The following is a 55989-nucleotide window of genomic DNA, read 5'->3' as shown; positions in this document are numbered from 1 at the left end:
GCCCGCGATGGGTACCTGACCCATGCGGCCCACCTGGCCTTTGTCGAGCAGCTCAAGCCATGGCTGGGCCGGGTGCTGGTCGTTGACTACTACCCGCAAGAGCATCCCGGCTGACCGACGGGCAAGGCGCAGCCGGGGAAATACATATTTTTCTCGGGGAAATCTGGACATCGTAAAATTTCCCCTATAGAATGCGGCCTCTTTTCCCTGATAGCTCAGTTGGTAGAGCGACGGACTGTTAATCCGCAGGTCCCTGGTTCGAGTCCAGGTCGGGGAGCCAGAACACGCAGTAGCAGAAAGCCCAGCCTTCACCGGTTGGGCTTTTTGCATTTCTGGGCCGGCGCAGACGCCCGTGTCGCCTGCTCTTGATCCACCGCATGGACCACCAGGCATCTGGCGCTATGCTGGAAGAGATACGGCGTTGGCGGCTCTGTCATCGCTTGCAATTTCCGGGAGGGGCTGACATGGATGACATCGCGCGCGCCGGACCGGCGACGATCGTGCTCGTGCATGGTGGTTTTGTCGACGGGTCCGGCTGGGAAGGTGTTTACCGGGTACTGCGTGACGAAGGCTGTCACGTTGCCATTGTGCAAAACCCAACGCTATCGCTGGCGGACGACGTGGCCGCGACGGGCCGGGTCATCGCCGCAGTACCGGGTCCCGTGGTCCTGGTCGGTCATTCGTATGGGGGCGCCGTGGTCACGCAAGCGGGGAACGATCCCAAGGTCAAAGCATTGGTCTACATCGCGGCGTTTGTGCCGGATCAAGGGGAGTCTGTCGATTCCTTGCTGAAGAATGCCCCGCCTGGCGCGCCGGTGCCGCCGATCTTGCCGCCGCACGATGGCTTCCTGCTGCTCGACCAGAAAAAGTTTGCGGCCGCCTTCGCCGCCGATGTGCCCAGGCACAAGGCCAACTTCATGGCGGCATCGCAAGTGCCCTGGGGGATGGCTGCCTTGACGGGCGTGGTCAGCGCGCCAGCGTGGAGGAGCAAGCCCAGCTGGTACCTGGTCGCGACCGGGGACCAGATGATTGCACCGGCGATGCAGCGCCAGATGGCGGAGCGGGCGGGCTCGACGGTGGTCGAAGTTGCCGGCAGTCATGCCATTTACATTTCGCAAGCCCACGCGGTGGCGTCGCTGATTAGCAAGGCTGCGGCGAGCATTGCCGGCGACTAGGCCGGCAGTGCGCCGGCCAGCCAGTCGGCCCCCGAAAAGGGCCCCATGTCATGGGGCGTTGCATCAGGGCTTGGCAGTCGCATCCAAGGTCTTGATGATGGCTTCTTGAAATTGCACCGGTTCATCCTGGTGTATCTGATGCCCGGAATGCTCGAAGAAAAACAAGCCCTTCCTTGGTGCCTTCAAGGTGTCGAAATACGCTTGCGTGATCCTGGTCGAGGTCTGGATATCGTTTTTGCCGACGAAGAAATACACGGGGCAGTCGACGCTCTTCAAGGTCTTGGGCAAATCAATGTTCATGACCTCGTTCCAGACGGGCGACCAGGTCTTTGACCATTGCAGAAAACCCGTCTTGAAACCTTCGCTCGTCGCAAATGCCTTGCCATCCTTGTAAAAAAGCCATTTCCTTAAATAGAACATGCTTTCGTCACTTGCAAACGGAAAACTGATGCTGTTCAGCTCCTGGCTGGCGACGGCATTGTCCTTGAAGTGCACTTTCAAGGCTTGCAGCAATTCTTTCTCGCTTTCCAGCTGGCTCACGACAGGATTCGACGCGAAATAGGCATGCAGCAGTTCCGGGTGACGCTTGACGATATCAAAGCCCAGGACGTTGCCCCAGGAACTGCCCAGCAAGTATATTTTGTCCTGCTTTAACTCCTTGCGCAGAAATTGGATGACTTGATACGTGTCCTGCTCCATCTGCCCGACGGACGGCTGCGTGGGGGAGGGATTCAGTTTCAAGGTTTTTCCGGCATCCCGCTGGTCCCATTGCACAATCGTAAATCTGCTTTTCAGGAGATTCGTAAAGGCATCCGCCCCCTTGATCATGGAGCTTCCCGGGCCGCCGGATAAAAACAGCAGCACGGGCTTGTTCGCGTCGTCCGTCTTGATTTCCACCACTTGCTTGATGCCGCCAATATCGGGTGTCAGGGTGGTGGTGACTTCCGCGGAAGCGGGTGTCGCTGCCGCCGTGGTTTGCGCCTTGCATGCGTAGAAGGGAATCAGGGCGGTCAAGAGCACTGCCAATGTCATTTTTTTTATCATGGTGTCAGGGTTGGTTTCAGGTTGCTTGCACCGGCGCATTTTGCGCCGCAGTTGAACAGCTAATTTATCGCATGGTTTCCAGCGGGTACGTCGACATGTCTCCTCGTTAAAAAGTTGGGTTTATGAAAATCATTGACCTTGCCCGGCATGCAGCCGCAACGCTTCCAGCGCCAGATATGCGGCTTGCAATTGCGCGGCGATGGCGGCCAGGCCGCTTGCCGCGGGCGCGGGCGGATCGCCGTGGTAAGCCGTGCCGTACTTCGCATGCACGCCGCCTTGCGCGCGCATCGCTTGCAACTGCGCCGCTGTGGCGGCGATGCCGAAGCGGGGCAATACATCGCTGAAGAGGATGTCGGGCAATTGACTGTAGTTAATTAATTGCAACTGTCCTGCCGCCGCATGGGACCGGGCGGCGTTGAGCAGGCTGGCCAGCACGAGGCCCGTATAGCCATCGAGATCGCCCGGCGCCAGCTGGTGTGCGGGCAGCGGCAGCTGTGCCGGGTGCAGCATGCCGGGCACCATCTGCGGGCCGCGCTGGCGCTGGTGCGAGGCCAGCACGGCCAGCGGTTCGCGGTAGACGAACAGGCAGGGCGTGCCGGGAAACGCTTGCCGCAGCAAGTCCAGGCTGTGGATGTGCCAGCAGTCGAACTTGATGAAGAAGTGCGTCTGTGCGCCGGAACGGCGCTGGCCCAGGGCCAGGATGGCCTGGCGCAGCAGGGCCACGCTGGCCGCCGGGTCGGCGCCGTCGTGATGCAGGCGCAGCAGCGAGTCAATGACGGGCGGCTCGGACATCACTATGCATTGCGGCAAGGATGCCAACAGCTGGCTCAGCAGGGTCGAGCCGCAGCGCGAGACGTGGAAGATGAAGGCGTCGGGCGCCAGGCCATCGCCGAGCGTCGCCAGCGCCGCCAGCGGCGTGCGGCAGACGCGGCGCTCCCCGTGCGGCTGGCGCGCCAGGGTATTGACAAAGAAGGCGTCGCTGAAGGGTGTTTTTCCCAGCTCGCGCCAGCACATGGCGGCGTCCGCCCATGTTTCGCCCCGCTCCACGTACAGCGGATACCAGCCGCGCAGGTCCATGCCCTCGTGCCACGTTACCGTCTCGCCCCTGGCCAGCAAGCGTTCCTGCTGGGCCAGGCCCGGCGTGGCGCTCACGGCGCGTTCCCGTCGGCCAGGGCGGCCAGCGCGCTGGCCAGCGCCAGGCTGGCGGGCGAGGGCGATAGCCGCAACTGGGCGATGACGGCCCGCACATTGCCATCGTTGATGCTGGGGTCGCCATACCTGTGGGGCGCTTTCGGCACGAAGCCGGCCGAGGCGAACAGCGCTTCGAGCCAGGCATTGCTGATGCAGTCGAGCACGAGGTGGATGCGCGGCGTCGCGCCCCGGTTGTGCACCGCGTGCAGGCAGCTGGCATCCATGTACCAGGCGTGCCCGGCCGTGAAGTGGACGGTCTCACCATCGATGGTAAACAGCACCTGCGGCGAGGTGTGGATGGGGATATGGATGCGGACGAGGCCATCGGCCAGCGACATGCCGGCGTCGCGGTGCTCGCGGATGAGGGTGCCCGGCGCCAGCGCCATCAGGCGCGCGGCGTGAAGCTCGCATGCGAAGCTGGCAAGCACCTCGCGCAGGCAGGGGCAGCGCGCCAGTTGCGGCGTGGCGGCATAGGCGGGGCCGTTGACGGGCATGATATCGCCGGCTGCTCCGCCTGGCGAGCGCAGCGGTATGCAGCTCCAGCCCGTGTCGTAGGCGCCCGTGTTGAAATGGCTGATCCACTCGCCGGCGGCGAACTGGTCGCTGTCGCCCTGCATGCGCGCCACGTCGAAGCGCAGCGGCAGTTGCAGCCAGGTGCTGGGCGGATTCGGCGCCGGCACTATGGCGCGCTCCATTCCAGTTGCTCCTGCACCTCGTTTTCCCCGCGCAGGCGAAAGCCCAGCCGCTGGTACAGTGCGCGCGCGGCGGCGTTGCCCTTGTTGACGGCAAGGTGGATCTGCCATTGCTCCGCAGCGGCTTGCGCCTGCAGGCCGCGCAGCACGGCGCTGCCGGCGCCCTGGCCTTGCGCGGCGGGCAGGATGGCGATGTCGACCAGGTGCAGCACCTGATTCCGGCGCTCCAGGATCAGGCGGCCGATGGGCGTGTCGCCGTGCTGCAGCACCAGGTACACGGCGTGCGGATACGTCTGGCGATAGCCGTGGCTTTGCATGCGCTGCTGCATGGCGATCAGCTGTTCGATGACGGCGGGCGCGGCCGGCATCTGGCGCAGGTCGTCGCGCGTGGAGCCGTACAGCGCGGCGGCAAAGCCTTCGTCGTCATCGCGCTGGACGCGCAACTGGTAGGGGGCGGGCAGGCTGGCGAGGGCGGAAAGCGGCAAGGCGTGCATCGGTGCTCCGGTAGGTGGTTGCGATGGCGGCAAATGAGCAGGCATGTATTTATTTGCTATGCTGCCAATTTTTCCGCGTACTTGCAATCATTTCAAGGAGGCCGCCATGCATTCTGTCTTTATCCCGCCTCGCCCGTGGAGTCGCGCGTGAATCCGGCGCGCGCGGAACTGGCCGCCATTGCGGCCGCGCTGTGCGATCCGCAGCGCTCCCTGGCCAGCCTGGTCGGTGAAACGGTGCAGCTGCGCCAGCTCGTCGAGCGCCATTCGCGCCTGTCCATGGACCGGCAGGACGGCTTGCGCGATGGCGAAAGTTTTCTGCCCAGCGGCTGGGCCATCTCGCCCGTGCAGGCGGGACTGTGCGCGCGCGAGCCATACCGCAGTGCCGCCTTCATCCAGGGCCTGGCGCAGGCCGTGCGCGAGCGCCTGGACGTGAGCGGCGGGCGGCCCGTGCGGGTGCTGTATGCGGGTTGCGGCCCGTTCGCCCTGCTGGCCTTGCCGGTGATGGCCGTGCTGGATGCGCAGTTGGTGCAGTTTTCCATCCTCGACGTGCATGCCGAGACCCTGGCGTATGCGCGCGACCTGATCGCAGTCCTGGGCCTGGACAGCCACGTCGCCGAGTACCTGTGCGCCGACGCGGCCGCCTGCCGCATTCCTGCCGGCGCCATGCCGGACGTGATCGTCAGCGAAACCATGAATACGGCGCTGGGCAAGGAGCCGCAGGTGGCCATCCTGCGCAACCTGCACGCGCAAGCGCCCGCGGCGACGCTGCTGCCGGCGGCCGTCACCGTGCACCTGGGCCTGGACCGGCGCGCGCCGGATGCGCCGTGCACCGACTGGGGCCGCGTGTTTACCCTCGATGCGGACGCCTTGCGCGCCTGGCAGGATGAAGGGGGCGACAGCCTGCCGGCCGCCAGCATCCGCCTGCCCGACGTGCTGGAACAGGCGCCGCGATTGCTGACGCGCATCCGCGTGCATGGCGACATCGTCCTGGGCGACCATGAGTGCAGCCTGAACCTGCCCCTGGCCTTGCCCGGCAAGCCCAGCCTGGCCGGCGGCAGCGTGCTCGACTTCCATTACCGCCTGGGCAACCAGCCGGGACTGGCGTTTTGCCTGCGCAGAATGCCTGAATCCATACCGGAATTGCCCAGGGTAGTGTCTCAGTAGTAGTACTACATTGGCAGACTATTTACTTCTGTAGGATAATATGGAACCGGTTCCATCTATGCGCAAATGCAATGTAGCGCAATCATCGAAGTCAATAAAATAACAAGTCTTGCGGGAGTCTCATGAACCATCCAGGCACTGAACCATCTGCAACATCCGTTTCATCCCTTCCTCGCATCAGCCGCCGCCACGCCCTGATCGGCCTGGCCGCCCTGCTGGCGCAGGCCGGTTTCTGGAGCAATCCCCTGTCCGCCGCCATGCAGGCGCCGGCCAGCGCTCCGGCCACCGGCCTGGCGCCCGCCACCATGCTGTTCTACACCTTGTCGCAAACGATCACGGGCCACCGCGACCTGTCCGCCGCGACGGCGGCGCGCATCGAGCAAGCCATGCGCACCAACGTGCCCGGCTTTGCCGACCGCTTGCCGCAGCTGGGCGCGCTGCTCGTCACGGGCCAGGAAGCCAAGGCCCTGCTGGCGGCCGCCAGCGCCGCCGATGCGGGTCTGCGCGAGCTGGCGCTGGCCATCGTTGCCGCCTGGTACACGGGCACCGTCGCCGGAAATGCGGCGCAGGGCACGAAGTCCATCGTCGTCGCGTATGCGGAAGCGTTGATGTACCGCACGGTGGCCAATGGCCAGGTCGTGCCGACTTACTGCAATTACGGCCCCCTGTGGTGGCTGAAGGCGCCGCCCGCCGTGGGCGTCTCCGCGCCCGTGGCGCCAAAACCCGTACCGGCCCCGGCCACCACCGGCACTCCCGAAACCAAAGGCAAGCAAGCAAAATGAAATCACCCCAATTCAAGAGTAATGGCGACGTCGTCGCCGATGTCGTCATCGTCGGAACCGGCGTCGTCGGCGCCATGATGGCCGACCAGCTGGCCGCACAGGGTCACTCCGTGATCATGCTGGAAGCGGGCTTGCGCATCGAGCGGGGCCAAGCAGTGGAAAACTGGCGCAACATGCCGTTCGAGAACCGCGTCGGTTCCGATTTCCAGGGCCTGTATCCGCAGGCGGACAACGCGCCCGCGCCGCTGTATTTTCCAAAAAACAACTATGTGGAATTGTCCGGCCCCAGCGGCAGCAGTTTCCAGCAGGGCTATCTGCGCACGGTGGGCGGCACGACCTGGCACTGGGCCGCATCGTGCTGGCGCCATTTGCCGTCCGACATGCGCATGAAAAGCGATTACGGGGTAGGGCGCGACTGGGCCATCTCCTACGATGAGCTGGAACCGTACTATTGCCGCGCCGAGCAGGAAATGGGCGTGGCCGGCCCCAACGATCCGGCGCTGCAGTCGCCCAGCGAGCGCAGCGCGCCGTATCCGATGGACATGGTGCCCTGGGGCTATGGCGACAAGCGCTTTGCCGAAGTGGTCAACCCGCACGGCTACCGTTCCGTGCCGATTCCGCAAGGCCGCTCGACGCGCCCATGGCAGGGACGCCCGACTTGCTGCGGCAATAACAATTGCCAGCCGATCTGCCCCATCGGCGCCATGTACAACGGCATCCACCACGTGGAGCGGGCCGAGCTGAAGGGCGCGGGCGTGCTGGCCGAGGCCGTCGTCTACCGCATCGACACGGACCACAACAACCGCGTGACGGCCGTGCACTGGTATGACGCGAAGAAACAGTCGCACATGGCGACCGGCAAGGCCTTCGTGATTGCCTGCAATGGCATCGAAACGCCCCGTTTGCTGCTGCTGGCGGCGAACCAGAACAATCCGAACGGCATCGCCAACAGTTCCGACCAGGTGGGCCGCAACATGATGGACCACTCGGGTTTCCACTGTACCTTCCTCGCCAATGAACCGATCTGGACGGGCCGCGGCCCGGCGCAGAGCAGCTGCCTGGTGGGGCCGCGCGACGGCGCCTTCCGCGCGCAGTATTCGGCCAACAAGATGATCTTGAACAATATCACCCGCGTGGGACCTGCTACCCAGCAATCCTTGAAGCTGGGCCTGGTGGGCAAGGACCTCGACGATGAAATCCGCCGCCGCGCCGCGTTCGGCGTGGACCTGTCGATCAGCCTGGAGCCGCTGCCGGAAGCGCACAACCGTTTGACATTGAGCAAGACGCGCAAGGACCCGCTGGGCCTGGCCTGCCCGGACATCTACTATGACGTGGGCGACTATGTGCGCGATGGCGCGAAGGCCGCGCATGCGCAGCTGGAGCACATCGGCAAGCTGTTCGGCGCCGTGGAATTCCATATCACCGACAGCCTGAATGCGAATAACCACATCATGGGCGGCGTCATCATGGGTTCCAATCGCGCCGATTCCGTGGTCGACGGCAATTGCCGCGCCCATGATCACGCCAACCTGTGGCTGCCCGGCGGCGGCGCCATGCCGTCGGCCAGCGTCGTCAACACCACCCTCAGCATGGCCGCGCTCGGTTTGCGCGCGGCCGACGACATCGCCCGCACCCTGGCAAGGGCGGCAGCATGATGCGCCGCCTGTCCTTCGCTCTCGGCCTGGCCTTGCTGGCCGGCGGCGCCATCGCTGCCGTGCCTGCCTCGGCGCCGCCCGTCACCCTGACGCCGGACCGTCCCGCCGCGCCCGTGGCCGCCAAGCCCGATGCGCGCCTCGAGCGGGGCCGCTACCTGGCCATCGCCGCCGACTGCATGGCTTGCCATACGGCAGCGGGCGGCAAGCCGTATGCGGGCGGCTACGCCATCGACTCGCCCCTGGGCACGATCTACGCGACGAATATCACGCCGTCGAAACAAGGCGGCATCGGCCGCTACACGGAAGCCGACTTTGCGCGCGCGCTGCGCGAAGGCGTGCGCGCCGATGGCAGCCATCTGTATCCCGCCATGCCCTACACCAGCTATGCGCAGCTGACGGATGCGGACGTGGGCGACCTGTATTACTACTTCATGCAGGCCGTTCAACCCGTCGACGCGCCGGCGCGCCAGACGGCCTTGCCATTCCCGTTCAATGTGCGCTTGTCCATGCTGGGATGGAATACTTTGTTCCTGGACAATAAACGCTTCGTGCCGGACCCCACGAAGAGCGCGCAGATCAACCGCGGCGCCTACCTGGCCGAAGGCTTGGCGCACTGCAGCGCCTGCCATACGCCGCGCAACGCGCTGATGGCGGAAATCGGCAGCCAGAACCTGGCGGGCGCGTCGCTCGGTTCCTGGCATGCGCCGAATATCACGTCCGACAAGGTCAGCGGCATCGGCGCGTGGACGGATGCGGAACTCACGGCTTACCTGAAGACGGGCCACGTGGAAGGCAAGGGGCAGGCGGCGGGCGGCATGGCCGAAGCCATCCAGAACAGCCTGCAGTTTTTGCGCGACGACGACGTGGCCGCCATCGTGGCCTGGCTGCGCACGGTGCCGCCCGTGCGCGCGCCGGGGCAGACGCAAGCCGCCTTCAGCCATGGCAGCGCCGCCAGCGAAGAGCCGCTGCTGCGCGGCATGGCCAGTTCCACCGAGCGCCATTCGCTCAACAGCGGCGCGATCCTGTTTTCCGGCTACTGCGCCAGTTGCCATTCGGCCAGCGGTGCCGGCAGCACGGGCCAGGCGTATCCCGCCCTGTTCAACAACACGGCGACGGGCGGCAGCACGCCGGCCAACCTGGTCTCGGCCATCTTGTTTGGCGTCGAGCGCAAGATCGAAGGGGAAGAGCACGAAGCGTTCATGCCCCGTTTCGACCAGCGTTCGTATGTGCAACCCTTGACGGACGAGCAGATCGCCGCTATCGCCAATTACGTGCTGAAGCAGTATGGCAATCCGGATGTGTCCGTCACGCCCGCGTATGTGGCGCAGGCGCGCAGCGGCGGCGAGAAGCCCGTGCTGGCGCGCGCACAACCGTTCATGCTGCCGGGCGGCATCGTGGGAATCTTGCTGTTGATCGCGCTGTTTGTATTGCTGCGCCGGCGCCGCCAGCGCAAGGAATAAGTGTCGAAACGGCGGCGAATATGAACGTTGGGCGCAACTTGCAGTAAAATGCAGGCTGAAAAATGGTTACGAGCAATCGTAGCCATTTTTTATTCTGGCCCGATCCCGGCAATTGTTTTCGTCTTATTTGAAAATTGACAATGTCCCATTCCCTGCATCACCAATTTTTGCGTTTCGCCGCCGTCGGCGCTTCCGGCACGGCCGTGCAATACAGCGTGCTGTGGGGCGGCGTGGAATGGGCCGGCATCAATGCCGCCGCCGCGTCCGGCATCGGCTACATCCTCGGTTCCATCGTCAACTACCTCCTCAATTACTTTTTCACGTTCAAGAGCGACAAGGGCCATGGCGAGGCCGCCAGCAAGTATTTCACCCTGCTGGGCATCGGCTGGTGCATCAATACGGGCCTGATGTGGCTGCTGGTACACCAGCTGGGCTGGTATTACTGGCTGGCGCAGGTGCTGGCGACGGGAATCGGGCTGGTCTGGAATTTCGCGGGCAGCCGCTGGTGGGCCTTCAAGCCGGCGGGCGCAGCGGGAAAGTAGTCATTTCGTCATAAAAAGAGGCGCACTGGCCACACGCAGGCGCCCGGTTTTACCAAAACAAGGGGTTAATCATGCAGTTCCTGGAACGCTATTTCAAACTGAAGGACAACGGAACCAATGTGCGCACGGAGCTGCTGGCCGGCCTGACCACGTTCCTGACGATGGCCTACATCATCTTCGTCAACCCGTCCATCCTCGGCGACGCGGGCATGCCGAAAGACTCCGTCTTTGTTGCCACCTGCCTGGCGGCCGCCATCGGCACCCTGATCATGGGCCTGTACGCGAACTATCCGATCGCGCTGGCGCCGGGCATGGGCTTGAATGCGTATTTCTCGTACACGGTGGTCAAGGGCATGGGCATGAGCTGGGAAGTGGCGCTGGGCGCCGTCTTCATTTCCGGCTGCCTGTTCATCCTGGTCAGCCTGTTCAAGGTGCGCGAGATGATCATCAACAGCATTCCGCCCGCGCTGCGCACGGCCATCACCGTCGGTATCGGCTTGTTCCTGGCGATTATTTCCCTGAAAAGCGCCGGCGTGGTGGTATCGAACCCGGCCACCATCATCGCCCTGGGCGACTTGCACCAGGCGGCACCCATCCTGGCCATCCTCGGCTTTTTCATCATCGTCGCGCTGGACCGCCTGAAAGTGCCGGGCGCGATCCTGATCGGCATCCTCACCATCACCGTCGCCAGCTTCTTCTTTGGCGGCAACCAGTTCAACGGCATCGTTTCGACGCCGCCCGCCATCGAGCCGACCTTGTTCAAGCTCGACATCATGGGCGCGTTGTCGATCGGCATCGTTAACGTGGTGCTGGTATTTTTCCTGGTGGAATTGTTCGATGCGACGGGCACCCTGATGGGCGTGGCCAACCGTGCCGGCTTGTTAAAAGACGGCAAGATGGAACGCATGAACAAGGCCTTGCTGGCCGACAGCACGGCGATCGCGGCAGGCGCCTGCCTGGGGACGTCCAGCACCACGGCCTTCGTGGAAAGTGCTGCCGGCGTGCAAGCGGGCGGCCGCACGGGCTTGACGGCCGTGGCCGTTGCATTGTTGTTCCTGGGCAGCCTGTTCTTCGCCCCGCTGGCGCACACGGTGCCGCCGTATGCGACGGCGCCGGCGCTGCTGTACGTGGCGTGCTTGATGCTGCGCGAACTGACTTTCATCGACTGGGATGACAGCACGGAAAGCATTCCTGCCGCTATCACGGCCTTGATGATGCCATTTACGTACTCCGTGGCCAGCGGCGTCGCCTTCGGCTTCATCACCTATGCGGTATTGAAATTGTTGACGGGCAAGGGCAAGCAAGTGTCGGTGGTGGCTTACATCATTGCAGCCATCTTCCTGTTCAAGTTTATCTACCTGGGCGAATAGCGGGGAGGGCAGGGCCGGAGCCGCGCGTCCGGTACTGCTATCGAAAAAGCGGCAATCGCAAAAAGGCCGCCCGTGCATCCGCAGGGGCGGCCTTTTTTGATGACGGGGCCTACATCAGCAGCGCGGCCACCAGGTCTTTCCTGTCGTCGCTGGCGCTGCCGTCGAAGCGCAAGGCCGCTTCCACGTGCGACAGGTGCTCGACCATCAGGCGCGCCGCCAGGTCCGCGTCGCCGCTGCGCGCCGCCTCGAGAAAGCGGCCGTGTTCGTCGTACGAGCAGGCGGCGGCGTGGCCGGACTGGTACAGCATGGTGATGAGCGAGCTGCGGCCCACCAGTTCGCGCACGATGTCGCGCAGGACGGCGTTGCCGGCGATATCGGCCAGCAAGACGTGGAAGTCGCCCAGCAGTTGCGAACGCAGCGGCGTCGCTTGCGCCAGCGCCAGGCGTTCCGCCTTCAGGTGGCGCTCCAGCATCCGGTAGTCGGCAGGCTTGGCCCGCGCGACGAATTCGCGCGCCAGGGCCGCTTCGATGACGCGTCGCGCGGCAAAGATGTCGCGCGCCTCCGCCTCGGTCGGCTGGCTGACGAAGGCGCCCTTGTCGGGCACCATGCGGATCAATTTATCTTTTGAAAGAATGAGCAGGGCGGCGCGGATCTTGGTGCGGCTGACGCCATACAGCCGGCACAGCGCTTCTTCGCGCAGCCGGGTGCCAGGCGGCAATTGGCGCGCCACGATGGCGGCCGCCATATGCTCGGCAATTTCCGCCGAGCTGTCGCCGCTGCCGGGTTTGTCCACCAGGGTTGCGCTTGATTCTGTCATGTCGGGTGAGAGCAGTAAGCCAGGGGCAAGGTGAGCTTGCAAGCGCATGTCCGCGCGGCGGCGTGGTTGACGCCCCGTTGCCGGCATGCCGTTGTGCGCCTTCCATATCGGCAAGGCCTGGCTATTCTACTATCTTGCGTGACGCCGCGCAGACGGGCGCACCCATCTGGCGAGGCTGGCCCGCCGGCGGCCTGTTTTACTGCTCATGCAGCAACCATGTCGTAACGACTGGACATGGGAAATTTTGACGTATATAATTCGGCCTCCTTTCCCTGATAGCTCAGTTGGTAGAGCGACGGACTGTTAATCCGCAGGTCCCTGGTTCGAGTCCAGGTCGGGGAGCCAGAACAAGCAGCAGCAAAGGGCCACGTGGCAACACGTGGCCCTTTTGTCATGCGCGCACGGTTTTCCGTTCACGCTGGCCATGCCGTGTTAGCGGCGTGCGCGACGCCGGCCCGCTGCTGGCAGGGGGCGCGCAGTGTTTCCCGGATCAGGGATCGACAAACACGTCGAAACGCACCTTGAGCGGGCTGCCCCACGAGATTTCCACCCAGGCCCGGAAGCCGCCGTTGTATGGCGCAATGTTGTACACGGCCATGCGGGCGGCGCCAATGAAACGGTCCTGGGCAGTGGCGCCGTATTCGCTGATGTTGAGGAAGACGCGCGAATTGGCTTTCACGTTGGCATTGGCGAAGTTGACCGAAGGATGCACGCCGTTGGCCGTCCACGTGTAGTAGGTGGTGAAGGCGGCGGGGCTCAGGTTCAAGTCCTGCGCGGCCGCGCCTTTGGCGCTTTGGCCTTCCTGTTCCATCGGCAGCTCGGTTTCTTCCAGTGCCAGGTTGCTGCCGGTGCGATGTTCTACTTTCATTTCCATGATGTACTCCTGATCGATAGTTTGGACGCCGCGCCTGTCGTCGTGCGGCAAGACGCCCTATCTGTTGCCGTGACGGCCAGTGTCACGTCCTGGCTGATAAGGTAGCCGCCTGCTCCATGCTGTGGGAGTAAGCTATTCTAGGCAAACGCGCGGGCAAAAAGGGGGCGGTGCCACCGGAAAAACGGCGCTCGCTTGTGCTGGCGCAAACACCTTGCAGGCAGGCGTCAAGATCTTTTCCCGTAGGCTATTTTTACGGGGCGCCACGCATGTCGCGCAGGACAATGGCACAATAGGCCCAGCCGACCTGCCGATGCGGAAACCGTTGCGAGCCTAGCCCATGCCGATACTGAACCTGAGTGCCGAAACCGATATCTATTACGAATTGATCGACGGCGACCCCGCCAAGCCCTGCCTGGTGTTTCTGCACGAGGGACTCGGTTGCTGTGCGATGTGGAAAGATTTTCCCGCGCAGCTATGTCAGGCGACGGGGTGCCGCGGCTTGCTGTACGACCGCCACGGCTATGGCCAGTCGTCGCCGCTGGCGGCGCGCCGGCAGCTCCATTATTTGCACGATTACGCACTGTGCGAGCTGCCGCAAGTGCTGGCGGCACTGCTGCCGGGACAGGATCATTTTCTCGTCGGCCATTCCGATGGCGGCAGCATCGCCCTGATCTATGCGGCGCAGCAGCCGCCCCGCTTGCGCGGCATCATCACCGAAGCGGCGCACGTGTTTGTCGAGGGCATCACGCTCGAGGGCATCCGCGTGGCGGACGCGGCGTTTGGCGCGGGCAAGCTGCGCGCGCTGGCGAAATACCATGGCGACAAGACGGAGACCATCTTCAAGGCCTGGTCGGATACTTGGCTCAGCTATGGTTTCCAGTTCTGGAACATCGAGTACCTGCTGCCTTCCGTCGAATGCCCGGCGCTGGTGGTGCAGGGCAGCGAGGACCAGTACGGCAGCGCGGCCCAGGTCGACACGATCGTGGCGCAGGCGCTCAACGCCGTGCCCGCCATGGTCGAGCAGTGCGGCCATACGCCGCACCAGGAGCAGCCGCAGGCATTGCTGGCGCTGATGGAAGGCTTTTTGCAAGGCCGTATGGACGCGGCCACGCATCCGAGACACACATGAGTTCCTCAATGGCAGGCGGGATCGCTGTCCCAGCGGCCCGAGCAGATGCGCGAGCGGCACAGCATGCCTTCGATCAAGCCCAGCTGCTTGCAGCGCCGTAACAGTTCCGCCGTTTCCTGTTCCTGTTCCTGCTCCTGTTCCTGCCTGCGCAGCACCACGTCGCGCACGGGCGCCGCCGTGCCTTCTTGCCGGTGCGCATGGGCCACCATCGCCGTCAGCAAGGCGACGTCGCTGTCGCCGGGCGCGGCAGCCGGCCTCGCTCCTTGTGGTCGCGCGGTCGCCTGGCGCAAGGGCGGCGGCGTCTTGCGCGGCGCGTTCGCGGCCGCCGCCTCGGGCAAGGGCGGTGCCGCCGTATTGACGATGGTGGCCGCCTGCGCCGCCTGTGGCGGCACCGTTGGCGCCGGCATTGCGGGCGGCGCCATGGCGGTGGCGGGCGCCGCCGGCCGGGGCCGCGGCAAGACCTCCGTATCGTAGGCGAACACGGCCGTGATCAGCACCGCCAGGCACAGCGCGCCAACGGCCCCATGCCGCCAGCCGGGGCGCCAGCGCAGGGCCGGCATGGCTGCGGGCGCGGCGACGCCGTGTTCGAGCTGCGACAGGATGCCCTTGCCTTCGATGCGCGCGCCAGCCGCGCCGGCCTTGCCCAGCAGGTCGGGACCGCGCGCCTGGCCATCCCCGGTTTTCAGTAAAGACAAAATATCACCTCCGCAGTGGATCAAATTCGACTGACCTTGATGTAAACCGCGCTCATGCGGGCCGCGGACGCCTACGATCTAGCGATACCGCCGAGCACGCTGCCCGGCCCCGCCGATTCCCCGTCACGGAGCGCCCCATGTTCGTCGCCCTGGTCCTGATGTATTTCTTGCTCGCCTGTTTTGCCTGCTGGCTGCTGCTGTTTCCCGGCGGCCGCGCCATCGTGCTGCACACGCTCGTCAACCTGGGCTGGCGCATGCAGCGGCGCGCGCAGCACTTGAAGGGCGGCAGCGGCGCGCAGTGGCAGCGCGTGCAACGCTACACGGGCTCGGGCATGGCGCGCGCCTGGCAACTGCTGTGGCGGCACCGCTGGCTGAGCCTGGCGGGCAGCGTGCTGGTCATCGTGCCGCCGCTGCTGGCCTGGCTGTCCAGCGACCGCATCGCGCTGCGCGGCTATGCCGACCAGCAACACGTCATCAATGACCAGGTCAGCGACTTGCTGAAAGGCGAGCAGCTGGTGCCGCCGCCGGCCTTGCCGCCGCTGCTGTTTTCCACGGCGGAAGTGACGCAGCTGCGCCCGCTGCTGGGCGGCGCCAGCCGCAACTGGCAATTGCTCGACCACGATTACGCGCAGCGTTTGCTGCTGGTCTTCAAGATCATGAAGGACGTGCATGGTTACGACATGGTCTTGCTGGAAGGCTATCGCAGTCCCGCGCGCCAGGACCAGCTGGCGGCGGCCGGCCCGAACGTGACGAACGCGAGGGCGTTTCAAAGCTATCACCAGTATGGCTTGGCGGCCGATTGCGCATTCATGCATGAAGGAAAGCTCATCATTTCTGAAAAAAATGCCTGGGCCATGCGCGGCTACCGCTTATATGGCGTGACGGCCGAATCGGTGGGTCTGCGCTGGGGCGGGCGCTGGACCATGATGGACTTCGGCCACACGGATTTGCCGCAACCGCGCGTGCTGGGCAAGTAAGCCGCGCCAGCCATTCTAGCGCCGGGCGGCGGCCGGATTTTCACAGCTGCAAGCTTGCTTGCGCAGCGTCAAGGGCACAGCGGCGCCTGCCGCGCGCTGGCGCCTGGTACTTGTCATATGTCAACAATGGCGCGCCGCATTGCTGTCAGCATGGGCCGACTCTGCCTCGCTGCGCGGCGGCGTTCCTCCTGCTTTGCGACCTCACCCTGGGCTCATCATGCTGCGACAAATCTGGCATTTCCTCACCGACAGCCGCAATCTGACCGTCCTTGGCTTCGTGGCGCTGGCCGTGTTCCTGTACCTGGGCGCCGAAGTGCTGGAAGTGGCGCTGATCTGGGCGCTGGCCTTGCTGTTGCTGGCCTTTGTCACCTGGCTGGGCCTGTGGCTGTGGCGCCGGCGCCGCGCGCGGCGCGATGCGCAGGCGCTGGGCCAGGCCATCCTCAACGAGGCCGAGATCGCCGCCGCGCAAGCGGCCTCGGCGTCGACGGCCAGCAGCACGCAGCAGGGCGAACTGGGCGCCGTGCGCACGGGCATGCTGGCCGCCATCGAGACCATCAAGACGTCCAAGCTGGGCATCAAGTCGGGCGCCGCCGCCCTGTATGAATTGCCGTGGTACATGATCATCGGCAATCCGGCCGCCGGCAAGAGCAGCGCCATCCTGCATTCGGGACTGCAATTTCCCTTCGCCGACGGCAAGATCGTGCAAGGCGTGGGCGGCACGCGCAACTGCGACTGGTTTTTCACCACGGACGGCATCGTGCTCGACACGGCGGGACGCTATTCCGTCGTCGACGAGCACCGCGGCGAGTGGTTCGGCTTTCTCGACCTGCTGAAAAAATACCGGCGCAAGGCGCCCATCAACGGCATCCTCATCGCTGTCAGCATCGCCGAACTGCGCGGCGACCCCGATGTCGGCATGCAACTGGCGCGCAGCCTGCGCAAGCGCGTGCAGGACGTCATCGAACGCCTGGAAGTGTTCGCGCCCCTGTACATCGTGTTTACCAAGGCGGACTTGATCGCCGGCTTCACGGAGTTTTTCGCCGATGCCGAACGCAGCGAGCGCGAGCGCGTCTGGGGCGCCACCATGCCTTACCAGCGCAAGCTGCCGACGGCCGACCTGCTGGCGTTCTTCGACCAGGGTTTCGATGAATTGCACGATGGCTTGACGGAGCTGAGCCTGGCCAACATGGCGCACCGGCAACGCAAGACGATGGCGCCCGGGGTCTTCACCTTTCCGCTCGAATTCGCCGCCATCAAGCCGGCCCTGCGCGCCTTCATCGCCACCCTGTTCGAGGAAAACCCGTTCCAGTTCCAGCCCGTGTTCCGCGGCTTTTACTTTACCAGCGCGCTGCAGGAGGGCGAGCCCGTCAGTGCTTCCTCGCAGCAGGTGGCGCGCCGCTTCGACCTGGCGTTCGCGCCGGCCCCGGCCACGGTGCCATCGGGCGCGCGCCAGCATGGCTATTTCCTGCTGGACCTGTTCCGCAAGGTGATTTTTGCCGACAAGCACCTGGTGGCCAACTATGCCAACCGCGCCAGGCTGCGCTTCAAGTATGCCGTATTCTTCGCCGCGACGGTGTCGCTGGGCGCCTGCCTGGGCGGCTGGAGCTGGTCCTACCTGGGCAACCGGCAACTGGTGGCCAACGTCGAGGCCGATCTGAACAAGGTGGTGAAGCTGCAGGAGCGGCGCCTGGACTTGCAGTCGCGCCTGGAAGCGCTGGAGATCTTGCAGGACCGCATCGAGCAGCTGGAAGCGTACCGCACGCAACGGCCCTGGTCCTTGCGCCTGGGCCTGTACCAGGGGGATTTGCTCGAACGCAAGCTGCGCGAAGAGTACTTTTCCGGCGCGCGCCAGGTCATGCTCACCCCCGTGGCGGGCGCGCTGGAAGCCCTGCTGTTTGAAATGAACGCCAGCGCCGACCAGTTGCAGCCCACGGCGCGCACCCCGCAGACGCCGGCCGCCGCTTCCGTAGCGCCTTCCGCCGCGGCGCGCGGCGTGCAGTACCAGGCGGCCAGCGCGACGAACGTGGAAGATGCCTACAACGCGCTGAAGACCTATCTGATGCTGGCCGATAAGTCGCATGCGGAAAGCAGCCACCTGAACGACCAGCTGACGCGCTTCTGGCGCGGCTGGCTGGAGGGTAACCGGGGCGCCATGCCGCGCGAACAGATGATACGCAGCGCCGAACGGCTGCTGACGTTTTACCTGGCGCAGGTCGGCGACCCATCCTGGCCGCGCATCGAGCCGAAGCTGGCGCTGGTCGACCAGGCGCGCGAAAACCTGCGCCGCGTGGTGCGCGGCATGCCGGCGCGCGAACGCGTGTATGCCGACGTCAAGGCGCGCGCCTCGACGCGCTTTCCCGGCATGACGGTGGCGCGCATCGTCGGCGAACAGGATCAGGCGCTGCTGGCGGGCAGTCACGCCGTCTCCGGCGCCTTTACGCGCCAGGCGTGGGAAAAGTTCGTCGAAGGCGCGTTTCGCGACGCCGCCAACCGCGAGCTGCAAAGCGCCGACTGGGTGCTGAAAAGCGCCACCACCGACGACCTGACCCTGGAAGGCAGTCCGGAGCAGATCGAGAAAAACCTGGTGGCCATGTACAAGGCCGACTACGCGCGCGAGTGGCAAAAATTCGTGCAGGGCGTCGCCGTCGCCGACCTGAAAGGCTTTGACGGCGCCGTGCAGGCGATGAACCGCCTGGGCGACCCGCAGTCGTCGCCGGTCGCCAGACTGCTGACGACCATTTACGAGGAAACCTCGTGGGACAACCCGGCGCTGCAGAATGCCCAGTTGCGCAAGGCCGAGCGGGGCCTCGTCGCCTGGTTCAAGGAAACCGTGCTGCGCCGCGCGCCGTCGCAACTGACGTCCAATCCCGGTCTCAATGCGCAGCTCGACCCGGCCCGCCTGGACAAGCCCATGGGCCCCGTGGGCCGCGAATTTGCCGGCGTGGGCAAGCTGGTGGCGGCCAGGGACAACAATGCCTCCCTGATGCGCGCCTACCTGGAAGCGCTGTCGAAACTGCGCAGCCGCTTGAACCAGTTGAAGAACCAGGGCGATCCCGGGCCGGGCGCGCGCCAGTTCATGCAGCAGACCCTGGAGGGCAGCGGTTCCGAACTGGCCGACGCCCTGAAACTGGTCGACGAGCAGCTGCTCACGGGGATGAGCGACGCGCAAAAGCAGGCGATCCGTCCCATCCTCGTGCGCCCGCTGATGCAGACCTTCGCCGTCATCGTCGCGCCGGCCGAACTCGATATCAACAAGACCTGGGCGGCGCAAGTGTATGAGCCGTTCCAGAAATCGCTGGCGAACAAATATCCGTTCGCGCCCACGGCGCGCATCGAGGCGAGCAATCTGGAGATCGGCCAGTTCTTCGGCCCGGAAGGCCTGGTGGCGAAATTCGTCACGACGTCCATGGGACCGCTGGTGGTGCGGCGCGGCGACGTGCTGGCGCCGCGCACCTGGGCCGACATGGGCATCAGCCTGTCGCCGCAGGTGGTGGCGCGCTTTCCCGGCTGGATCGCGCCGCTGGGCGCCGGCGGCGTGGCGGCCACGTCGACGGCGGCGCAAACCGTCTTCCAGATCCAGCCATCGCCCGCGCCGGGCACGCTGGAATACACGGTGGAGATCGACGGCCAGCAGCTACGCTACCGCAACACCCCGGCGCAGTGGACGAACATGGTGCATCCGGGCCCGCAGGGCGCGGCGGGAGGGCAGGGGGCGCGCATCACGGCCGTCACCTTCGACGGGCGCACGGTGGAACTGTTCAACGAGCCGGGCCAGTTCGGCTTGAAGCGCATGATCGATGCGGCGGCCAAGAAGCGCAAGGATGGCGGCGTGTTCGAACTGCGCTGGGCGCGCGGCGAGGTGGCCGTGGCGGTCGACCTGAAAATCACCAGCAGCGCCGAGACGGCGGGCGCCGGCGCGGGCGGGGCTGCGGCGGTGCAGGAGCAGGGTTTTCGCGGCATGCAGCTGCCCGAGACCGTCGTCGGCACGCCCGGCGCTTCCGCCGCGCCCGCGCCGGCGATGGCCGGCGTTGCTGCCGTTGCCGTAGCCGCAGCGGGAATGGCGCCATGATGCGCGGGCAACAGCAGGTGCGTCTCGGCTATTTTGGCAAGATCCCCGCGCGCGGCGATTTCATCAAGGCTTGCGACAATCACGCGCTGGTGCAGCTGCTCGACGACTGGCTGGCGCAGGTCATGACCGCCCTGACGGTGGAGCCGCGCTGGAAGCTCAATTACGACGCCTTGCCGCCGCTGCGCTTTGCCTTCGTCGGCACGCGCAGCCGGCGCGCCATCGCCGGGCGCCTGGAAGCGAGCAGCGACCAGTCGCTGCGGCGCTTTCCCTTCATGGCCATGGGCGCGCTGGAAGTCGATGACGCGGAAGCCTTTGTCGCCTGCAGCCCGCTGGTGCTGGCGCCCCTGTGGCAGCGCGTGGAGCAACTGTCGCAAGGCATCGTGGCCAGCGCCGAACCGTTGCCGGCCCTGTTGGCGCTGGCCGGCAACGTGGTCGACATCGAACCGGCCGCGCCGCGCCACGCGGCGCGCCTGGCCGCCTTTTTGCAGGCGCAGACGCTGCATGGCCTGCAGGCGATGCTGGCTTCGCCCGCGTTTCCCGTGACGGTGCGCGAATTGCTGCTGGGCCTGGGCCTGCTGCTGCGGCCCGTGCGCCAGAGCGGCTTGCCGCGCCTGGAGAAAAGCCTGGTGCTGCCGTTGCCGCAGGACGCGCAGCTGCGCGAACTGGTGGCCAGCTTCTGGCTGCACCTGATCGCGCCCTTCCTGCGCCAGGCCGACTTCGAACTGGCGCTGTTCTTTTCCCACCTCGACGAGGCGCCCGTGCTGGTGATCGGCTTTTGCGGCGCCGACCCGCACGGCTTGCGCGCGCTGATCGATCCGCAGGCCGGCTGCGAACGGCTGATCGTCTTCGACCAGCTCGACTGGGTCGAGGAGCAGCTGGGACACGATGCGGCGCTACGCCAGTTTTCCGCCTGCCTGCAGCAGGAGCAGCTGTCGCTGCGCTCGGCCTGCGCCATGTTTGCCGATACCTTTGCCTGAAGGATTGCGATGAAATCTCCCGTCATTTTCCTGCTGCCGCTGCTGCTCGCCGCCCCCCCTTGCCACGCCCAGGCGCAGGCGCCCCAGACGCCGATGCCGGGGCAGATCCTCGTCACGGGCACCCTGGCCGACGAGGCGGGCAAGGCGGCCGTGCTGGCCCGCCTGCGCGAACTGTATGGCGCCGAGCGCGTGGTCGACCAGATCGCCATCGGCAACGTGGCCGTGCCGGCCAACTGGAACGGCTACGTGCAAAAGCTGATCGCGCCGAACCTGAAGCTCATTTCACGGGGGCAGATCAGCATCGACGGCAACAACGTCAGCGTGCGCGGCGAAGTGGCGAACGAGGCGCAGCGCCAGCAGATCGCCAGCGACATCGCCACCAGCCTCAATCCCACCTACATCGTCAACAATGGCTTGCGGGTCAAGGCGGCCGAGGCCGAGCAAGGCTTGCTCGATGCGGCGCTGGACAGGCGCATCATCGAATTCGACAGCGGCAAGGCGTCCATCACGCCGGCCGGCCTGGCCATCCTCGACGAGATGGCGGCCGCCATGCTCAGGCTGCGGGGCCGCAAGGTGGAGGTGATCGGCCACACGGACGACACGGGCCTGCGCGCCAGCAATGTGGCCCTGAGCCAGGCGCGCGCCGAAGCCGTGCGCGCCTACCTGGCCAGCAAGGGCGTCGTCGCCGATACGGTGCTGGTGTCGGGCCAGGGGCCGGACCGCCCCGTGGCCAGCAACGCCACGGCCGACGGCCGGGCGAGAAACCGGCGCATCGAGTTCCGTATTGCGCAATAGATTGGCTTGACGCCTCACAGAACCGTAGCGAGCGGATGAGAGTTGTGGCCGAGAAGCGCAGGTGTGCGAATGCACGGGGACGCCGAGTCATTGAGCATCGCAGGCCGCAAATCTCGACGCGCAGTAGGTTCTGTGAGGTGTTCAGGGCAGTGTGATCGTGAGGTGCGCCGGGCGCGGCGCCAGCTTGACCAGGTCCGCATACGCGGCCAGGGTTGTTTGCGTGCCGCGCGTCAGATGCGTTTTCAGGCCCAGGTAGGCGCAGATGGCCAGCAGGGCGAAAAAGCTCGACAGCACCCACAGCGGCACGTCGCTGCCGCGTTTGTTGACCACCTGGTCGGGGCGTTCCGCGCGCGGCGCGAAGCCGCGGCTCTTGCCCTTGATGTGGGCGATTTCATCGCCCAGGCGCGCCGTCAGGTAGCTGAGTTTTTCGCCGCCGTCGATCGCATACTTGCCCTGGAATCCCAGCAACAGGCACATATGGAAGACCTGCAGCGCCTGCACGCGCATGGCGCCCTTGCCGCGCAGGGCGTCGAGGCGGTCGAAAAAATGTTCGCCGGCCAGCTGGTCACCGAAGATCAGCAGCTGCAGCGGGCGCCGCTCCCACTGCTTGCGCAGCGTGAAGGGCGAGGCCAGGATGATTTCATCGACGGCCGCGCAGAATGCATATTTGGCCGCCTCGATATCGTCGCCGTCGGCGCGGATCTTTTTCGCCTCGCGTTCGAAGTCGTCGAGGAAGGCCGTGATGCGGTCCATGAAGCCTTGCTCGTCGCCGGGCGCCGAACCGTGCTTCAGCATGAACAGCATGTAAAAGCCTTCATGCATCAGGTCCAGCAGGGCGCTGCCGGCATGCCGGGCGCCGGCAGGGGCGGGGCCGCGTGGTCCCAGCAGGGAAGGCGCCGCGCGCCGTTCGATGAGCTGGCTCATGCCGTCACCGCGATCAGTTCCAGCTGCAGGTCGCGTATGCCGGCCGGCACGTACACGGAAATCGATTGCGCCTTGAGCATCTGCTCGTACAGCGCGCCGCGGTTTTCAATCGCAAAATAATAGGTGTCGGGCCGCACGGGGATGGCCGCCGGCACTTGCGGCGCATGCGACAATTTCAGGCCGGGCATGGCCGTGAGCACGCATTTTTCCACGTCGTCGGGCGCGCCCACCTTCACGCGCAGCGGCACCACGTCGACCAGTTCGATGGCCGGCATGGCGGCGCGGATCGCCAGGTACAAGGTGGTGTGCTGGTCGATCTTGCCCGAATCGAGCTTGCCCAGGTAGTACGACGGCTGTTCTTCCAGCAGGGCGATGGAAAAATACTTCGACGAGATGACGGTGTCGAGCAGTTCGCGGATGATGCCGTCGATGGCGTCGAAGCAGGCGCCCGGCTGCGCGTGGTCGTAGGTGGGCAGGCTGGCCAGGGTGTAATGCTTGGAGTAGCTGAGCAGGCCGCCCGCCAGGCCCAGCAGCGCTTCGTACAGGCGCTCCGGATGCAGGGCCGGATGGCGCACGTAATGCATCAGCGCGGCGGCGGCCGTGCTGACCGTGTGCAGCAGCCAGAACGAGGACACGTCGCCGGAGCGGAATTCGATCACGTTGCGGCTCGGTTCCCGGTGGTGGCCGTGCAGCGCGCTCACCTTCGCCTGCAAGGCGTCGAGCAGGTGTTCCAGCACGCCCTGCAGGCGCGGCGCGCCGGCGATCGCCAGGCTGGGCGCCATGAACGAGGGCACTGGCTCGAAGCCGCCCGACACCGTGCGCCGCAGGGCGATCAGCGGCAGGCAGTCGTAGGAGCCGCGCGCCTCGCTGTCGGGAATCAGGCGCACGCTCTTCTTCAGGTAAGCCACGTCGGCCACGGCGGACTCCGTGAACAGGTCGGGCGTGGCGCGCAGCGTGTGCGCAAAGCGCGTGGCCGCCGGCGTGCCCGCCGTTGACGCCTGCGCCGTGTAATTCATGCCTTCGCCGTTCAGGATGGGCAGCGCCGCGTAATACGTCACTTCCTGCACCGCCGGCGGCAGCGCTTCCAGGTCCACCGGCGGGGGCAGGGTATCGCTGCCCGTTGCGCCGTCGCCCAGCGCCTCGAACACTTCGCCGTCGCGGAAGATCGCCGACAGGGCTTGCAGGCGCAAGGTGCCCGTCTTCAGCGCCGCCAGGTCCCATTCCATGTGCGCCACGCCCCACAGGTAGGGATGCAGCGCGCTGGCCGTGTGATGCAGGCGCGCTTCGTGATATTGATCCTGGCGCTGGAAATGCTGCGGCCGCAGGAACAGGCCCTCTCCCCACAAGACTTTCGCTGCCATGCCCATTGCGTTTCTCCTTGAATGTGTGGCGTGCCGCTGCCGCCGCTGCTGCGTTAGCGGCAGCGCAGGGTGGACAGCGGCGCCATGCCGCCGTCCATGCCGGCCACGCTGAGCGCGCAGGCGTGCAGGCCGACGGTGATGCCGCCGCGTTCCGCGTCGGCGGCGGCAAAGGTGGCGCGCCAGCGCTGCGCCGCAGGCGCGCGGAACAGGGCCACGACGCCGATGAAATACGCTTCCTTGCTGACTTTTTCCTGCACCTCGTAGCGCTGGCCCGGCACCAGCAGCACTCCCTTCACTTCCATCAGGTCGGCGCCCAGCGCCGTCTTTTCGCGCTGCGTGTCGAGGAAGCTGTCGTACGGCGCCTGCTCGAAGGCGGCGCTCTGGCGCAGCTTGTAGATGCGCGCCACCAGCGCCAGCGGCCGGCCGTCGGCATCCGTGTTGAGGCGCTGCGCCGCATGCAGGCGGATGCTGACATTGCGCGGCGGCTTTTGCGCGTCGGGCAGTTCGGGCGGCGGCTTGGCCGCGCCGGCCATCTGCAGCGCCGCGTTGGCCAGGGTGCCGATGGCGCCGCCCGCGCAGCCGGCCAGCGGCAACGCCAGCAGCAGTAGCGCGGCGGTGCGGGCCAGGCGGCGGAGCGGGGCGTCAAATGGCATGGCTGCTCTTTGCAAAAAATGGTGCGTGGAAATGAAAGTGCTGCAGTCATTTAAACGCATGCAGGGGCGACCTACTTGCGTTGGCGCAAAATCAGTCAGCGATCAAGACAATTACTGCGCCAGATCAGGTTTCATGTCGCTGTACGCGGCTGTGATGTGGAACTTCTTCTTTGCTGATTAATCTCAATCTGGCAAAAAAATTGGCGATCAATAATGGCCTCCACCAAGGCGCCGCCCATCTTTCCCAGCGGTAGCGTCCTCCACGTGAAGGAATGCCCCGATGAAGCCAGCCACCGTGTTGCCCCGTATTGCCTGCCTCGCCAGCGCCTTGCTGCTGGCCGCCTGCGCCTCGCCGGACCAGCCGGCGCCGAAGAAACCTGCCGCGCCGACCCTGGCGCAAGTGATGAGCGACGCCGATGCGGCGGCGCGCGCCGGCCAGTACGAACGGGCCATGATCCTGCTCAAGGGCGGCAGCAGCAGCTACCCCGCCGACAAGGCGCCGTGGCTGCAAATGGCGCAGATGAAGTTCGACCGCGGCCAGTACGGCGACGCCATCGGCCATGCGCTCGAAGCGCTGGAGCGCGACCCGGACGACAAGGTCGCCAACAGCATCGTCGCCGTCAGCGGCTTGCGCCTGTCCGGCAAGGCGCTGGCCGACCTGTCGCGGCAAAACAATCTGAACGGCTCGCTGCGTTCGGAAGCGCAGGACCTGGCCAAGCTGCTGCGCGCGAGCATCGGCGAAGACGTGCTGGTGCCGCCGGCCAAGCGTCCGCCGGCGGCCGGCAAGCGCGCCGCCGGTTCCGGCACGCCGGCGGCGAAGGGCGCGGCGCAAGGCAGCGCGGCCGACCCGTTCAGCGGCCTGAAATAAGCCGGCATCCCCACCATCCCCTTGCAAAGGAAGCGACATGCCCAAGTCCGACAGCGTGCAAAAACGCCTGCAAAAGATACGCGCGCCGCGCGTGCAAATGACCTACGACGTCGAAATCGGCGACGCGATTGAAAACAAGGAGCTGCCCTTCGTGGTCGGCGTGCTGGGCGACTTTGGCGGCAATCCGGACAGCGAAAAAAAACGCCTGAAGGACCGCAAGTTCGTCGCCATCGACCGCGACAACTTCGACGAAGTGCTGGCCGGCGTGGAGCCGGTGGCCCGTTTCGCCGTGCCGAACCGCCTAGGCGAGGCGGGCGGCACGTTTGCCGTCGATCTGCACTTCCGCTCGATGGACGACTTCCGCCCGGAATCGGTGGTGCGCCAGGTCGATCCCTTGCGCAAGCTGCTCGAGGCGCGCACCAAGCTGGCCGACTTGCGCAACAAGCTGGCCGGCAACGACAAGCTGGAAGACTTGCTGACGGAAGTGCTGAACAACACGGACAGCCTGGCCACCCTGAAACCGCAGTTCCCAGCGCAGGAGGATTGAGATGAGCGCCCAGGCAGAAGCCCCAGAATCCCTCGCTGTATCCGCACCCGATGCGCCGGCCGCCACCGACTTGCTGGACCAGATCGTCGAGCAAAGCCGCGTCGCCAAGTCCGGCGCCGAACATGCGCGCGCGCGCGACCTGATCTCGGAACTGGTGGCGCAGGTGCTCGACGGCACGGTGCTGATGTCCAGCAGCCTGTCGGCCACGCTGGATGCGCGCGTGGCGGAAATCGACCGCCTGATTTCCGCCCAGCTCAGCGAAATCATGCACGCGGCGCCGTTCCAGCAGCTCGAACAAAGCTGGACGGGACTGCGCTACCTGGTCGGCAATTCCGATACGGGCACGCGCCTGCAGATCCGCATGTTCAACGCCACCAAGCGCGAACTGGTGAAGGATTTCCAGGCCGCGCTGGAGTTCGACCAGAGCAGCATGTTCAAGAAGGTCTACGAAGAGGAATTCGGCACCTTCGGCGGCGCGCCGTTCGCCGCGCTGCTGGGCGACTTCGCCATCTCGCGCCAGCCGGAAGACATGTATTTCGTCGAGCAGATGTCGCACATCGCCGCCGCCGCGCATGCGCCGTTCATCGCTTCGGCCGCGCCGGAACTGTTTGGCCTGGAAAGCTACGGCGACCTGGGCAAGCCGCGTGACCTGGCCAAGGTGTTCGACACCATCGAGTACGCGAAATGGAAAGCCTTCCGCGAATCCGAGGATGCGCGCTATGTGGGCCTGACCTTGCCCCGCTTCCTGGGCCGCCTGCCGTTCAATCCCGTCGACGGCACCACGGTGGAAGGTTTCAATTTTGTCGAGGAAGTCGACGGCAGCGACCATCACAAATACCTGTGGTGTAACGCCGCGTATGCGTTCGGCTGCAAGCTGACGCGCGCCTTTGCCGACTACGGCTGGTGCGCCGCCATCCGCGGCGTGGAGGGCGGCGGCCTGGTGGACGACCTGCCGACCCACACCTTCAAGACGGACGAGGGCGATGTGGCCCTGAAATGCCCGGCCGAAGTGGCGATCACCGACCGCCGCGAAAAGGAATTGAGCGACCTGGGTTTCATCTCGCTGGTGCACTGCAAGAACACGGCGTACGCGGCGTTCTTCGGCGCGCAGTCGGCGCAGAAAAGCCGCAAGTACAACAGCGACGCGGCCAATGCGAACGCGGTGCTGTCGTCGCAGCTGCAGTACATCTTTGCCGTCTCGCGCATCGCCCATTACATGAAGGCCATGATGCGCGACAAGATCGGCAGCTTTGCCGCCGCCTCCAACGTGGAGGATTTTTTGAACCGCTGGCTGATGCAGTACGTGCTGCTCGACGATAACGCCAGCCAGGAACAGAAGGCGCAGTTCCCCCTGCGCGAAGCGTCCGTGCAGGTGCATGAAGTGCCGGGCCGGCCCGGCGTGTACCGCGCCGTGTCGTTCCTGCGGCCGCACTTCCAGCTTGATGAATTATCCGTTTCGCTCCGACTGGTCGCGGAGTTGCCGAAGTCGACCAATTCCTGATCCACCTCTCTTTCAACCACAGGAGCACACCATGGCAATCGATGTATATCTGCAGATAGACGGCATCAAGGGCGAGTCCACGGATGACAAGCACAAGGACTGGATCGAGTGCAAATCGGTCAGCTGGAGCGTCGAGCAGCCGAAGTCCGCCACCGCGTCGACGGGCGGCGGCCACACGGCCGAACGCTGCGAGCACAAGGACATCGTCATTTCCAAGCTGGCCGACCTGGCCTCGCCGGTGCTGCTGCAGACCTGCTCGGCCGGCAAGACCATCCCCAAGGCGCGCTTCGAATTCATGCGCGCCGACGGCCAGGGCGAGCGCGTCAAGTACTTTGAAATCGAAATCGAGAATGTGCTGATCGGCGCCGTCACGCCGAACGTGGAGGAGGGCGACATCCTCGGTGAACACGTCGGCTTCAAGTTCTCGAAGGTGAAGTGGAAATACACGCAGCAAAAAGTGACGGGCGGCGCCGGCGGCAATACCTCGGGCGGCTGGGACCTGGCCGCGAACCGCGTGGCCTGATCCATCCTCGCGCGGCGCGCGGCGGCCACCTGCGCCCGCGCCGCGCCGACTTTTCAGGAGAGCGTATGGACAGTTATGTACCTGGCCTGTTCGACCGCCTGATGGGCGACGGCGGCGCGGCGGCGGGCGGCGTGGCGCCGCGCCTGTCGCTGGAACAATTGAAGGATGCGGTGGCGCGCGACCTGGAAGAGCTGCTCAATACGCGCGTGGCCCTGCCGCCCGGCGCGCTCGACGCCTATCCGGAATGCGCGGCCTCCATCGTCAACTATGGCTTGATCGATTTCGCCGGCATGTGTTTGTCCAGCAGCGATGACCGCGCCCGCATCTGCGCCGCGCTGAAGGCCGCCATCGAACGCCACGAGCCGCGCCTGCGCAATGTGCGCGCCCGCCTGGAACGGGAAGCGGGCGCCATCAACCGGGTCGGCTTCGTCATCAGCGGCACCCTGGCCGTGAGGTCCGGTGGCGAGACGGTCAATTTCGACGCCGTGCTGCAGCCGTCGTCGCTGCGCTATTCGATCAACCGCAAGGGAGCCGCCGCATGAGCAATAACCTCAAGACACTGATCGCCAAGCTGAATGACACGGCGCGCACGGCCGCCACCCGCGCCGCCGCCATCTGCGTGGGACTGGGCCAGTATGAAGTCGATATCGAACACCTGTTCCTGGCGCTGCTGGAGCAGGAGCGCAGCGATTTCGTCACCATCGCGCGGCGCAGCGAGATCAGCCTGACGGCGCTGGAGGCGGACCTGCGCCGCGAGATCGGCGGCTTCCGCACGGGCAGCGCGCGCACGCCCGTGTTTTCGCCCCACTTGCCGCTGCTGTTCGAACACGCCTGGCTGATCGCCTCGCTGGACACGGCGCAGCCAGGCCCCATCCGCAGCCGCCATCTGCTGTTGGCGCTGCTGACGGAGCCGGAACTGTCGCAGCTCGCGTACCGCGGTTCGAAGCTGTTCGCCCGCTTCAGCGTGGAGCAATTGAAGCACCATCCGGACAAGCTGACGGCCGGCTCAGGCGAGGAGGAAAGCGCCCCAGTGCCGCGGCTTTCCGCCACCGGCGACGATCCTGTTGTTAGTCTGGCCAGCAAAACCCCGGCGCTGGACCAGTTCACCACCGACCTGACGCAGCTGGCGCGCGACGGCAAGCTCGATCCCGTGATCGGCCGCGAGGCGGAGATACGCCAGGCCGTCGACATCCTGCTGCGCCGGCGCCAGAACAATCCTATTTTGACGGGCGAGGCGGGCGTGGGCAAGACGGCCGTGGTGGAAGGCTTGGCCCTGCGCATCGCCGCCGGCGACGTGCCCGAGGTGCTGCAGGGCGCGCGCATCCACGCGCTCGACATGGGCTTGCTGCAGGCCGGCGCCAGCGTGAAGGGAGAATTCGAAAGCCGTTTAAAGAATGTCATCGACGAGGTGACGAAAAGCCCGCACCCGGTCATCCTCTTCATTGACGAGGCGCATACGATGATCGGCGCCGGCGGCCAGGCCGGGCAGAACGATGCGGCCAATCTGCTCAAGCCGGCGCTGGCGCGCGGCGCCCTGCGCACCATCGCCGCCACCACCTGGAGCGAGTACAAGAAGTATTTTGAAAAGGATGCGGCGCTGGCGCGGCGCTTCCAGGTGGTGAAGGTGGAAGAGCCCAGCGAAGACATCGCCTGCGCCATGCTGCGCGCCATGGCGCCGCTGATGGAGCGCCATTTCGGCATCCGCGTGCGCGACGCGGCCATCGTCGAAGCGGTGCGCCTGTCGCACCGCTACATCAGCGGGCGCCAGCTGCCCGACAAGGCCATCGGCGTGCTCGATACGGCGTGCGCCAAGGTGGCGCTGGGCCAGCGCGCCACGCCGGCGCAGCTGGAAAACGCGCACCGGAGGCAGGAACGCGTCGGTGCGGAAATCGCCGCCCTGGCCCGCGAGGCGGCCGATGGCGAAGTGCCCGGCAAAGCCGGCGCCGCGCGCCTGGCGCAGCTGCGGCGCGAGCATGACGAAGGGCAGGCGGCAGTCGCGGCGCTGGCGCAGCGCTGGGAGCGCGAAAAGGCGCTGGTGGCGCAGATCGGCGAGCTGCGCGCGCAGCTGCGCGGCGAGCGGCCGGGCGAGATCGGCGCGGCGCGCCTGCTGGCACTGAAGGACGAGCTGGCGGCCCTGCAGGGCGACGCGCCGCTGTCGCCGCTGGAAGTCGATGCGCAGGTGGTGGCCGGCATCGTCGCCGGCTGGACCGGCATCCCGCTGGGGAAAATGCTCAAGGATGAAATCCGCACGGTGCTGACCCTGGACGGCGCGCTGCGCGAACGGGTGCTGGGACAGGACCACGTCATCGAGGCGGTGGCGCAGCGCGTACGCACGGCGCGCGCCAGCCTGGACGACCCGGACAAGCCGCAAGCCGTGTTCCTGTTCACGGGGCCGTCCGGCACGGGCAAGACGGAAACGGCGCTGGCGCTGGCCGACTTGCTGTATGGCGGCGAGCGCAAGCTCATCAGCATCAACATGAGCGAATACCAGGAAGCGCACAGCGTGGCCGGCCTGAAAGGCTCGCCGCCCGGCTATGTCGGCTATGGCGAAGGCGGCGTGCTGACGGAAGCCGTGCGGCGCCAGCCCTACAGCGTGGTGCTGCTCGACGAAGCGGAAAAGGCCCATCCCGACGTGCTTGAATTGTTCTTCCAGGTGTTCGACAAGGGCGTGCTCGATGATGCGGAAGGGCGCGAAGTCGATTTTCGCAACACCATCATCATCGCCACCTCGAACCTGGGTTCGGGCGCGATGATGGCCGCCTGCCTGAACCGGGCGTCACAGGACTTGCCCACGCCGGCCGCGCTGGAAGAATTGGTACGACCGCAGCTGGTGGCGCACTTCAAGCCGGCCTTGCTGGGGCGCCTGAAGGTGCTGCCCTTCTATCCCCTGAACGACGCGGTGCTGGCCGAGATCATCGCCCTGAAGCTGGCGCGCATCGGCGCGCGCATCGCGCGCAACCACCAGGCGCAGTTCAGCCATGACGCGGGCCTGGTCGACGCCGTGCTGGCGCGCTGCACCGAGGTCGATTCGGGCGCGCGCAATGTCGACCAGATCCTCAATGGCAGCCTGCTGCCGGCGATCGCCGAAGCGGTGCTGGCGCGCATGGCCGAAGGCGAGCCGGTCGCGTCGATACGCGTCAGCGCGAACAAGCAGGGGCAGTTCAAGTACACGATCCGATAATCCACCTTCCGGAGAGCGCCATGTTCAATCTGGAGCAGTTGCTGCACCCCGTCAGCGCCGTCAGCCCCTGCGGCGACGACCTCACCTTCAGCCAGGAGCTCGACGCCATCGCGCGCGCGCGCCAGCACGACGACCCGAGCCTGGACCAGGGCGAGTGGGTGACGGCGCTGAAGGAAGCCGACTGGCCCTTCGTGGCGACGCGCTGCGAACAGCTGATCGCGGCGCGCAGCAAGGATTTGCGCATGGCCGTGTGGCTGGCCGAGGCGCACGCGAAGACGCGCCATTTCCGTGGCCTGGGCGATGGCTACGCGCTGCTGGCCGGCCTGTGCGAACGTTACTGGGATGGCCTGTACCCGCCGGCGGAAGAGGGCGACCAGGAACAGCGCATCGGCAATGTCTTCTGGCTGCTGTCGCGCACACCGCAGCTGCTGCGCGAGATCCCGCTGACCGAAGGCGCCGACGGCCTGTATGCGCTGCAGGATTTCGATGCGGCGCGCCAGCGCGCGGCCGCCAGCGTAGCGCAGGGCGCGGCCGATCAGGGCTGGGGCGACGCGCGCCACGACGAAGCGGCAACCCTGGCGCAGATGGAGGCGGCGCGGCAAAGGAACACGCGCGCCTTTTCCGACGGCTTGCTGGCCGATGCGCAGTACTGCATGCAGTCGCTGCTGGCGTTCGAGCGCAGCGTCGATGCGCGTTTCGGCGCCGACGGTCCGAGTTTTCGCGCTGCGCGCGAAGCGCTGGAAAACGCCATTCATTTCATCGCGCCGCTGTCGCCTGGCGCGGATTTTATCGGCGCGCCGGCTGCAGCCGGCCAGGCCGCCGGCGACGGCGGCGCAATCGTGCAGCGCCAGCAGGCGCTGGCCCAGCTGCGCCAGGTGGCCGATTTCTTCCGCCGCACGGAGCCGCACAGCCCTGTCGCCTACCTGGCCGAGAAGGCCGCCAGCTGGGGCGAGCTGCCGCTGCACCTGTGGCTGCGCGCCGTCGTGAAGGATGCCAATACCCTGGCGCAGCTCGATGACATGCTGGGCACGAACAGTGCAAACGGGTGATGGCGCTGGCCCCTTCCATGCTACTCTTCGGGCATGTCCAGAATGCTCATCTTGCCTGCCGCGCTATGCCTGTTCATCGCCGCCGGCGCGCGGGCCGGCACTGCGGTGCCGCTGGTGATTTACGGCGACGACGACTATCCGCCGTACTCCTACGTTGAAAACGGCCAGCTGAAAGGCATTTATACGGAGATCGTGCGCGAAGCGGCGCAATCGATGCCGCAGTATGCGGTGCAGCTGCGTCCCGTGCCCTGGAAACGGGGCTTGCTGATGCTGCAGACGGGCGAGGCCTTCGCCCTGTATCCGCCGTATTCCTGGCGCAGCGAGCGGCCGTATGTGCGCTATTCCGTGCCGCTGCTGATGGAGCAGCTGGTGGTACTGTGCAACCAGGACGTGCTGGCCAGGCGCAAGCTGCGGCAATGGCCCGCCGATTACGGCGGCCTGCACATCGGCGTGAACGCGGGTTTCCTGCCGGGCGACGCGGGGTTGATGGCGTCCCTGCGCGCTGAAAAAATCGTGCTCGACCCCGCCAAGGGCACGCGCACGAATTTGCTCAAGCTGATGCGCGGACGCATCGATTGCTATGTCAGTGACCGCCTGTCGGCGCAGTGGGAATTGCAGCGCATCCGGCGCGAAGGGCCGCCGGGCACGCCGATGCAGGCAATCGAGGAAACGGCGCAGCTGGCCAGCCAGCAAGGCCACCTTGGTTTTACGGCGCAGCGGCCTGCCGCCTACCCGTATCGCGATGACTTTATCGCACAATTCAATGCGGCCATCGTGCGCATGCAAAATAGCGGCGCGATCCGCCGCATCGTCGACCGCGCATTGCAACCCTGACGCTGCCACCCTGATTCACCCGATGGAGAAGACCATGAAAAAATTGTTGTTTCTGAGTGTGCTCGTGCTGGCCGGCTGCGTGGGCCGCCCCGACAATATTGTGCCTGTTGGTCACTTCGACACGACCCGCTATCTGGGCAAATGGTATGAGATCGCGCGCCTCGACCACTCGTTCGAGCGGGGCCTGAGCCAGGTGACGGCCGATTACAGCCTGCGCCAGGATGGCGGCCTGAAAGTGCTCAACCGCGGCTACAAGGATGCGGATGCGAAGTGGAAGGAAGCGGAAGGCAAGGCGTATTTCGTGGACAAGAAAGACGTGGGCTACCTGAAAGTGTCGTTTTTCGGCCCCTTCTATGGTTCCTACATCGTCTTCGACCTCGACCAGCAAAATTACAGCTATTCCATGATCAGCGGCCCGGACAAGTCGTACTTCTGGCTGTTGTCGCGCACGCCCACCATGGACCCTGCCCTGCAGCAGCGCCTGATCGAGAAAGCCGGCAGCCTGGGTTTTGACACGTCAAAATTGATCTATGTGAAGCAAAACTGACCTTGCTTGCCTGCCGCCCGTTCGTGGCGGCATAGCGCCTTCTGGTTGTTGCTTTTCTGCATGTTATTTCTTGCAATACCACTCTGATTCACTCACAATCTGCTCCAAAGTAGTGCGCTGCGGCGCGCTGCCATTCCGGTGGCGACGTTCGCGTTGCGCCACCGCTCGTGATTGCCGCACGGCAGATGCCTGCTATATTGGTACGTAGCAGTAGGTCGGTTTCGTGGCGTCTGTGCATCGTTTTCTTCAGATAGGAATCACGCAATGAAAAACCTCAAAATCGGCGTACGTCTCGGTGGCGGTTTTGCCGCCGTCCTGTTCCTGTTGACCAGCCTGACCGTGGTGGGCATCGTGCAGATGCAAAGCGCCAGCAAGGAAACCGATGCGCTCGTCAACGTCAAGGTGCGCAATGAGCGCCTGATCGCCGAGTGGACCAAGGTCATCGAGGTCAACGCGGCGCGCACGGCGGCCGCCTGGAAAGTCAGCGATCCCGAACACCAGAAGCAGTTTGAACAGGAAATGGCGGTCTCGTCTGCACGCGCCACGGAAATCCAGAACGATATCGGCAAGAGCGAGCTGAACACGGACGAGCAGGCGCTGTACCAGGAAGTATTAAGCACGCGCAAGGCCTACACGGAAGTGCGCAAGAATGTGTTCAAGGCCAAGAATGTGGGCGACCTGGAACTGGGCAAGCGCCTGTACGAAGGCGACATGGCCGTCAAGCGCGACATCTACCTGGCGTCGCTGAAGAAGCTGGAATTGCTGGAAGCCAAATTGCTCGATGAAACGGCCGCGCAAATCCGTTCGCGCTACGAAAATGGCCGCATGCTGCTGATCTCGCTGGGCGTGGTGGCCATCTTGCTGGGTATCGCCTGCGCCTACTGGATCACGCGCTCGATCACGCGTCCCATCACGCGTGCCGTCGAGGTGGCGGAAGCCGTTTCCGCTGGCGACCTGACCAGCCATATCGTCGTGGAAAGCCGCGACGAGACGGGGCAATTGATGCATGCGCTGAAAAACATGAACGATAAACTGGTGAGTATCGTGGGCCAGGTGCGCGCCGGTACCGAATCGATCAGCACGGCGTCGAGCGAAATTGCCGCCGGCAACCTGGACTTGTCGTCACGCACGGAAGAGCAGGCCAGCTCGCTGGAAGAGACGGCGTCGTCCATGGAAGAGCTGACCTCCACCGTGAAACTCAATGCGGACAATGCGCGCAGCGCCAACCAGCTGGCCATCGACGCTTCGCAGATCGCCAGCAAGGGCGGCGTGGTGGTGTCGGAAGTGGTCAGCACCATGGGCTCGATCAACGATTCCTCGCGCAAGATTGTCGACATCATCAGCGTCATCGACGCCATCGCCTTCCAGACGAATATCCTGGCCCTGAACGCGGCCGTGGAAGCGGCCAGGGCCGGTGAACAGGGCCGCGGCTTTGCCGTCGTGGCCTCCGAAGTGCGCAACCTGGCGCAGCGTTCCAGCGCGGCAGCCAAGGAAATCAAGGGCTTGATCGACGATTCCGTGCAAAAGGTCGAGGCCGGTTCGCAACTGGTGGACAAGGCGGGCCGCACCATGGACGAGATCGTGCAAAGCATCAGCCACGTGACGCAGATCATGAACCAGATCACCGACGCCAGCGATGAACAGCGCGCCGGCATCGAACAAGTCAACCAGGCCATCGGCCAGATGGACCAGGTGACGCAGCAAAACGCGGCCCTGGTGGAAGAAGCAGCCGCGGCGGCCGAATCCATGCAGGAACAGGCGGCCAGGCTGGCCGAGGTCGTGGGCGTGTTCAAGCTCGATGCCACGCAGCAATATGCTGCCGCCCGTAGCAGCCCGTCCGTGACGGCGCCTGCGCCAGTAGCGGCTGCCACGCGGCCCGCCACGCAGCCCGCCATGCGACGCGCGCCAGCATCCCGCGCGCCAGCACCCACCGTGACTGCGACCTCGCCGGACAAGGTGGCGCAAGCGGACGCGGTGCGCGCACGCACGCCGAAGACGCCGGTGGCCTCCGGCGCCGACGAATGGGAAGAGTTTTAAGCACGGATTCTTAAGCGCAGTTTCCCCCTTGGCATGGCGCGGGCGCTACAATCGCGGCTTGAAGACAGCCGCGAACGCGCTCCGCCATGACCACCCGCCGTACCTCCAGCCCTAGCTCAAATCATCCCGCCAGCCATCCCGCCAGTCCTGGCGCTGCATCGTCTTCCCTGGCTGAACCGGCCAAACGCGCGCGCTGCCCAGCCTGCCTGCGCGCCGTCTCCAGCTGCATCTGCCGCTGGATCGCCCCCGTTTCCCACGCGGTGGAAGTGCTGATTCTGCAGCATCCGCTGGAAGTGCACAATGCCAAGGGCAGTGCCCGCCTGCTGCACTTGAGCCTGCCGAACAGCCGCATGCTGACGGGCGAGCAGTTTGCCCCCGATACGCTCGCCGAATTGCTGGCTGACAAGCACAATGTGCTGCTGTACCCGGAGACGCCCGGCGACCGTTCGCTGGGCATCGCCCCGCCGCCGGCGCTCGACCCTGCCAGCTTGCTCGATCTTGCCCGCGTGCGGCTGGTGGTGCTGGACGCCACCTGGCGCAAGAGCCGCAAGATGCTGTATCTGAATCCCCCGTTGCAACAGCTGCCGCGCCTGCCCCTGCGCGACACGCCCGCTTCCCATTACCTGATCCGCAAGGCGCACGCGCCAGACCAGTTATCGACCCTGGAAGCGACGTGCTATGCCCTGATGCAGTTGGAGCAGGACGCGGCCCGCTTCGTTCCCCTGATCGCGGCATTTGACGGCTTTGTCGCACAGCAGTTGAGCTATGTCATGCCGCACGGTGAAAAAGCTTGAAACGGCATCACGCCAGCCCTTGATCTTGCCCGCGCAGCGGCATAGTATACTGTACGTATATACAGTTGATGGGGCCGTTCATGAAAGCAATCATTCCAGAGCACGATGACAGCTTCGCCGGGCAAGCCATGTTGCCGCCGCAATCGCTGAAAGCCCACAAGGGCCGCGGCGCCGTGTCGAACCTGCAAGGGCGCTACGAGGTGCACGCGCGCGGCGGTTTCGATGATGGCTGGGGCGTGGGCGGCCTGGATGAGGCGGCCGGGGAGGCGGCGCCTCCCACCTGGAAGACGCAGGTCAGCGACGAGCAGGCGCGCACCATTCTCACGCGCAACGCTTCGCCCGACTTGCCGTTCAATGTTTCCTTGAATCCGTATCGGGGTTGCGAACACGGCTGCATTTATTGCTTTGCCCGCCCCACGCACAGCTATCTGGGCCTGTCGCCGGGCCTGGACTTCGAAAGCCGCATCTATGCCAAGGTGAACGCCCCCGAACTCTTGCGCCGCGAACTGGCCAAGCCCTCCTATGTGCCCGAACCGATCGCCCTGGGCGTGAACACGGATGCGTATCAGCCGTGCGAGCGCGAACGGCAACTGACGCGGCGCGTGCTGGAAGTGCTGCACGAGTGCGACCACCCCGTGGCGCTGATCACGAAATCGTCGCTGATCGAGCGCGATATCGACATTCTGGCGCCGATGGCGGCCAGGCGCCTGGCGGCCGTGGCCGTCACTGTCACCACGCTCGACCCGGCCATCGCGCGCACCCTGGAGCCGCGCGCGGCCGCTCCGGCGCGGCGGCTGCGCACCATCCGCACCCTGACGGAGGCGGGCATCCCCGTGGGCGTGAGCATCGCGCCCATCATCCCGTTCGTGACGGAACCGGAAATCGAGCAGCTGCTCGAAGCCGTGCGCGACGCGGGCGCCATCCACGCCCATTACGTGGTGCTGCGCCTGCCGTGGGAAGTGAGCCCGCTGTTCCAGCAATGGCTGGAAGCGCACTTCCCGGAACGGGCCCAGCGCGTGATGAACCGGGTGCGCGAAATGCGTGGCGGCAAGGATTACGACAGCGCGTTCGGTACGCGCATGCGGGGCGAGGGCGTGTGGGCTGACCTCATCCGCCAGCGTTTCGAGAAAGCCGTGCACCGGCTGGGTTTGCATGGCAAGGGCGGCCGCTTCAAGCAGCTCGATTGCACGCAGTTCCGCCGGCCGTTGGTGGTGCCGCCGCTGGGGGCAAAAGTAAAAAAAGGTAATGCGGGGCAGCTGGATTTGTTTTAGCGCAAGCAGTACGGGGCGCGGGCTTGTGCGTTGACAAGGGCACGCGCAAGGGCATGCGTACTGCGCGAAACAGGCGGGCTTGGTGGCGGGTCGCATCGCCGTCCTGCGTCCGTCGTGGGTGATGCCGGCAGGGGGAGCGGGCGACGAGAAACTCATCGCCCGCAGGCATGCCGGGCTTAGCCGGAACGGCTCGATCTTGCTGGCTTGATCAGCAAACGGTGGCGTTGCAAGCCATCAGGCAGAGTTGCTGTGCGGTGCCGCTCAAGGCGCCGCAAGCCGCTTTGCACAGGGTGCAGGGAATGCTGGAAGGGGCGACACCCTGGCTGATGGCGGAGATGCTGGGGCTGCGTTGTACGGCTTTGGCTTGCAATGGCAGATTGTTCATTTTAAAACTCCTTGTGGTGGCGCCGCCGCGGGCAACGGCAATGGGTGTGCGTACCGAAGTACGGTGCTGATCGTTTCCCGCCAACGACCGTATGCTGAAGCGCGTGCACGCATCGCTGCGCCCACGTGCCCCGACAATTCAAATGCTGTTGACGTCAGCGTTGCGACCAGTAGCGCACTGCGCCGACGCTGACCGGTATCACATCGCTGACGTCGACGGCGAAGCGGGCGACCGTGTTGGCTACCTGCAGGTTTTCCGGGTTGAAGAAGGTCATGATGATGTCGTAGCACTCGGAGCCCGGGCGGCACACGGGACTCTGTTGCACGACGATGGTATCGAGCTGCATGCCCGTGGTCTTGGCCAGCATTTCCGCCGCTTGCATGGCATTCGTGGCCGAGAAGTTGAGCGCACGGTCCATGCCCGTGACGCCCAGGTTGCGGAAGTCGTAATAGATGCGGTTCAGGAAGTTTTCCAGGCGCGCGCCTGTGTTGCTGCTGTTGATGTCCAGGCTGTCCTGCACCGCCATCAGGCTGTCGATCAGCTGCGGCACATTCCAGCTGAACATGCCCCGGATGGCCGGCTGGATCACGGGAACGACCTGGCCGGACATCAGCCTGGCGGCGCCCGAGATTACGCCGGGAAACGAATTCATGACGACCAGGCCATCGATGGTGCCGACATAGGCCTCGAACAGCAGTTCATAGGTCATGTCGGCATACGGACCGACGGGGACGACCGCGTAAATCGGCGTGGCGTCCAGGTTGACGGTCCAGGTCAGCGATTGGCGGAAATATGGCTTTGCGCGCAGGAATTCGATCAATTGCTGCGGATCGCTCGGATTGTTCCTGTCCGATGGCATGGCCTGGACGAAGGAATCGCGGCGCGCTTCGCTGCCGAAGTCGACGCCCAGGTTGCCCAGCGCATACACCAGGGTCGGGCCCTTGGCGCTGCCGCCGCAGCCGCAATCGGAGGCATCGATGCCGGAAGCGGCGATGCCTTGCCGCGTCGCGCCGGAAGGGCCCGCAAGGTTGGCCAGGGAGGGGGTTTCCAGCATGGGAATGCTGAGCGGATGCGCCTGCGCGGAAGTGTCGGCATTGGCTGGGCTCGCTTCAATCACAGTATCGTCTGACATTTCAATTTTCCCTTTTAATAATAGTTGAGTGGCGCCCGGCACATTCAATGTCCCAGTCAGGAGGCGGCGACAGTCCAGCTCGCCATTGGTGTTGCAACGCGTTGCGCTTTGCAGCAATGCGCTGCAAACTCCACGAGGGTCAGGACGATCCCCATGTTGGTGTTGCCGGCATAGCAGCAAGGCTGCGATGGCCGAGACGATCGGGGTGGCAAAGCTGGTGCCGCTGCTGAGCCGCACGCGCCCTGCGGGAGCGGCGCCGAGGATGTCGGTACCGGGCGCCATGATGCCGCGCGCGCGATAGGCCTCGCCCCAGTTGCTGTTGGGCATGGGCGCGCCTTGCCGGTCCAGTGCGCCGACGACCAGCGTGTATTTGATGGAGGCGGGGATGTGCAGGCAATCGCAGCCGTCGTTGCCTGCCGCGGCGACCAGCAGGACGTTGCGTTCATGGCACAGCTGTATGGCTTTTTGCAGCAGGCCGTCGGCGGCGCCGCTGTCGGACAGTTCGCCGCCGCTCACATTGATGATGTGCGCGCCGTGCTCGACGGCCTGGGTGATGGCGCGGGCCAGGTCGAGCTGCGTGCATTGCGTCAGTGCGCCGTCGGCGCGGTCGGCAAAGATGGGCAGGATCAAGCCCCGACAATGGGGGGCCAGGCCCGTGACGGGACTGCCCGGCTGGCCAAAGATGATGCTGGCGACATGGGTGCCGTGTTGCGATGCCCGGCCGCGGCCGCTGGCACCCGTGGCGAGCGTGTCGAGCAGTTGCAGCCTGGCGCCGGCAAAGCAAGGGTGGCTGGTATCGACGGGACCGTCGAGCACGGCGATGCAGATGTCGGCACAGCCGGTGTTGCCATCCTGTAAGGCAGCCAGGCCGTGCAGCAAGCCATGATTGGCCAGGCTGTCGTGGGTGGTGGATACTTCCATGGTCGTCGGCACGCGGTGCTCCTTGCTGGGTCCTGGAGGGCGGGCGGCGCACCGCTTGAGGTGCTCCGCCCGCCTGCTGCGGCGCCTGCTGCTCAAGCGCCGATAGCATGATCTTGAGCAAGGGGCGTGCCAGAAGGCCAAGTGCTTGATTTTCAAGGGATGGGGCGGAGTTGCATTGTCGTGCTGCAATAATGTTGGCGGATATCGTCCACTCTTGTTGAGCGGGATGGACGAAAACGGCAGGCGGCAAGGACGGGAAGGGAGCGCCCGGGACACGGCATGGCGTGACGCGGGCGCGTGCGGCGGTTCAGCTATCCTTGCTGTAGCAGGCGCGGCTGGGCCGCAGGCGCATGCGCACGAGGGACACCAGGAAGCTGAAGCCTGCCTGGTTCGGATCGATGACCGGCACATAGGTGTGCAGCGCGTCTTCCAGCAGCGCGCTGACGCGCGCGGCGACGCCGACAAATCCTGTGCAGCCCAGCAAGATGGACTGGGCGCCGTCTTCCTGCACGGCCCGCATGGCGGCCTTGAAGGTTTTTTCGACCACCGTGTCCAGCTGGCCGAGGTCGGCGACGGAACAGTCGATGGAGCGGATGGAGGCGAAGCTGTCCTGCAAGCCGTAGGTCTGCATGTGGCCCTGCTGCATGGCGAGCGTGCTGGGCAGTATCGTCATGATCGACAGGCGCTGGCTGAGGGCCAGCGCGGTAAAGGCGGCGGGCGGGAAGCCGCCGAGGATGGGGATGTCGATCACTTCGCGCGCTGCTTCCACGCCGCACATGTCGAAGTCGCTGAGCCAGATGCCGTCATAGCCTTCGCGTTCGACTTCCCTGGCCAGCTGCACCACCGGATAGCCGTTTTGCAGCCAGTCGACGCGGTATTCGATGCAGTCGTTCCCAGTAGAAATATTGCGCACGGACACTTCGACATCGGGCGGCATCACGGGCTCGATGGCGTCGAGCAGGCGCTGGTTGTAGATGGACGTGGCCACCGGCGCCACGATGCAGATGCGCAGCGGCTTCATGCGGCGCTCCCTGCCGCTGCGCCGGCGTTGCCAGTGAGCGGCATGTAGGGTCCCAGGTAGCCGATGGCGTTGATCAATTGCATGAAGCTGTCGAGTATCAGGCCGTCCCGTTCCCGCAATGCCGGATGGGCTTGCAGGCCCAGCAGCGTCACCTTGCGCTGCATCAAGGCCGGGTTGAGCGTGCCGTCCGGCAGCAGCAAGTCGCCATTCGAATACACGGCCTGGCCATCGCCCTCGACAAAGTAACTGATGGTGTCGGGCGCCATGCAGAGGGGCGTGCTGCGGCTGCTGTCCCAGGCCAGCAGCGATTCGTTCTGGTACAGGACCGTGCAGAGCCGTTCACCCGCGCGGATGGTGATCTTGCCCAGGTCGAAGCCATTGCGCGAGTCGACTTCGGCGGCGACGAACGTGCCCTGTGGAAACAGGGGCCAGGCGCGCATGTCGCATTGCCGCGCAAGATAATCGACCAGTTCTTCCGCGCTGCGCAAGCGGCCTGCCTGCAGTTCGCGGCCCAGGCGCAGCGCGCGTCCCAGGGTGCCACGCACGGGCAGCGCCCGGGCCAGCTCCGCCGGCGCCATGATCCACATGGCCAGGCCGCCGAACTGCTTGAAATCGGCCTGCGAGACGATGGGGCGCATCATCTGGTCGATGATCGTTGCCACGTCTTGCTGGTGGGCATGGGCGCCGTTCACGCCCTGGCTGGGCTGGACGTCGAGTTCCACGCGCAGCCCCGTCTGGCTGACGAGGAAGGCGGGGCGCGGATTGACGTGCGCGGCCGCATACGTCAGCTGGGGCAGCGAGGGAACGGCGCGGCCGGCTCCGTCGGCGTCGATCACGGCCAGGCCCAGGCGGGCGGCGACCAGGCAGGCGACGAGAAACCCCAGCGCGCCGCTCTCGGGCGGTGCCAGGTAGGCCAAGGTGCGATTTTCCAGCGCCAGGCGCTCCCTGACGGCGAGCACGGCGTCGACGGGACCCTGCGGAAAATGGGCGCCATTGATCGCCACGGGCGAACCCAGGTAAGCCACCATGACCGTTTCGCCAGCGGTGGCTTCGTCGACGCTGACCACGCGCACCTGGGCGTCCGGATAATAATCGCCGGCGTGGAACTGGGCCAGCAGGCTGCGCGCGGAAGCGAGCGTGCCGCCGCCGCCGCTGCCGAAGAAGCAGGCGCCCAGCAACAGCGATTCAAGGTCATCGTGGTTCAGCACATAGCTCATGTTGCGGGTCCTCAGGTTGGCATGGCATGGAAATGGTTTGCGCCAGGACGGCCTGCAACTGCAGCGCCTGGGCAAACCGGGGAAAAGCCGTGTCGCGTTCCACGCCGCGCAAGGCGCGCGTGAGGTGATCGAGTGCTTCGTGCCGGCGGCCGCGCTGCAGCAGCAGTTGCGCCAGTCGGGTCGCCACCAGCAGGCTGCCGGCCGCGGCGCCCAGCGCCTTGGCGGTCGACAGCGCACTGCCCAGTTCGCGTTCCGCGTTGTCCAGGTCGCCCACCGCGATCCACGTCCGGGCATGCATGTCGAGCAATTCGACCAGGTAGGCCCGTTCGCCATGTTCCAGCGCCAGTTCGATGGCGCCGTGCAGCAGTTGCCGGGCTTGCGATGGCTGGCCTGCCGACAGCAGCAGTTCGCCCCGCTTCCAGGCTTGGAATGAATGGAAGAGCATGCCGCCTTCGCACAGCATGTAGTGCTGGTAGCCGTCGGCGATGCGCTGTTCGGTCTGCGCATGGATGTTGCCTGTTGCCAATGCGCAGGCATGGAATATCTGCCCCACCCCCAGGTAGAATTGATAGCCGTATTCGCTGGCGACGGTTTGCAGGTCCGCCGCCAGGCTTGCCAGCCGGACCCAGTCCTCGAACATGCAGGCCAGCCACGCGGCGCCTTGCAGCGCGATGGCGCGATGGAAGGGGTGCGGGTTGTCGGCGCCGCCGCGCAACGCCAGGTGTTCCATCACCGCGCGCGCGCGGCGGAAGGCGCCGCTCTGGAAGCAGGACAGGCCTTCGAACGTGGTCGACAGCGCGGCGATGTCCAGGCCCTGTCCGCCCGTGTCGGCCGCTGCCGCGCCGCACAGCAGGTGTCCGCGCGCCAGGCAGGCCAGCGTCTCGCGGTAGTCGCCGAGCCAGAACAGCGTGTTGGCCAGGGCCAGGTGGGCCTGCGACAGCAAGTCCGTGTCGCCTATCGCTTGCGCCCGCTGCAGCATGTCTTGCGCCGTTGCCCGCGCCGCCACCAGGTCCAGCGCCATCAGTTGCGAACTCCAGATGCCGAACCGCAGGGCGGTGATTTCCACCTCGTCGCCCAGCGCCGCCGCTTCCTGCAATGCCTGCTGGTAGCAGGCGAGCGCTTCGGTGCTTTGCCAGCCGCTGATGCCGCGGTGTGAAATCGCCAGCCAGCGGTGCAGGTCGCAGCTCAGGCGGCGCGCGGTGCAGGGATGCGCATCGGCGGCCAGCAAGGTGAGGCCGCGGCGCAACACTTCGATGGCCTCCTTGAAGCGGGCCGCCTCGATCAGCGCGCGTCCCTCCAGCAGGCAGACGCGGGCGAAATTGCTGCGCTCCTCGTCGCCATGCACGCGGCGTTCGATGACCTTGCGGTTGATGCCCAGGTGGCGGGCCGCGGTCGTCTTGTTGCCATCGGCAAGGCGCATCGCATAGTCGATCAGCAATTGTTCGGCGGCCGCCAGCTTGTCGTCTCCGTCCAGCCGCATGAGGGCTTCCGCCAGCAGCGTGTGATCGGCGTCCTGCGGCCTGCCCGCCGACAGGAAGGCTTCCAGGCTGTGGGCGTCGATCAGCGCAGATTCGGCCAGTATCGACAGCCGTTCCACCAGGTTGCGCAGTTCGCGGATATGCCCGGGCCAGGCATGCCGGCCCAGGCGTTCCATGGCGGTGGCGGTAAAGCGGATGGGGCGCTTTTGCTGCCCGGCAAAGTGCGCGGCGAGGGCGGCGACGTCGCCGCGGCGCTGGTCCAGGCCCGGCACGTCGAGTTTCAATACCGCCAGCCGGTAATACAAGTCTTCGCGGAAACGGCCCGCCTGCACCATCGCGGCCAGGTCGCAATGGGTGGCGGCCACGATGCGGCCGTTGAACGGCTGGGTATCGCCGCCGCCCAGCGGCCGGAAACAGCGCGATTCGAGCACGCGCAGCAGCTTGCTCTGTACCGCCAGCGGCAATTCGCCGATTTCATCGAGAAACAGCGTGCCTTGTCCCGCCTGGGCGAAAAAACCGGCGCGGCTGCTCAGCGCCCCCGTAAACGCCCCCTTGGTATGGCCGAAGAGTTCGGCATCGATCAGGTGTTCCGGCAGGGCGCCGCAGTTGAGATCGACAAAGGGCGCGCCGGGATCGCCGCTTTGCCGATGCACGAGCTGGGCGATGATTTCCTTGCCGGAACCGGTGGGACCGCTGATGAGCACCGTGCAGCGGGTCGGCGCCACGGCGTCGACCATGCGCAGCAGGCGCTGGAAGATGGGGGAGCTGCCAATGACGTTCAGCCCGCCCCCGAGGCCAGCGCGGTGCAGGGGGGCTTGCACAGGAGCAATGGTGCCCGTCCCGGGCAGAACGTAATGCGGCTGCCTGCCATGCTGTTGCAGCATAGACCTGTCGGACATGGTCGTCTCGCTCCGATGAATTCGCTCCGATCGTGCAGGGCCATCATTTTTGTTTTGCCCTGCTGCCTCCTGACGCGTGCCATTGCCCTACTCGGGCATAAAGGAATCGCGCGTTCCGATTATGGGCGTTAATGAAACGGCGATAGTCGCCAATTGTCACAATAAAAAGATTTTCATCGCTTGCATCATGCAAGCCGGCGGCCCGCTGCAGATCACTGCGCGGCAGGCGGCGCATCCTTCAATTGCGCCAGATGTTGCTCGATGGCAAAGACGTGCGGATCGCTCTTGCCCAGCTCGCGCAGGGCGCTGGCCAGATGCAGCAGGTAGTCGCTGTTCGGGCCGCTGGGGCCGCTTGATCGGGCGATCTGGCGCGCGATGTCCAGTTCCGGCGCGGCGCCGAGGAAGGCGGCGTTTTCCTCGTTGGCGATGTACACCAGGCCTTCGGCCTTGCTGCCATCGTCGAAGGTGATCTCGGTGGCCAGGCGCAGGTAGCCGTTCTTTTCGCGGTGGTCGAGGTGGGCGAAGACTTCGGGCGTGATCAGGTAGGCCATGCCGTCGCACACGGCGCCCGCCTGCGGCACGATGGTGGCGACCCGGCCCGGCGCCATCGGCGTGCCCCGGTGGTCGTGCGAGCCTTGCCAGAAGCGCCGCGTCCAGCCTTCGATGCTGGCGGGGCGCCGTTCGATATACGGAAAATCGGCCTTGTAGATCAGCGAGCCATAGCCGAACAGCCAGACCTGCGCATGGCCGTCGAATGTGGTCATGCGCTGGTTGATGGCGATGGTGGCGGCGTCGATGGCGGACAGGTCGGGCTGGGTCATGGTGCGGGCGGTGAGGGGGCGATGCGCGATTATAAAACGGCGCCAGCCGGGCCGCCCGCTCCCACGTTCCATTCGTGCGTCTCGACAAAGCGGAACAGGAAGGCCATGAAGCTTTCGGCCGCCGGCGACAGCGAACGGCCCGTCTTCGTGTAGACGAAAAAGCGCCGCGTCAGTTCCGGTTCGTGCAGGGCGCGCATGTGCAAATTGTATAGTTTGACCATCGGCTCCGCGTACGGCAGGCACACCGTGATGCCCAGGTTGGCGCTGACCATGGCCAGCGCCGTCGTCATGAAGGTCACTTCATTGTAGGGATTGAGCGACAGCTCGCGAAACGCGCCGTGCATGTCGCGCAGCAGGCGTTCCGTGAACTGGCCCTGCAGCGATATGAACGGGTAGTCGCCCACGTCGGCCCAGGTGACGCGTTCTTTCTGCCGCAGCGGATGCTGCTCGGGGTAGACCAGCACGAAGGGCATTTCGAACAGCACTTGCGCGGCGATTTCCGCCGTCGGATCGCGCTCGGGGCCGATGCCGAAATCGACTTCGCCGCTGAAGACGCGCGCCGAGACATTCTCCACGGGGCAGTCGACCAGGCGCAGCTGCACGTCCGGGTGCGCCTGGCGGTAGGCGGCGATCACTTCCGGCAGCAGGGTGCACGCCATCATCTGCGGCGCGGCGATGCGCACCATGCCTGTCTTCAAGGCCTTGCGCTGGGCGATGCCGGCCATGGCGCCGTCGAGGTCTTCGATCATCTTTTCGAACAGCGGATACAGCTCGCGGCCGATTTCCGACAGTTGCGTCTTGCGCGTGCTGCGCTCGACCACGCGCACGCCCAGCACGCTTTCCAGTTCCTTGATCAAGCCGCTCAAGGCGGACTGCGTCACGTGCAGGTATTCGGCGGCCAAGGTAAAACTGCCCGTCTTGGCCAGCGCCACGAAGGCGCGCATCTGTCGCAGGCTGGGACTCATAAGATAATCCGATAAATCGATGGTTAAAAATTGTTTGTATGATAGCTGTAACTGGATTCTAATGGTGAAAAGCTGAAAAACATCGCGCCCAGGGCGCCATCCATCGGAGACAGACCGCATGAAAATCAAGCAGATCCACCACGTCGCCTACCGCTGCATCGACGCGAAGAAAACCGTCGAGTGGTACGTCAAGCATTTGAACATGAATTTCGTCCTCGCCATCGCCGAAGACCTGGTGCCGTCGACCAAGGCGCCGGACCCGTACATGCATGTGTTCCTCGACGCGGGCCAGGGCAATGTGCTGGCCTTCTTCGAGCTGCCCACGCAGCCGCCGATGGACCGCGACCGCAATACCCCGGCCTGGGTGCAGCACCTGGCGCTGGAAGTGGGCAGCATGGAAGAACTGCTGGCCGCCAAGGAGCGCCTGGTGGCCGGCGGCATCGAGGTGCTGGGTCCCGTCAACCACGCCATCTTCCAGTCGATCTATTTCTTCGACCCGAACGGCCACCGCCTGGAGCTGGCGGCCAATGTGGGCACGCCGGAAATGATGGCCAAACTGGACGCCGTTAAATGGGAAATGCTGGAAGAATGGTCGCAGACGCGCCGCGCACCGAAGCACGCCGCCTGGATGCACGCGCCGGCCGACGCCTGAGCGCAGCAGATTGACTGCTGCAGACCGACACTCTCTGACCAATACACCGAACCAGGAATACCATGAAACTCGCAACCCTGAAAAACGGCAGCCGCGACGGCGCCTTGATCCTCGTCAGCCGCGACCTGCGCCAGTACCAGCGCGTGGCCGCCATCGCCCCCACCCTGCAGGCGGCGCTCGATAACTGGGACGCCGTCGCGCCCAAGCTGGAACAGGCGTACGCCAACCTGAACGCGGGCCAGGCGCCGGACGCACAGCCCTTTGATGCCAATCAGTGCCACTCGCCGCTGCCGCGCGCCTACCAGTGGGCCGACGGTTCCGCCTACATCAACCACGTGGAGCTGGTGCGCAAGGCGCGCAACGCGGAAGTGCCGGCCTCGTTCTACACGGACCCGCTGATGTACCAGGGCGGCTCCGACAGCTTCATCGGCCCGCGCGACCCCATCTTCGCCCTGTCGGAAGAGTGGGGCATCGACCTGGAAGCGGAAGTGGCGGTGATCACGGGTGACGTGGCCATGGGCGCCGGCGCGGATGACGCGGCGAAGGCGATTCGCCTGGTCATGCTGGTCAACGACGTCTCGCTGCGCAACCTGATTCCGGGCGAACTGGCGAAAGGCTTCGGTTTCTTCCAGTCGAAGGCGGCCAGCGCGTTCTCTCCCGTCGCCGTCACGCCCGATGAACTGGGCGCGGCCTGGGCGGACAGCAAGCTGCATTTGCCGCTGCTGGTGGGCCTCAACGACAAGCCGTTCGGCAAGCCGAATGCGGGCGAAGACATGACCTTCAATTTTGCGCAACTGGTCGCCCATGCGGCGAAGACGCGCGAACTGGGCGCCGGCACCATCGTTGGCTCGGGCACCGTGTCGAACAAGCAGGGCAACCTGTTCGGCTCCAGCATCGAGAACGGCGGCGTCGGCTACTGCTGCCTGGCCGAAGTGCGCATGTATGAAACCATCGAACACGGCGCGCCAAAGACGGCGTACCTGAAGTTCGGCGACACGGTGCGCATCGAGATGCGCGACGCGGCCGGCGCCAGCATCTTCGGCAGCATCGAGCAGACCGTGGCCCTGTACGCTGGCGCCACGCGCGCCTGAGGAGGCCGCCCGTGAAGCTGTACACCTACTTTCGCAGTTCGGCCGCCTACCGCGTGCGCATCGCCTTGAATCTCAAGGGCATCGCTTACGACAGCATTCCCGTGCATCTGCTGCAGGATGGCGGCCAGCAGTTGCTGCCGGCCTACCGCGCCGTCAACCCGTCGGCGCTGGTGCCTGCCCTCGACGACGACGGCGCCATCCTGACGCAGTCGCTGGCCATGCTCGAGTATCTGGAAGAGACGCGTCCTGGCGTGCCCTTGCTGCCGGCGGATCCGCTGGAACGGGCGCGCGTGCGCGCGCTGGCGCTGGCCATCGCTTGCGACGCCCATCCGCTGACGAATCTGCGCGTCCTGAAATACCTGAAAGGGACGCTTGGGCTGTCGGACGAGGTCAAGCAGGAGTGGTACCGCCACTGGATGGCCGAAGGGCTGGCGGCCGTGGAAGCGCTGCTGGCGCAGGGCGATCCTGCCGGCACGGGGCTGTTCTGCCACGGCGACAGCCCGACGATGGCCGATTGCTGCCTGGTGCCGCAAGTGTTCAATGCGCTGCGCTTTGCCATCGACCTGGCGCCGTATCCGCGCGTGGTGCGCATCCATGCGCTTTGCGCCGGCTTGCCAGCCTTTATTGCGGCGCACCCGTCGCAGCAGCCTGACGCCGAATAGCAACACACGGCGCCGTGCGGGAAGCCCCGTCTGGCAACAGGCGGGGTTTTTTTATGCGTGCTTGATTTTGATCAGTCAATGCCAGCTTGCCGGTGCGCTACAATTTGCGTTTGCCCAAATACTTCACGTGCCCATGACCGCAACAACCGTTCCTGCCAGCATCACCGATGCCCTGTCCCTGGCGCACGCTTCCTGGCGTCCCATCCTGCTGCGCGGCTTGCAGGCCGTGATGGATGCCGATCCCGCCTACCTGCCGGCGCTGGCCGCCGACGATTACCTGCCCACGCAGGGCCGGCTGTTCGCCGCCTTTGCCTTGCCGCTGGCGCAGGTGCGTTACGTGCTGGTGGGTGAGGGGCCGTATCCGCGCGCCGACAGCGCCACGGGCGTGTGCTTCATGGATGGCGCCGTCGGCAGCCTGTGGTCGGCCACGGGGCTGTCGAAACCCGTCAACCGCGCCACGTCCCTGCGCAACTTCATGAAGATGCTGCTGGTGGCCGATGGCCAGCTGCAGGACGGCGACACGTCCGGCGCGGCCATGGCGCCCGTGGCGGCGGCCGCGCTGCAAGCGGACAGCGGCGTGACCCAGACCTTGCCCGACTTGCAGCGCAAGATGACGGAACAGGGCTTTTTGCTGCTCAACGCGGCGCTGGTGTTCCGTTCCCACGTGCCGCCCGTGCAGGATGCGCGCGGCTGGCTGCCCTTCCTGCAGGCGGTGCTGGAAGCGCTGGCGCAGCAGGGCGGGGCGGTGCAGCCGCAACTGGTGCTGTGGGGCAAGATCGCAGAGCTCATCAAACGCTTGCCGGTGGCGGCATCCTTGCCGCAGGTGACGGCGGAACATCCGTATAATCTGTCCTTTATCGGCAATCGTGACATGCAGGCCTTGTTTGGCCCGATGCAACTATTGCGTGCTTGAGCTTGAATCATCGCCTGTCTGGCGGAAGTGCGGGGAATATGCAAATCAGTAACGTGGAAGAATTGAAGGCGTGGATCGCGGCGGGCGGCGTGCCCGACTATCTGTATTTCTGGGGGCACACGCCGGCGCAGCCGCAGGTGCCCGACAAAAGCTGCTTCAGCCAGTGGTTTCCATCGCCGTTCAGCCTGGCCGGCGTGACGTATGCGACGGCCGAGCACTACATGATGGCGCAAAAGGCTGCCCTGTTTGGCGACACGGCTGTGCAGGCGCGCATCGTGGCGGCCGAGCGGCCGTCGGAAGTGAAGAAGCTGGGACGCGAAGTGGCGAACTTCGACGCCAGGGTGTGGGAAGCGGCGCGCGCCGGCATCGTTTTCGATGGCAACTTTGCCAAGTTCTCGCAAAAGGCTGCGCTGCGCAAGTTTTTGCTGGGCACGGGCGAGCGCGTCATCGTCGAAGCCAGTCCCGTCGACCGGATATGGGGCGTGGGCCTGGCGTCGGACAATCCGCGCATCCTGGACCCGGCCCGCTGGGACGGCTTGAACCTGCTGGGGTTTGAACTGATGAAAGTGCGGACCGCTTTGCGGGGCTGAGAATTGACGCTGCACCCGCCCGTGACTTCCCGACTGTTGTTTTCCTGATGCCGCCGCGCCTGGCGCGGCCGGCCATGCCCCTTCCAGCCCTGTGGTCATCGAGGGGCGCTCTGACAAACCCCGCCGAATTTGTTATACTTGACTAAATCATTCAACTACTCGGGGTTTGAGGAGTTGAAAAGCCGCAATATTTTAAACCAGTTGACCAGAGGATGTATGCGTCTGACTACAAAAGGCCGTTTTGCCGTGACAGCGATGATCGATCTTGCCCTGCGCCAGGGCAAGGGACCGGTCACCTTGTCCGGTATCAGCCAGCGCCAGTCGATTTCCCTGTCCTACCTGGAGCAGCTGTTCGGCAAGCTGCGCCGGCATGAGATCGTCGAATCGATCCGCGGCCCAGGCGGCGGTTACAGCCTGGCGCGCCGCGCCGACAAGGTGACGGTGGCCGACATCATCATCGCCGTCGACGAACCGCTGGACGCCACGCAGTGCGGCGGCAAGGAACATTGCCACGGCGCCGACGCGGCCACGGGCGCGCGCTGCATGACGCATGAATTGTGGTCCACACTCAACGAAAAAATGGTCGATTATCTGGATTCTGTGTCCTTGCAGGACCTGGTCGACCAGCAGAGACAAAAGAATGCCGAGCAAAGCGTGATGGTGATGCACCGTAACCACGCCGCCCTCGGTTGATAATGACAAAAATACCAGTTGCTGATTGCAGGAGTTATTGATGAACGCCCCAGAAAAAAACGTAGGCCAAGTGCACTTTGAAACCGCACCGCATTTCCCGATCTACATGGATTACTCGGCCACGACGCCGATCGATCCACGCGTCGCCGACAAGATGATTCCTTACCTGCGCGAGCAGTTCGGCAATCCGGCATCGCGCAGCCACATGTACGGCTGGACGGCGGAAAAAGCCGTGGAAGAGGCACGCGGCCACGTGGCGGCCCTGGTGAACGCCGATCCGCGCGAAATCATCTGGACCTCCGGCGCAACGGAAAGCAACAACCTGGCCATCAAGGGCGCGGCGCAGTTCTACAAGACCAAGGGCAAGCACATCATCACCGTCAAGACCGAGCACAAATCGGTGCTCGACACGGTGCGCGAACTGGAACGCATCGGCTTTGAAGCGACCTACCTGGAACCGCAGGACAACGGCCTGATCACCGTCGAGCAGCTGGCCGCAGCCGTGCGCCCGGACACCATCCTCGTGTCGGTGATGCTGGTGAACAACGAAATCGGCGTGATCCAGCCGATCGACGAGATCGGCGTGTTCTGCCGCTCGAAAGGCATCATCTTCCATTGCGACGCCGCGCAAGCGACGGGCAAGGTCGTCATCGACCTGCAAAAGACCAAGGTCGACCTGATGACCTTCACGGCGCACAAAACCTACGGCCCGAAAGGCGTGGGCGCCCTGTACGTGTGCCGCAAGCCGCGCGTGCGCCTGGAAGCGCAGATGCACGGTGGCGGCCATGAGCGCGGCCTGCGTTCGGGCACCCTGCCGACGCACCAGATCGTCGGCATGGGTGAAGCGTTCCGCATCGCCAAGGAAGAGATGGACAGCGAAATCGGCCGCATCCAGGCCTTGCGCGACCGCCTGGCCAAGGGTTTGCAAGAGATCGAAGAAGTCTACATCAACGGCGACATGGAGCACCGCGTGCCGCATAACCTGAACGTCAGCTTCAACTACGTCGAAGGCGAGTCGCTGATCATGGCGATCAAGGATATCGCCGTATCGTCCGGTTCGGCCTGCACCTCGGCCAGCCTGGAGCCATCGTACGTGCTGCGCGCCCTGGGCCGCAGCGACGAACTGGCGCACAGCTCGATCCGCTTCACCATCGGCCGCTTCTCGACCGAGGAAGACATCGACTTCGCCGTGAACCTGCTGAAATCGAAAGTACACAAGCTGCGCGACCTGTCGCCGCTGTGGGACATGTTTAAAGATGGCATCGATATCAATTCGATCCAATGGGCTGCCCACTAACCAATACCCTGGCCCTGTTGGACAGGGCCGGCAAGAATATTTAAGGAGCATCAAAATGGCTTACTCGGACAAAGTACTCGATCACTACGAAAACCCGCGCAACGTGGGCGCTTTCGACAAGGGTGATGAAACCATCGGCACCGGCATGGTAGGCGCGCCTGCCTGCGGCGACGTGATGAAACTGCAGATCAAGGTTGGCGCCGACGGCCTGATCGAAGATGCGAAATTCAAGACGTATGGCTGCGGTTCGGCCATCGCCTCGAGCTCGCTGGTGACCGAATGGGTGAAAGGCAAGACCCTGGATCAGGCGCTGGCCATCAAGAACACGCAGATCGCCGAAGAGCTGGCCCTGCCGCCAGTGAAGATCCACTGCTCCATCCTGGCGGAAGACGCCATCAAGGCGGCAGTGCTGGACTATCAGACCCGCCATCCGGCCGCGTAGAGCACCTGAGAAAACGCCCATGGCTGCGTTGCATTGCCTTGTCGTACTAGTCGTACTGCCTGCGGCAATGCGCCTTGCCCTGAACGTTTTTCAGGCACTCTAGAATTTGTTGGATTTTGATACCTGTTCCCATGTGGGAACAGGAGCGGAGAAATACATGATCACACTGACCGAAAAAGCGGCGAAACACATCAACCGTTATATCGAACGGCGCGGCAAGGGCATGGGCTTGCGCTTTGGCGTGCGCACCACGGGCTGCTCGGGCCTGGCCTACAAGCTCGAATATGTCGATGAAGTGGCGGCCGAAGACAGCGTCTTCGAATCGCACGGCGTGAAAGTCTTCGTCGACCCGAAAAGCTTGCCTTACATCGACGGCACGGAACTCGATTTCGCGCGCGAAGGCTTGAACGAAGGCTTCAAGTTCCACAATCCGAACGAAAAAGACGCCTGCGGCTGCGGCGAGTCCTTCAGGATTTAAACAGCTGGCAAGACCCCGGTCGGTGCGCTGTACCCATCGATTGCGGTACAGCGACCACCGACCATTATGCAAAACCACTTCGAATTATTCCAGTTGCCGGCGCAGTTCTCGCTCGACATGAGCGCGCTCGACGCGGCCTACCGCGACGTGCAGGGCAAGGTCCATCCGGACCGCTTCATCAATGCCAGCAGCGCTGAAAAGCGCGTGGCGATGCAATGGGCCACGCGCGCCAATGAAGCCTATCAAACCCTGAAAAGCCCGCAAAAACGCGCGCAATACCTGTGCGAACTCAATGGCGTCGACCTGCAGACGGAGTCGAACACGGCCATGCCCGTCAGTTTCCTGATGCAGCAGATGGAATGGCGCGAAGAGCTGGGCGACGCCCGTGCCGGCAAGGATGCCGACGCGCTCGACGCCCTGGACCGCCAGTTGCGCGGCGAACGCAAGGCCTTGCTGGCCCAGGTGGCGGCCCAGCTGGACGCGGCCGACTACGCGAATGCCGCGCAAAGCGTGCGCGCCCTGATGTTCCTCGACAAATTCGGCGAGGAAGTCCGTTTTGCCTATGAGGCGATGGAAGCTTGATCGCCGGATAGCTTGACCGGCGTGCCAAGCGCCAGTCTGGCCCGCGACTTATAATGCGCGTCAGGCATCAACTGCATCACGCAAAAAATTAATCGAGGCACGAATACAATGGCACTTCTGCAAATTTCCGAACCAGGCATGTCGACCGCGCCGCACCAGCACCGCCTGGCCGTCGGCATCGACCTTGGCACCACCAATTCCCTGGTCGCCACCGTCCGCAACAGCATTCCCGAGGTGCTCAACGACGAAGACGGGCGCTCCCTGCTGCCCTCCGTCGTGCGCTACCTGACGAACGGCCACGCGAACATCGGCTACAAGGCCCTGGCCGCGCAAACCACGGACCCGAAGAACACCATCGTTTCCGTGAAACGCTTCATGGGCCGCGGCCTGGCCGACATCGCCTATGCGGAAAACCTGCCCTACGACTTCCAGGACACGCCTGGCATGGTGCAGCTGAAAACCGTGGCCGGCGTGAAAAGCCCCGTCGAAGTGTCGGCGCAAATCCTCGCCACCCTGCGCCAGCGCGCGGAAGATTCGCTGGGCGACGACCTGGTGGGCGCCGTGATTACTGTACCAGCGTATTTCGACGATGCACAGCGGCAAGCCACGAAAGATGCGGCGCAATTGGCCGGCATCAATGTCTTGCGCCTGCTGAGCGAGCCGACGGCCGCCGCCATCGCATATGGCCTCGATAACGCGTCCGAAGGCGTGTACGCCGTGTACGACCTGGGCGGCGGCACCTTCGACATCTCGATCTTGAAACTGAGCAAGGGCGTGTTCGAAGTGCTGTCCACGGGCGGCGACTCGGCCCTGGGCGGCGACGATTTCGACCGCCGCCTGTTTTGCTGGATCAGCGAACACGCCAAGCTGGCGCCGCTGTCGGACGAAGACACGGCCATCCTGATGGTGAAGGCGCGCGAAATCAAGGAATTGCTGTCGACCAAGTCGGAAACGACGATCGACGCCAAGCTGAACTCGGACGAAGAAATCCATCTGCGCATCACGGCAGCCGACTTTGCCGCCATGACGCAGCACCTGGTCGTGAAAACCATGAACGCCATCAAGAAAGCCTTGCGCGACGCGAACGTGGATGCGGACGACGTCGACGGCGTGGTGATGGTGGGCGGCGCCACGCGCATGCCGCACGTGCAGCGCGCCGTGAGCGAATTCTTCCACACGACGCCGCACGCGAACATCGACCCCGACAAAGTGGTGGCGCTGGGCGCTGCCATCCAGGCGAACTTGCTGGCAGGCAACCGCGCCGCCGGCGACGACTGGCTGCTGCTGGACGTGATCCCGCTGTCGCTGGGCATCGAAACCATGGGCGGCCTGGTGGAAAAGATCATCCCCCGCAATTCGACGATACCGTGCGCGCGCGCTCAGGAATTCACGACCTTCAAGGATGGCCAGACGGCCCTGGCCGTGCACGTGCTGCAGGGCGAGCGCGAACTGGTCAGCGATTGCCGTTCCCTGGCGCGCTTCGAGCTGCGCGGCATTCCGCCGATGGTGGCGGGCGCCGCGCGCATCCGCATCACGTATCAGGTCGACGCGGACGGCTTGCTGTCCGTGTCGGCGCGCGAACTGCGCTCGGGCGTGGAAGCGTCGATCAGCGTCAAGCCGGCCTACGGCCTGGGCGACGACGACATCGCGCGCATGCTGCAGGATTCGTACACCTCGGCCGACGTCGACATGGTGGCGCGCGCGCTGCGCGAAGAGCAGGTGGAAGCGGAACGCATCCTGCTGGCCACGCAGTCGGCG

The 55989-nt window shown here is 65.0% G+C and carries 53 protein-coding genes and 2 tRNA genes (2 of these 55 cut by a window edge); 38 read left to right on the top strand and 17 right to left on the bottom strand.

Annotated features, from left to right (window positions below; all coding sequences use genetic code 11):
* The 3 genes from O3299_RS12640 to O3299_RS12630 form a co-directional block, all read left to right on the top strand.
* Window positions 1-114, top strand: the end of a protein-coding gene (locus tag O3299_RS12640; RefSeq protein WP_251352090.1) for a Dabb family protein. Its footprint begins 213 nt before the window's first position; only the last 114 of its 327 coding nucleotides appear in the window; its start codon lies off the left edge, out of view; the stop codon is at window positions 112-114.
* Between the two features lie 90 nt (window positions 115-204).
* Window positions 205-280: transfer RNA gene (locus tag O3299_RS12635), tRNA-Asn, on the top strand.
* A 184-nt stretch (window positions 281-464) separates the two neighbouring features.
* Entirely contained in the window at window positions 465-1175 is a 711-nt protein-coding gene (locus O3299_RS12630) for an alpha/beta hydrolase (protein ID WP_305062445.1), read from the top strand.
* Between the two features lie 63 nt (window positions 1176-1238).
* On the opposite strand, the gene O3299_RS12625 is transcribed toward O3299_RS12630, so the two are convergent.
* The 4 genes from O3299_RS12625 to O3299_RS12610 form a co-directional block, all read right to left on the bottom strand.
* Window positions 1239-2207, bottom strand: a complete 969-nt coding sequence (locus tag O3299_RS12625; protein WP_099667104.1) for an alpha/beta fold hydrolase — start codon at window positions 2205-2207, stop codon at window positions 1239-1241.
* A gap of 141 nt (window positions 2208-2348) precedes the next feature.
* Window positions 2349-3371 (bottom strand): sulfotransferase, encoded by a 1023-nt coding sequence (locus O3299_RS12620; protein WP_305062444.1) that lies wholly within the window; start codon window positions 3369-3371, stop codon window positions 2349-2351.
* Window positions 3368-4105 carry an aspartyl/asparaginyl beta-hydroxylase domain-containing protein gene (locus tag O3299_RS12615; RefSeq protein WP_305052757.1) on the bottom strand — a complete coding sequence of 246 codons (738 nt, stop codon included), beginning with the start codon at window positions 4103-4105 and terminating at the stop codon, window positions 3368-3370. The genes O3299_RS12620 and O3299_RS12615 overlap by 4 nt, the downstream gene beginning before the upstream one ends.
* Complete coding sequence (locus O3299_RS12610; RefSeq protein ID WP_289910851.1) at window positions 4090-4596, bottom strand: N-acetyltransferase; 507 nt, start codon at window positions 4594-4596, stop codon at window positions 4090-4092. The genes O3299_RS12615 and O3299_RS12610 overlap by 16 nt, the downstream gene beginning before the upstream one ends.
* Before the next feature lie 147 nt (window positions 4597-4743).
* Here O3299_RS12610 and O3299_RS12605 point away from each other — a divergent pair, with 147 nt between their 5' ends.
* The 6 genes from O3299_RS12605 (at window position 4744) to O3299_RS12580 (ending at window position 11569) form a co-directional block, all read left to right on the top strand.
* Window positions 4744-5760, top strand: a complete 1017-nt coding sequence (locus O3299_RS12605; RefSeq protein ID WP_305062443.1) for a hypothetical protein — start codon at window positions 4744-4746, stop codon at window positions 5758-5760.
* 122 nt (window positions 5761-5882) lie between these two features.
* Window positions 5883-6542 (top strand): sugar dehydrogenase complex small subunit, encoded by a 660-nt coding sequence (locus O3299_RS12600; protein ID WP_305062442.1) that lies wholly within the window; start codon window positions 5883-5885, stop codon window positions 6540-6542.
* Window positions 6539-8197 (top strand): GMC family oxidoreductase, encoded by a 1659-nt coding sequence (locus O3299_RS12595; RefSeq protein WP_305062441.1) that lies wholly within the window; start codon window positions 6539-6541, stop codon window positions 8195-8197. The genes O3299_RS12600 and O3299_RS12595 overlap by 4 nt, the downstream gene beginning before the upstream one ends.
* On the top strand, window positions 8194-9657 hold the full coding sequence (locus tag O3299_RS12590) for a cytochrome c (protein ID WP_305062440.1): 1464 nt from the start codon (window positions 8194-8196) through the stop codon (window positions 9655-9657). The genes O3299_RS12595 and O3299_RS12590 overlap by 4 nt, the downstream gene beginning before the upstream one ends.
* A gap of 140 nt (window positions 9658-9797) precedes the next feature.
* Entirely contained in the window at window positions 9798-10199 is a 402-nt protein-coding gene (locus O3299_RS12585; protein ID WP_289916478.1) for a GtrA family protein, read from the top strand.
* A 71-nt stretch (window positions 10200-10270) separates the two neighbouring features.
* Window positions 10271-11569: an NCS2 family permease gene (locus O3299_RS12580; protein WP_092606241.1), complete on the top strand. Its 1299-nt coding sequence runs from the start codon at window positions 10271-10273 to the stop codon at window positions 11567-11569.
* A gap of 109 nt (window positions 11570-11678) precedes the next feature.
* Here the strand turns inward: O3299_RS12580 and O3299_RS12575 are convergent, their stop codons facing one another.
* Entirely contained in the window at window positions 11679-12386 is a 708-nt protein-coding gene (locus tag O3299_RS12575) for a GntR family transcriptional regulator (protein WP_305062439.1), read from the bottom strand.
* Window positions 12387-12655: 269 nt separating this feature from the next.
* Between O3299_RS12575 and O3299_RS12570 the strand changes: the two genes are divergently transcribed.
* Window positions 12656-12731, top strand: a tRNA-Asn gene (locus tag O3299_RS12570).
* 145 nt (window positions 12732-12876) lie between these two features.
* Here O3299_RS12570 and O3299_RS12565 read toward each other — a convergent pair.
* Entirely contained in the window at window positions 12877-13260 is a 384-nt protein-coding gene (locus tag O3299_RS12565) for a hypothetical protein (protein ID WP_251351372.1), read from the bottom strand.
* A 337-nt stretch (window positions 13261-13597) separates the two neighbouring features.
* Here O3299_RS12565 and O3299_RS12560 point away from each other — a divergent pair, with 337 nt between their 5' ends.
* Window positions 13598-14389 (top strand): alpha/beta fold hydrolase, encoded by a 792-nt coding sequence (locus O3299_RS12560; RefSeq protein WP_251351373.1) that lies wholly within the window; start codon window positions 13598-13600, stop codon window positions 14387-14389.
* Between the two features lie 5 nt (window positions 14390-14394).
* Here the strand turns inward: O3299_RS12560 and O3299_RS12555 are convergent, their stop codons facing one another.
* Window positions 14395-15084, bottom strand: coding sequence for a hypothetical protein (locus O3299_RS12555; RefSeq protein WP_305062438.1), 690 nt, complete (start codon window positions 15082-15084; stop codon window positions 14395-14397).
* A 137-nt stretch (window positions 15085-15221) separates the two neighbouring features.
* Between O3299_RS12555 and O3299_RS12550 the strand changes: the two genes are divergently transcribed.
* The 4 genes from O3299_RS12550 to O3299_RS12535 all read left to right on the top strand — a co-directional run bounded on the left by O3299_RS12550 (window position 15222) and on the right by O3299_RS12535 (window position 21902).
* Complete coding sequence (locus O3299_RS12550) at window positions 15222-16061, top strand: M15 family metallopeptidase (protein ID WP_305062437.1); 840 nt, start codon at window positions 15222-15224, stop codon at window positions 16059-16061.
* Window positions 16062-16278: 217 nt separating this feature from the next.
* The gene (gene tssM / locus O3299_RS12545; protein WP_305062436.1) at window positions 16279-20130 is read left to right on the top strand and encodes a type VI secretion system membrane subunit TssM; all 3852 of its coding nucleotides are present in this window, start codon (window positions 16279-16281) and stop codon (window positions 20128-20130) included.
* Window positions 20127-21107 carry a type VI secretion system-associated protein TagF gene (tagF, locus tag O3299_RS12540; RefSeq protein ID WP_305062435.1) on the top strand — a complete coding sequence of 327 codons (981 nt, stop codon included), beginning with the start codon at window positions 20127-20129 and terminating at the stop codon, window positions 21105-21107. The genes tssM and tagF overlap by 4 nt, the downstream gene beginning before the upstream one ends.
* 9 nt (window positions 21108-21116) lie before the next feature.
* Complete coding sequence (locus tag O3299_RS12535) at window positions 21117-21902, top strand: OmpA family protein (protein WP_305062434.1); 786 nt, start codon at window positions 21117-21119, stop codon at window positions 21900-21902.
* Between the two features lie 141 nt (window positions 21903-22043).
* Here O3299_RS12535 and icmH read toward each other — a convergent pair whose 3' ends face one another.
* Genes icmH through tssJ form a run of 3 tightly spaced genes read right to left on the bottom strand, consistent with a single transcriptional unit; the run spans window position 22044 to window position 24840 of the window.
* Window positions 22044-22826 (bottom strand): type IVB secretion system protein IcmH/DotU, encoded by a 783-nt coding sequence (icmH, locus tag O3299_RS12530; protein ID WP_305056234.1) that lies wholly within the window; start codon window positions 22824-22826, stop codon window positions 22044-22046.
* Complete coding sequence (tssK, locus tag O3299_RS12525) at window positions 22823-24193, bottom strand: type VI secretion system baseplate subunit TssK (protein ID WP_305062433.1); 1371 nt, start codon at window positions 24191-24193, stop codon at window positions 22823-22825. The genes icmH and tssK overlap by 4 nt, the downstream gene beginning before the upstream one ends.
* A gap of 47 nt (window positions 24194-24240) precedes the next feature.
* On the bottom strand, window positions 24241-24840 hold the full coding sequence (tssJ, locus tag O3299_RS12520; protein WP_305062432.1) for a type VI secretion system lipoprotein TssJ: 600 nt from the start codon (window positions 24838-24840) through the stop codon (window positions 24241-24243).
* A 280-nt stretch (window positions 24841-25120) separates the two neighbouring features.
* Here tssJ and O3299_RS12515 point away from each other — a divergent pair, with 280 nt between their 5' ends.
* The 12 genes from O3299_RS12515 to O3299_RS12460 all read left to right on the top strand — a co-directional run bounded on the left by O3299_RS12515 (window position 25121) and on the right by O3299_RS12460 (window position 37992).
* The gene (locus O3299_RS12515; RefSeq protein WP_305062431.1) at window positions 25121-25708 is read left to right on the top strand and encodes a hypothetical protein; all 588 of its coding nucleotides are present in this window, start codon (window positions 25121-25123) and stop codon (window positions 25706-25708) included.
* A 37-nt stretch (window positions 25709-25745) separates the two neighbouring features.
* Window positions 25746-26255: a type VI secretion system contractile sheath small subunit gene (tssB, locus tag O3299_RS12510; RefSeq protein ID WP_077407198.1), complete on the top strand. Its 510-nt coding sequence runs from the start codon at window positions 25746-25748 to the stop codon at window positions 26253-26255.
* Between the two features lies 1 nt (window position 26256).
* Window positions 26257-27756, top strand: a complete 1500-nt coding sequence (tssC, locus tag O3299_RS12505; protein ID WP_077407195.1) for a type VI secretion system contractile sheath large subunit — start codon at window positions 26257-26259, stop codon at window positions 27754-27756.
* Window positions 27757-27787: 31 nt separating this feature from the next.
* On the top strand, window positions 27788-28279 hold the full coding sequence (locus O3299_RS12500) for a type VI secretion system tube protein Hcp (RefSeq protein WP_034750126.1): 492 nt from the start codon (window positions 27788-27790) through the stop codon (window positions 28277-28279).
* 65 nt (window positions 28280-28344) lie between these two features.
* Entirely contained in the window at window positions 28345-28821 is a 477-nt protein-coding gene (gene tssE / locus O3299_RS12495; RefSeq protein WP_099667124.1) for a type VI secretion system baseplate subunit TssE, read from the top strand.
* Window positions 28818-31460: a type VI secretion system ATPase TssH gene (tssH, locus tag O3299_RS12490; RefSeq protein WP_305062430.1), complete on the top strand. Its 2643-nt coding sequence runs from the start codon at window positions 28818-28820 to the stop codon at window positions 31458-31460. The genes tssE and tssH overlap by 4 nt, the downstream gene beginning before the upstream one ends.
* A 20-nt stretch (window positions 31461-31480) precedes the next feature.
* Window positions 31481-32509, top strand: a complete 1029-nt coding sequence (gene tssA / locus O3299_RS12485; RefSeq protein ID WP_305062429.1) for a type VI secretion system protein TssA — start codon at window positions 31481-31483, stop codon at window positions 32507-32509.
* A 33-nt stretch (window positions 32510-32542) separates the two neighbouring features.
* Window positions 32543-33343: an ABC transporter substrate-binding protein gene (locus O3299_RS12480; RefSeq protein ID WP_305052740.1), complete on the top strand. Its 801-nt coding sequence runs from the start codon at window positions 32543-32545 to the stop codon at window positions 33341-33343.
* 34 nt (window positions 33344-33377) lie between these two features.
* Window positions 33378-33890, top strand: coding sequence for a lipocalin family protein (locus tag O3299_RS12475; RefSeq protein WP_305052739.1), 513 nt, complete (start codon window positions 33378-33380; stop codon window positions 33888-33890).
* Between the two features lie 264 nt (window positions 33891-34154).
* Window positions 34155-35927 carry a methyl-accepting chemotaxis protein gene (locus O3299_RS12470; protein WP_305062428.1) on the top strand — a complete coding sequence of 591 codons (1773 nt, stop codon included), beginning with the start codon at window positions 34155-34157 and terminating at the stop codon, window positions 35925-35927.
* An 86-nt stretch (window positions 35928-36013) separates the two neighbouring features.
* Window positions 36014-36721 carry a tRNA-uridine aminocarboxypropyltransferase gene (locus O3299_RS12465; RefSeq protein WP_305052737.1) on the top strand — a complete coding sequence of 236 codons (708 nt, stop codon included), beginning with the start codon at window positions 36014-36016 and terminating at the stop codon, window positions 36719-36721.
* A 128-nt stretch (window positions 36722-36849) separates the two neighbouring features.
* Window positions 36850-37992 (top strand): PA0069 family radical SAM protein, encoded by a 1143-nt coding sequence (locus tag O3299_RS12460; protein ID WP_305062969.1) that lies wholly within the window; start codon window positions 36850-36852, stop codon window positions 37990-37992.
* A 208-nt stretch (window positions 37993-38200) separates the two neighbouring features.
* Here O3299_RS12460 and O3299_RS12455 read toward each other — a convergent pair whose 3' ends face one another.
* The 7 genes from O3299_RS12455 to O3299_RS12425 form a co-directional block, all read right to left on the bottom strand.
* Window positions 38201-38377 carry a hypothetical protein gene (locus tag O3299_RS12455; protein WP_251351391.1) on the bottom strand — a complete coding sequence of 59 codons (177 nt, stop codon included), beginning with the start codon at window positions 38375-38377 and terminating at the stop codon, window positions 38201-38203.
* Between the two features lie 154 nt (window positions 38378-38531).
* Window positions 38532-40442, bottom strand: a complete 1911-nt coding sequence (locus O3299_RS12450; protein WP_305062427.1) for a S8 family serine peptidase — start codon at window positions 40440-40442, stop codon at window positions 38532-38534.
* A 295-nt stretch (window positions 40443-40737) separates the two neighbouring features.
* Window positions 40738-41451: an aspartate/glutamate racemase family protein gene (locus O3299_RS12445; RefSeq protein ID WP_305062426.1), complete on the bottom strand. Its 714-nt coding sequence runs from the start codon at window positions 41449-41451 to the stop codon at window positions 40738-40740.
* Window positions 41448-42668, bottom strand: coding sequence for a DUF917 domain-containing protein (locus tag O3299_RS12440; RefSeq protein ID WP_305062425.1), 1221 nt, complete (start codon window positions 42666-42668; stop codon window positions 41448-41450). Before O3299_RS12440 ends, O3299_RS12445 begins: the two co-directional genes overlap by 4 nt.
* Window positions 42643-45045 (bottom strand): sigma 54-interacting transcriptional regulator, encoded by a 2403-nt coding sequence (locus O3299_RS12435; protein WP_305062424.1) that lies wholly within the window; start codon window positions 45043-45045, stop codon window positions 42643-42645. Before O3299_RS12435 ends, O3299_RS12440 begins: the two co-directional genes overlap by 26 nt.
* Before the next feature lie 212 nt (window positions 45046-45257).
* Complete coding sequence (locus O3299_RS12430; RefSeq protein ID WP_099668429.1) at window positions 45258-45842, bottom strand: gamma-glutamylcyclotransferase; 585 nt, start codon at window positions 45840-45842, stop codon at window positions 45258-45260.
* 53 nt (window positions 45843-45895) lie between these two features.
* Complete coding sequence (locus O3299_RS12425) at window positions 45896-46831, bottom strand: LysR family transcriptional regulator (RefSeq protein WP_077407156.1); 936 nt, start codon at window positions 46829-46831, stop codon at window positions 45896-45898.
* Between the two features lie 118 nt (window positions 46832-46949).
* On the opposite strand from O3299_RS12425, the gene O3299_RS12420 reads away from it, so the two are divergent.
* The 11 genes from O3299_RS12420 to hscA form a co-directional block, all read left to right on the top strand.
* Window positions 46950-47483: a VOC family protein gene (locus tag O3299_RS12420; RefSeq protein ID WP_092710160.1), complete on the top strand. Its 534-nt coding sequence runs from the start codon at window positions 46950-46952 to the stop codon at window positions 47481-47483.
* Window positions 47484-47545: 62 nt separating this feature from the next.
* Window positions 47546-48574 carry a fumarylacetoacetate hydrolase family protein gene (locus O3299_RS12415; RefSeq protein ID WP_305062423.1) on the top strand — a complete coding sequence of 343 codons (1029 nt, stop codon included), beginning with the start codon at window positions 47546-47548 and terminating at the stop codon, window positions 48572-48574.
* 11 nt (window positions 48575-48585) lie between these two features.
* Window positions 48586-49236, top strand: a complete 651-nt coding sequence (gene maiA, locus O3299_RS12410) for a maleylacetoacetate isomerase (RefSeq protein ID WP_305052731.1) — start codon at window positions 48586-48588, stop codon at window positions 49234-49236.
* A 133-nt stretch (window positions 49237-49369) separates the two neighbouring features.
* Window positions 49370-50149: a uracil-DNA glycosylase gene (locus O3299_RS12405; protein WP_305062422.1), complete on the top strand. Its 780-nt coding sequence runs from the start codon at window positions 49370-49372 to the stop codon at window positions 50147-50149.
* Window positions 50150-50187: 38 nt separating this feature from the next.
* Window positions 50188-50739, top strand: a complete 552-nt coding sequence (locus tag O3299_RS12400; protein WP_251351403.1) for an NADAR family protein — start codon at window positions 50188-50190, stop codon at window positions 50737-50739.
* Between the two features lie 216 nt (window positions 50740-50955).
* Window positions 50956-51432, top strand: coding sequence for a Fe-S cluster assembly transcriptional regulator IscR (gene iscR / locus O3299_RS12395; protein ID WP_065310626.1), 477 nt, complete (start codon window positions 50956-50958; stop codon window positions 51430-51432).
* A 40-nt stretch (window positions 51433-51472) separates the two neighbouring features.
* A complete protein-coding gene (locus O3299_RS12390; protein WP_099667139.1) occupies window positions 51473-52729 on the top strand; it encodes an IscS subfamily cysteine desulfurase in 1257 nt (418 codons plus the stop codon).
* A gap of 55 nt (window positions 52730-52784) precedes the next feature.
* Complete coding sequence (gene iscU / locus O3299_RS12385) at window positions 52785-53171, top strand: Fe-S cluster assembly scaffold IscU (RefSeq protein ID WP_034750082.1); 387 nt, start codon at window positions 52785-52787, stop codon at window positions 53169-53171.
* Between the two features lie 157 nt (window positions 53172-53328).
* Window positions 53329-53649 carry an iron-sulfur cluster assembly protein IscA gene (gene iscA, locus O3299_RS12380; protein WP_010399774.1) on the top strand — a complete coding sequence of 107 codons (321 nt, stop codon included), beginning with the start codon at window positions 53329-53331 and terminating at the stop codon, window positions 53647-53649.
* Between the two features lie 66 nt (window positions 53650-53715).
* On the top strand, window positions 53716-54231 hold the full coding sequence (hscB, locus tag O3299_RS12375) for a Fe-S protein assembly co-chaperone HscB (protein WP_099667140.1): 516 nt from the start codon (window positions 53716-53718) through the stop codon (window positions 54229-54231).
* A gap of 108 nt (window positions 54232-54339) precedes the next feature.
* Window positions 54340-55989: the 5' portion of a Fe-S protein assembly chaperone HscA gene (hscA, locus tag O3299_RS12370; RefSeq protein ID WP_305062421.1), read on the top strand. 231 nt of this gene lie beyond the right edge of the window; only the first 1650 of its 1881 coding nucleotides appear in the window; the start codon lies at window positions 54340-54342; the stop codon falls past the right edge of the window.

The organism is Janthinobacterium sp. SUN176 (assembly GCF_030587335.1).
Taxonomy (GTDB): domain Bacteria; phylum Pseudomonadota; class Gammaproteobacteria; order Burkholderiales; family Burkholderiaceae_D; genus Janthinobacterium; species Janthinobacterium kumbetense.
The sequence above is the reverse complement of the archived record's forward strand: the minus strand, read 5'-3'. Positions and strand labels throughout refer to the sequence as shown.

Excerpts from the sequence above, each read along its gene's own strand:
- O3299_RS12475 (WP_305052739.1), top strand. The coding sequence starts at position 33,378 with ATGAAAAAATTGTTGTTTCTGAGTGTGCTCGTGCTGGCCGGCTGCGTG.
- icmH (WP_305056234.1), bottom strand. The coding sequence starts at position 22,826 with ATGAGCCAGCTCATCGAACGGCGCGCGGCGCCTTCCCTGCTGGGACCA.
- hscB (WP_099667140.1), top strand. The coding sequence starts at position 53,716 with ATGCAAAACCACTTCGAATTATTCCAGTTGCCGGCGCAGTTCTCGCTC.
- O3299_RS12435 (WP_305062424.1), bottom strand. The coding sequence starts at position 45,045 with ATGTCCGACAGGTCTATGCTGCAACAGCATGGCAGGCAGCCGCATTAC.
- O3299_RS12585 (WP_289916478.1), top strand. The coding sequence starts at position 9,798 with ATGTCCCATTCCCTGCATCACCAATTTTTGCGTTTCGCCGCCGTCGGC.
- O3299_RS12480 (WP_305052740.1), top strand. The coding sequence starts at position 32,543 with ATGTCCAGAATGCTCATCTTGCCTGCCGCGCTATGCCTGTTCATCGCC.
- O3299_RS12405 (WP_305062422.1), top strand. The coding sequence starts at position 49,370 with ATGACCGCAACAACCGTTCCTGCCAGCATCACCGATGCCCTGTCCCTG.
- O3299_RS12415 (WP_305062423.1), top strand. The coding sequence starts at position 47,546 with ATGAAACTCGCAACCCTGAAAAACGGCAGCCGCGACGGCGCCTTGATC.
- O3299_RS12610 (WP_289910851.1), bottom strand. The coding sequence starts at position 4,596 with ATGCACGCCTTGCCGCTTTCCGCCCTCGCCAGCCTGCCCGCCCCCTAC.
- O3299_RS12615 (WP_305052757.1), bottom strand. The coding sequence starts at position 4,105 with ATGGAGCGCGCCATAGTGCCGGCGCCGAATCCGCCCAGCACCTGGCTG.
- O3299_RS12515 (WP_305062431.1), top strand. The coding sequence starts at position 25,121 with ATGAAGCCAGCCACCGTGTTGCCCCGTATTGCCTGCCTCGCCAGCGCC.
- O3299_RS12500 (WP_034750126.1), top strand. The coding sequence starts at position 27,788 with ATGGCAATCGATGTATATCTGCAGATAGACGGCATCAAGGGCGAGTCC.
- tssK (WP_305062433.1), bottom strand. The coding sequence starts at position 24,193 with ATGGGCATGGCAGCGAAAGTCTTGTGGGGAGAGGGCCTGTTCCTGCGG.
- O3299_RS12575 (WP_305062439.1), bottom strand. The coding sequence starts at position 12,386 with ATGACAGAATCAAGCGCAACCCTGGTGGACAAACCCGGCAGCGGCGAC.
- tssH (WP_305062430.1), top strand. The coding sequence starts at position 28,818 with ATGAGCAATAACCTCAAGACACTGATCGCCAAGCTGAATGACACGGCG.
- O3299_RS12470 (WP_305062428.1), top strand. The coding sequence starts at position 34,155 with ATGAAAAACCTCAAAATCGGCGTACGTCTCGGTGGCGGTTTTGCCGCC.
- tssA (WP_305062429.1), top strand. The coding sequence starts at position 31,481 with ATGTTCAATCTGGAGCAGTTGCTGCACCCCGTCAGCGCCGTCAGCCCC.
- iscA (WP_010399774.1), top strand. The coding sequence starts at position 53,329 with ATGATCACACTGACCGAAAAAGCGGCGAAACACATCAACCGTTATATC.
- iscR (WP_065310626.1), top strand. The coding sequence starts at position 50,956 with ATGCGTCTGACTACAAAAGGCCGTTTTGCCGTGACAGCGATGATCGAT.
- tagF (WP_305062435.1), top strand. The coding sequence starts at position 20,127 with ATGATGCGCGGGCAACAGCAGGTGCGTCTCGGCTATTTTGGCAAGATC.
- O3299_RS12565 (WP_251351372.1), bottom strand. The coding sequence starts at position 13,260 with ATGGAAATGAAAGTAGAACATCGCACCGGCAGCAACCTGGCACTGGAA.
- O3299_RS12445 (WP_305062426.1), bottom strand. The coding sequence starts at position 41,451 with ATGAAGCCGCTGCGCATCTGCATCGTGGCGCCGGTGGCCACGTCCATC.
- iscU (WP_034750082.1), top strand. The coding sequence starts at position 52,785 with ATGGCTTACTCGGACAAAGTACTCGATCACTACGAAAACCCGCGCAAC.
- O3299_RS12440 (WP_305062425.1), bottom strand. The coding sequence starts at position 42,668 with ATGAGCTATGTGCTGAACCACGATGACCTTGAATCGCTGTTGCTGGGC.
- O3299_RS12550 (WP_305062437.1), top strand. The coding sequence starts at position 15,222 with ATGTTCGTCGCCCTGGTCCTGATGTATTTCTTGCTCGCCTGTTTTGCC.
- O3299_RS12560 (WP_251351373.1), top strand. The coding sequence starts at position 13,598 with ATGCCGATACTGAACCTGAGTGCCGAAACCGATATCTATTACGAATTG.
- O3299_RS12460 (WP_305062969.1), top strand. The coding sequence starts at position 36,850 with ATGTTGCCGCCGCAATCGCTGAAAGCCCACAAGGGCCGCGGCGCCGTG.
- tssB (WP_077407198.1), top strand. The coding sequence starts at position 25,746 with ATGCCCAAGTCCGACAGCGTGCAAAAACGCCTGCAAAAGATACGCGCG.
- O3299_RS12390 (WP_099667139.1), top strand. The coding sequence starts at position 51,473 with ATGAACGCCCCAGAAAAAAACGTAGGCCAAGTGCACTTTGAAACCGCA.
- tssM (WP_305062436.1), top strand. The coding sequence starts at position 16,279 with ATGCTGCGACAAATCTGGCATTTCCTCACCGACAGCCGCAATCTGACC.
- tssJ (WP_305062432.1), bottom strand. The coding sequence starts at position 24,840 with ATGCCATTTGACGCCCCGCTCCGCCGCCTGGCCCGCACCGCCGCGCTA.
- O3299_RS12625 (WP_099667104.1), bottom strand. The coding sequence starts at position 2,207 with ATGACATTGGCAGTGCTCTTGACCGCCCTGATTCCCTTCTACGCATGC.
- tssC (WP_077407195.1), top strand. The coding sequence starts at position 26,257 with ATGAGCGCCCAGGCAGAAGCCCCAGAATCCCTCGCTGTATCCGCACCC.
- O3299_RS12400 (WP_251351403.1), top strand. The coding sequence starts at position 50,188 with ATGCAAATCAGTAACGTGGAAGAATTGAAGGCGTGGATCGCGGCGGGC.
- O3299_RS12600 (WP_305062442.1), top strand. The coding sequence starts at position 5,883 with ATGAACCATCCAGGCACTGAACCATCTGCAACATCCGTTTCATCCCTT.
- O3299_RS12630 (WP_305062445.1), top strand. The coding sequence starts at position 465 with ATGGATGACATCGCGCGCGCCGGACCGGCGACGATCGTGCTCGTGCAT.
- O3299_RS12535 (WP_305062434.1), top strand. The coding sequence starts at position 21,117 with ATGAAATCTCCCGTCATTTTCCTGCTGCCGCTGCTGCTCGCCGCCCCC.
- O3299_RS12465 (WP_305052737.1), top strand. The coding sequence starts at position 36,014 with ATGACCACCCGCCGTACCTCCAGCCCTAGCTCAAATCATCCCGCCAGC.
- O3299_RS12595 (WP_305062441.1), top strand. The coding sequence starts at position 6,539 with ATGAAATCACCCCAATTCAAGAGTAATGGCGACGTCGTCGCCGATGTC.
- O3299_RS12590 (WP_305062440.1), top strand. The coding sequence starts at position 8,194 with ATGATGCGCCGCCTGTCCTTCGCTCTCGGCCTGGCCTTGCTGGCCGGC.
- tssE (WP_099667124.1), top strand. The coding sequence starts at position 28,345 with ATGGACAGTTATGTACCTGGCCTGTTCGACCGCCTGATGGGCGACGGC.
- O3299_RS12420 (WP_092710160.1), top strand. The coding sequence starts at position 46,950 with ATGAAAATCAAGCAGATCCACCACGTCGCCTACCGCTGCATCGACGCG.
- O3299_RS12425 (WP_077407156.1), bottom strand. The coding sequence starts at position 46,831 with ATGAGTCCCAGCCTGCGACAGATGCGCGCCTTCGTGGCGCTGGCCAAG.
- O3299_RS12580 (WP_092606241.1), top strand. The coding sequence starts at position 10,271 with ATGCAGTTCCTGGAACGCTATTTCAAACTGAAGGACAACGGAACCAAT.
- O3299_RS12455 (WP_251351391.1), bottom strand. The coding sequence starts at position 38,377 with ATGAACAATCTGCCATTGCAAGCCAAAGCCGTACAACGCAGCCCCAGC.